This window comes from Legionella dresdenensis, from assembly GCF_042649825.1.
GTDB classification, from domain to species: Bacteria; Pseudomonadota; Gammaproteobacteria; order Legionellales; family Legionellaceae; genus Legionella_C; species Legionella_C dresdenensis.
In genome coordinates this window covers 1-47,566 of the sequence record NZ_JBHSAB010000004.1, presented here as the reverse complement: position 1 = coordinate 47,566, position 47,566 = coordinate 1, and the positions used below count along the sequence as shown (strand labels likewise).

The window sequence follows — 47,566 nt, the reverse complement described above, 5'->3', positions numbered from 1 at the left end:
TGTGCTGTAAAACCCATAGCAGGCAGTTAAGGAATTTTGTACATTTACTATTCTAATTTCCTGTGTACCTGGCTTAGCTTGACGGCCATGGGCTGTAAAGCCCAACATTCCAATTCAAGGGCGGCCTACACTGGCATTTGAGCCAGCCACCAGATCAGCCTCGAGAGCTATTAAAGAATGGGCCTTATTATAGGCGGCTTTTCCACCAAAGAGCGTGAATGGCAACAATCTTGCCATATTAATAGCCTGATATAATTCGGAATTTTTATTGCCCAGTTCTTTTCCTAAATCCAATTCCCCTTGTATGTTATTAATCGCTTTAACAATGTGGGTCAGCTTGTCTTTACTGTTTTTCCAATAAGGAGAAAATGATTTTTGCCCTTCTTCAAGCCGAAGCAACATTTTGAGCAGCGCATTGCGTTGAGTTTCAGGGAGCTTGGCTACTTTATTCACTGCCATATAAAATGGCGGCGGATTACTTCTGCGTATGGTGAATGCCGCAACTTGGGTCACATCGATATTGTATTTATGGCGATATTCATTCGCCTTTTTATAATTACCAGCCACTACATAACCATGAATTGTTTGTTCAATTATTTTTTTATCATTATCTCGGAGTTGAGTGCCTTCAGTTTTTTTGCCAATAGTGTATCGCTGTATAAGTTCTGCTACTTTGGCATGATTATTTTCTGATGCATAGGCAAAAACAATTGATTCCGGCGCTATATGATATTGTTTGACATAATCCTCTACCTCTGTGTGACGCCCTGCTTTCGCTGCACCGATAGCAGCCATTCGCCACATGGTTACAAGCGTCTCGTGCTTAACTGCATCATTGTTATAATTTAATTTAGGTATAATATCATGGGTGAGTTTCTTTACGGACTTATGATCACCAATACAGGAAAACTTTAAAACCAGTAAACAATACGAATAATGAGGCAGCAAGATGTTTTTGTTAGTGATAATTTGATTTAGTTTTTCTGTATTACCAGTAAGTGCATAACCGCTAAGTACTTTATCCCAATCAAAGTTAGTTATATTTTGTTCCTGTTTAATTTTTTTAAAACGTTGATTCATTTGAAGGAGATGGTTCTGGCATCGTTTTATCCCTTCATCATTATTAGCATAAGCATAACCTTCAGCAACAGCAGCTATATTAGCGTTGCGATTATTGACATATTCGTTTATCTTCGATCGATTTCCACACTTTGCATACGCTTGGGCAATCAGGCTGACATCCGCTTTATGGACATCTCGATACCTCTCAACGTAGCTATCGATATTATTAAGCGCATAAGCATAGGCAATGCCATTGACATCTGCATTATGTTTGACCCGGTACTCTTCGACTTTGTTATGATTTCCAGCAGCGGCATATCCTTGCGCAATGGCGGTAGGATTAGCATTATATTTACGGCGGTAGAGTTCAACCATCCGATGGTTATTAGCCAGTGCAAATCCACGGGCAATTTCACTTGGGTTTGCGCCTGCTTCCCGTAAGCGCTCAACCTCTATAAGTAATCCTTCACGGGCAAGCTGGCCAGCAGCCGTTAGAAAGTTAGGCGCCGCTCCTGGAGCATCAATTGCTTTCATTTTGTTTCGTAAACCAGCTTTTAATAGCAGTAGTGATTTATATTTAATGTGATTTTTTGCTGCATTATAAACAAAATCATAGTCAGGATGTGCCATATTAATATCCGATGTATCGCAATTAATAGGCTTATTGTACAATAAATGTGTAAAACAGTAAATCAGTTAAAAATATTAAATGAACCAGCCAAATAATTATGTTCACTTTGTCTTGTTTTTGTTTAAAAATATGACAAAAAAGCTTGTGTATTTATCAAGACAATGTTAAGTTTATAATTTACTTTGTTTGTTCAATTTTTTGATGGAATGGAATTATGAGCGATTTGTCGGCTTGCCGTAAGTATATAGATAATAAAAATGCTTTTTTTCACGGTAATAGCATGATGAATCTTGCCATGCCTCCAGAAATTAACAAACAAAGCCTGATTACGGCTGCAAAAAATCAAGCGCTTGAGGCTGATTACAGTGATATTGCCGATCAGCGTCTGCTTATTGAACAAGAGCTGGATGATTTGTTCCATGTGCTGGAGAGAAACAGGACCCGAAATCCGGATGTATTTTGGTCTTACTGCCTGTACTGCAGTGATAAGCTGGTAAAGCTTTATACGATTTATGATCATACTGCTAATATTAAAAAATATAGTAAGTTAAGTGCTGAACTCGAAGATATTATTTTAAACAAAAGCCATCACAAAATCAGGAAAAGTTATGCTGATAGCGTAACGAAAAGTATTAAAAAGGGCGTGTCTCATATCGTTAAAATACCTACATCTACGACTGCGATAAAAACCGACGTGCTTGCCAAGCCAAATCTTCTTCGTCTGTACATTCTATTTTGTAAAAATACTATTGCCAGCGCTTTGTTATTATCAAAACAGGCAGCATGGTTCGATAAAATTTTCGGAAATGCATTCGATATCGATAAGGTCGTGGAGGTTTTGAACGCGCCTAATCCGGTATTCCGCGCGCTAAGCGTTGGTTTTTTTGCCGGCCGGCTTATTGTAAATGCCGGATTGCTTATCAAGCATGTTTTCTTCGCTGATGACAAATTGAATAATCAGACCCGCATGCAGCGCTTTAAAAATGAAATGTACAGACGACATGGCGATTTTGCTAACGATCTGGTCTGGGCAACGGTGAATGGTTTCACCAACTATGCAGCCTTTTTTCATATTGCTGCACCAACCGCTGCCTGGGTAACCGCAGGATTTTTAGTGTTTGACGTTTGCCTGCTGTTATGGCGCCGCTATCTTGCTGAGAAAGAGTATGCTGCCAAGGAAACGCAATACCGTGCTGAATTAACAAATTATATGGAATTGCGGGAAAAGGAACTGGCGAAGGCTAACCCTGACAGACAGACCCTGTTAAATCTTGCAGAACATGAAGATATCCTGCATGCGCAGATAGCTGAACTGGATATTAAGCGGCAGCGGGATAATGCCTACTGGCTGTTTAACGCGGCGGCGGCCGTGTTGCTGGTAAGCGGGTTCTCCGCATCCTTGCTGCTTACGCCGGGGGTAATGACTGTGGTCTGCTATGCGGTTTGTACTTTTGCAATTTCAATGTACCTGTCGGGCGAAGCATTCAAAAAGTATTATGAGCAAAATTTGCGCCTTGAACAGGTTGATATTATGGGGCAGAAGGATATGTATGCGTCTACGCTGAAAGAGTATCAGAGTGCGCGTAATGAATTTCTGATCACCTTGTTTAAAAATGCCGTGATTCCTGGTGTGGTTATCACTACTTTTGCGGTTTGCTGGCCTGCGGCAGTTGTTTTAACAGCTGCTTATATTGCTTATCAGCTATGGGATTCATATTCTTCCCATAAAGCACAAAATCCGCAGCCGCAAGATAGAGAGCCTGCGCTTCTTACATCTCCGGCACTTTAAGCACATAGACTCCTGATCATTCCCGCCTGAGCGCTTGTGCGGGAATGACAAATAAAACTAGACTTCTGGATACATTGCTTTTACAACCGCAATATCTTTTTCGCTTAATCCCCTTCTCTGGCCGATTTCAACCCCCTCAACTAATGGAATAATAGTTTTGCCGCCGTTTTTGGAAAATGCATAAGGTCCATAATGCATAATCGATTGGTAATCGTATTCGCCAAAATCACGGCCATCGTTGAAATGCTGCTCAAAGTTAAATCGGTGATCGTCATCAATATTTTCCCAGACGATCTGAATATAATTACTGCGATCGGTGCGTGATTGTTCATGCCATAAACCCAGGGCATGGCCTATTTCATGGACGGTATTCATGGCGGTGCAGCGGGTTGAGAGATTAATTTCCTGTCGTCCGCCTAAACGCCCTACATAAGAGGAACAGGTGGTTCCCGGTGCCGGAATAAAGGCGATATAATCCTTAAATTTTCCGCGATTGGCGGAGGTGATTTCGATAAATTCAAGCCAGGTATGTTTTTGCCAGTGATTAACTGCTTCCAGGATAGCGAGTTTGTTAGGCAAAGGCAGATCTTCCGATATTTCAAATGGAATAATGCCATGCCGCCACCGGCTGCCGCCCAATCGCGAACGGATAACAGCGCCGGGTTTATCCAGCTCACTGATTTTTCCAATAATAATATCGCCTTCTACCAGGGCATAATTGTTAACCCTTTCATAGGTTACATCCTGGCTGCCAATATCAGGATTACTGATAGTAATATGCCCAATGCTTATACCAGCATAGCTGATGCCAGAAAAAAAACAGATCGCAACGGCTTTTATAATCGTCTTAATTATCATCTTAAAATCCCTGTTAATATGAACGCGAACTTGGCACTGATCAATCTGTAGGTTGGGTCGTCCTGACCCAACAAAATTATTTAGCCACTCACAAAGAAAGATTAAAAAAATAATGTTGGGTCTAACGACCCAACCTACAATAAAGAATCACTTCGTGCAAAGGACATGAATATTGTTACCAGATTTTAATGAATGACACCAATAATTTTATCTATGGCATAAAAGCCGGTCTTAGCGCTCGCCAAGACGAAGCGCCTGTTTGTATAAATCGTTTTTCGATATATTGGTTAACTGCGCTGCAATTTTTACAGCCTGTTTTAAGGGTAACTCTTCAAGTAATATCTTTAAAATGCGATCCGTTTCACTATTATCCTGCTGTGCATAAACCGCGGGCAGAATTAAAACAAACTCACCCTTAACCCGGCCTGATTCAGCTTCTAGCCAGTTAATTATTTCATTACAATTAGCCTGGATAAAACACTCATACAGTTTAGTAATCTCTTTTGCCAGAACCAGTTCATATTCTTGCCCGAATACGGTTGCGATATCATGCAGACAAGCAATTATCCGATGAGTAGACTCATAAATGACACAAGTTGTTTCCCTGCTTAAGATAGCCTGCAATTTATTGATTCTGGCCTGCTGCTTTGCCGGCAAAAAGCCTTCAAATATGAAATTATCGCAGGGCGTACCAGCAACAGATAACGCTGCGATTAGTGCACATGCTCCCGGAACAGGCGTTACTTTGATCCCGTTTAACCGTGCCTCGCGAACCAGCACGAAACCGGGATCGCTGATTAACGGTGTACCGGCATCGCTGATTAAAGCAAACGAACTACCGTGTAATAATTGTTCAATAATACTCTGGCTTTTCTCATTTTCATTATGGGCATGCAGGGAAACCAGCGGTTTGCCAATACCCAGGGCATGTAACAAAGGTAAGGAATGACGCGTATCTTCGGCAAGGATTGCATCCACATTTTTCAGGGTATTTATTGCCCGTTGCGAGATATCTTCCAGATTCCCTATAGGTGTTGCGACTATATATAAGGTTCCGCTGGAATTTTCGGTTGAATCAATATTATCAATTATCATTGTGGATAGCCTCAGGAAAAGTGTACAAAATTTACATGGGTATTATTTGTTGGTCAATACAGCAATTATCACCTTGCCCAATCTTGCAAATCATCGGATGCCATTATTATGTCACTACATCATTGTTGCTGAATATTTCGCCATGGTTTATGCTATCGCGTCCTTGCATATAGAGCTTTATATATGGTGTCACGATCCTTTTTTGCCAAATTATCTATCCTGTCATTGTCAGTTTTTTTCCTGTGCCAATGCACTAAAGTCAACGACAATACAATGGCAGCACGCGTCAGCAGCAAGTCTGCATCGCCTTTTACCTTGCCGGCAGCCGCTTATCTCGCTATGGCTGAAAATCAGATTGGCAGTGAACGTGAAAGCATGCTGATTATGGCAGCAGGCCGCTACCTGACGGATGGCGCCTGGAAAAATGCTCAGGAAACCCTGGTCCGTACAGACAACCTGTCTCCAATTCAGGCTAATGAAAAAACAATATTGCAGGCCAAAATTGATTTAATGCGCAGCCAGCCCAAATCAGCTATTGCCAAACTGTCATCAGTGCACCGGTTAAAACAACTATCGCCTTATTACCAGCAACAGTATCATGATACACTGGCCCGCTCCTATGAGACAGCCGGCAATCCTTCTTATGCGGTTACTGAACGAATAAAACTTGATCGTTTACTGCCTGAAGGGGCTGAGCGTGCGAATAATCAACGCATTTTATGGTTGACGCTGGCAAAAATGCCGGCAGCGGATCTTAATACCCTGTCTATGGAAGCAAAAGACGGTTCAGAACTGCAAGGCTGGATGAAATTAGCGTTGATCCCGCGTCAGGCAGGCGGCGACAAGCAAATCCTGCTCAGTGAAGTTGAGCAATGGCAGCGGGTTTATTCCGCTCACCCAGCGAACGGCTTACTGCCGTCGCCGTTATCAGCAGTTAAGCCTTTTCTTAATCAGGCTCCGGACAACATCGCCCTGCTTGTTCCGTTAACAGGTCCATTAGCTGGCCCCGGCAATGCTGTGCGAGATGGTTTTCTGGCCGCTTATAATAACAGCCGCGCGTCAGGAAATGTCCATGTCAGGCTATATGATACGGCTTCTGGCGATATCAGGAGCCTGTATAATCAGGCCTTATCCGAAGGAGCAAATTACATTGTAGGTCCGTTAACCAAGAGTGATGTGTCCGTTGTGGCTGGCCTTAGCCATCCGGTACCTACTTTGTTGCTTAATGATCTTGATGGTGAAAAAAATGTTAGTGACAATGCTTATCGCTTTGGGTTGTCGCCAAACAATGAAGCCCGTCAGGTTGCGGCAAAAGCCGGTAAAAATGGCTTGCGAAAAGCACTGATTATCGCACCGGCAGGCGCTTGGGGCGATGAAATTGTCAATGCATTTACTGACCAATGGCAACAGGCAGGCGGACAGGTTACTGATAAGATGGTTTATGATAACCAGAGCGATTTAAACCTGGCTGTAAGGCAGTTTCTGCGTGTTTCCGAGCGGGATGCCGCCGAAAAACAATATAAAGCCGGTTCGGCAGAAGCATTGAATGCAGGACCAAAGCGCCGTCAGGATTTTGATATGATTTTCCTGCTTGCCTATCCATCAAAAGCAAGGCAGATTATGCCCCTGTTAAAATATTATTTTGCTGGTGATGTACCGGTTTATGCCACTTCAGCGGTTTATGCCGGCAGCACGGATACCTTACGCGATCGTGATCTGGATGGCATTATTTTCTGTGATATGCCCTGGGTATTCGGCAACCAGCTGGCTAATAGAAACTGGCCTGAACAATTAAATAGCTATAACCGGCTATATGCTTTAGGAATGGATAGTTACTCATTGGCGACCCAATTGAATCAGCTGATGCTGTTCCCGGCAATGGGCATCAATGATAAAAGCGGAGTACTTTATTTAAATCGCGCTCGTCAGGTGGCGCGCATTCTGGCCTGGGGGCGATTTAAAAATGGCGTAGCCACCCAAACTGGCGAAACCTTATCGTAGGTTGGGTCGTTTCGACCCAACAAGCTTTTTAATAAATCGAAACTTAAAATTGATTGAAGTTTGGTAATGTTGGGTCAAACGACCCAACCTACATTTGGGATATAAAAGGAAAAAGCATGTCCAAAGAAATAGGTTATGCCGTTGAACGGCAGGCTCGTGACTATCTGACTGCCCGGGGCTTAAACTGGATTACCAGTAACTACAGTTGCCGCTGTGGAGAAATTGATTTAGTTATGAAAGACAGTCAATATCTGGTATTTGTTGAGGTACGCGCAAGAGTTTCACCCGTTTATGGCGGCGCCCTTGCCAGTATTACTCAGGGAAAAATTAAAAAAATTATAAAAACAGCAAAACATTACTTAACGGTAAACAAATTACATGATAAATACCCTGTACGTTTTGATGTAATTAGTGTACAAGGCCATTCGGCAGATATTGAATGGATTAAAAATGCTTTTGGAATTGATTATTAACCAATACAAGGTGCAACCATGTCTCAGATGGAAGATCGTGTCAGGCAGCTTTTCGGGCTTGGTATAGAATCCAAGATTGCCATTGCCGATGCGTTATCAGCCATGATAGCAAAAGCTGGAACGCGTCTGGTCAATTGCCTGCTTAACGACGGCAAAATTTTATTATGCGGTAACGGCGGCTCTGCTGCCAATTGCATGCATTTTTCTGCAGCATTGCTCAATCATTTTGAGCTTGAAAGGCCGCCGCTGCCGGTAATCGTGTTAAGCGGCGATATTTCCTCAATCACTGCCATTGCCAATGACAGTCATTATGATCAGGTTTTTGCCCGCCAGATTCAGGCATTGGGCCAGGAAGGCGATGTTTTGCTTGCAATAACGACTTCCGGTAATGCCGACAGCATTTTGCAGGCAGTTAATGCCGCCAATGAAAAAGGAATGGATACCATTATTTTAAGCGGACGCGACGGCGGTGTGATTGCAAACCACCTCGGACCGGAAGATATTGAATTGCGGGTAGTCGCAGATAACGACGCACGCATTCATGAGGCACATTTGTTTATTTTGCATTGTTTTTGTGACTTGATTGAACAGTCACTGTTTGGTCAAATATTGGGGTAGTTTTATGAAGTATCGTGTTATAGCGTTATTATTAATCAGTAGTTTGTTAACCGGATGCGTTGCTGCTGTGGTAGCGGGCGCTGCAGCCGGAATGATCGTATACGATCGCCGCAGCCTGGTAGTGCTGGAAAGCGACGCCCGCATTTTCCACGTGGTTCATACCAAAATTGTAACCGATCCGCGTTTTCGCGATTCCCGGATTATCGTTATCAGCTTTAATGAAGTGGTATTATTGCTCGGCCAGACGCCTGCTGCATCATTAAGAGTGCTGGCAGAAAAAATTGCCCAAAGCACGCCTAATGTCAGACGCGTATATGATGAAATTACCATAGGCCATCCTGTTCCTATTAGCAGACGGACAACAGATAGCTGGATAACAGGCCAGGTCAGAAGTTATATGTTAGGGCAGAAAGGGCTTGAGTCGGGTTCAATACGGGTAGTGACGGAAAACGGCGTTGTTTATTTAATGGGGATTGCAACCCATGAACAGGCTAATCTCGCAGTCAGTGTGGCTCGCCAGATTAATGGCGTCAGAAAAGTGGTTAAGGTATTTCAATATATAACTTGATATGATTAAACATGGACGTTGTACCCTTTTGATTATTGCTTCAGTTTTGCTGTTATCAGGTTGCTTGGGCAACATCTGGACTGGAGCGGCATTAATTTATGATCGCCATAATGTTTATAAAAAGCTTGATGATTATCAATTGGCTGCGAATGCAAACAAATTGCTGTTTGATGACGATAAGCGAATTTTAAAACAGCGCGGCTGCTCGCTTGATATGGCAGTTTTCAATGGCGATGTGCTGATTGCCGGCCATGTGCCGTCTGAGGATTTGCGCGAATTAATTAACAGCCGTCTGAATCATTTAACAGGATACCGCGAATTATTCAAACAGGTCGCAGTAAGTGAAGCGCCGTCTACAGGACTGGAAGATAGCTGGATTACCACTAAAATTAAGGCCCAGATTATTGCCGATTCAGCCATTGATCCCAATATATTCAAAATCCTTACTATCGACAGAATCGTTTATGTGATGGGTGATGTGCCGCCCAGCCAGGCTGATCAAGTCTTGAAAATAGCCAGTAACACCAGTGGTGTTATTCGAGTAGTAAAATTATTGCGCTATTATAATTTGAGTGAAACACCTGTTGCAGCAACAGGAGCTGATTTAAATCACAGTGACGAGAAGATCTGTGGCCTGCTAAAAAAGAGGCCACAGTGTACTAACCCCATACCAGGAAGTGGTTAACCTGGAGGTAATTACCACTTTATCAATGGATGCGACCTTTATCCAGTCGTTTGCGAATTTTTCTCAATTTAAATGCACGCAATAGTCCTGTAGAGCCTGTTTTTGCTTCATTTTCAATTAATTCTGCCGATTGCACGGGATGGGAGCGGCAGTGTTTACGGTAGGAAAAGTGATTTTTATCATGTTTGTGGCGAAGACCGTCTCCATAACGGTTAGTCATTTTTTCACGCATGCTGTTTGCGGTACCTTGTTGCTTTTCAGACATAGTAAGTTCCTTAAACAAGTTTAATACAGGCTTATTTGCTAAGATAAGCCAACCGCAGTACTGCTTCTGTATATAAAATGTACAGTACTATATAAACTATAGGCAAAATTACGCAAGATTACCAACTTTTATAACCGGCTAGGGCAGGACAATTTTTGTAGGTTGGGTCGTTTGACCCAAAAATTTTTTTATCAAGCACTCCAAACCGGAAAGGTGATTGAAAATGGGAATGTTGGTTCAAATTTGAATTATTAATATAGATACTATGTAGAAAAGAAAAGCCAATAAGGTTATCTTTTGTCAATTTTTAATCCACTACGATAAAAGGAGACAAAGATGACCTTATCGGCTAAAGAGCATGTTACACCAAAAGGCGCTATTTTGTACATGGCGTTAGAGTTATCAAACACTAAATGGGTGATAGCGTTTGGCACAGGAACAAAGACCAGGAAAGTAACGATTGAAGCGAATGATATCGCGGGGTTGCAGGCGGAATTGAAGGTGGCCCAAGAGAAACTGAAATTAGAATCTGTGAGTGAGGTAGTGAGTTGTTACGAAGCCGGTCGAGACGGATTTTGGTTACATCGGTGTTTGGAAAAGCATGGAATCAAGAATGTGGTAATTGATTCATCCAGTATCGAAGTGAGTCGGAAATCGCGTCGAGCGAAGACCGATGGCCTGGATGCGTCGCAATTGTTAAAGCAGCTAATAAGCCACGTGCGGGGCGATGTTAAATTTCATGTGGCCCGGGTGCCGAGCGAGGAGGAGGATCGGCGTCGGATGCACCGGGAACGAGGCCGGTTAAAGAAAGAGCGCACGAGCCATACGAACCGTATCAGAAGTCTGCTGAATTTATATGGGATAAAGTTCAGCGGAACAAAGGATTGGGCTCTTACCTGACGGCGGTAAAAGATTGGCAGGGAAATCCGCTATTGACGCACCAGAAGGAGGAACTACTTCGCGAAGTAAAGCGCCTGGAGTTGGTGGAATCGCATTTGAAGGCGTTGGAATCGCGAATGCAGCAGTTATTAAAGGAGTCGCCAGAACCAGTCTATCGCCAGATAGAGCAGCTCAAACGGTTAAAAGGGGTTGGCGATGTGAGCTCCTGGATGCTTATCATGGAATGGTTTGGCTGGCGGCGGTTTAAGAACCGGCGCGAAGTGGGTGCGGCAGCCGGCTTGGTCGGAACGCCTTATTCGAGCGGTGATAGCGAGAAAGAGCTTGGCATTACAAAAGCGGGGAATCATCGTATTCGCGCATTAATGATAGAGTTGTCGTGGTGTTGGTTAAGGTACCAACCGGGCAGTGATTTATCGAACTGGTTTCATGAGCGCTTCGATCATGGCGCGCGCTTGAGAAAGATAGGGATTGTCGCATTGGCTAGAAAATTATTGATTGCCTTATGGCGTTATGTCGAAACGGGCGAATTGCCGAAAGGCGCTGAGTTAAAAGTTTAGGAATAAACGTTGTTTTAGGATTTAAAGGGAAGTCTTATTATTTTGTGAGTTGTCGAAGTGCCCGTGCCCAACCTGGGGCAATAAATGAATGATTGTACCGTTTCCGTAGATGGGGCACTTTTTATCAGTTGACACGAACGTCAGATGACGAATGCAGTATTAGGTATCAGCCCAAGGGCTGTACGGATAGAAGGTAGATGATAGACTTCGGTTTATATCGCTAAACAACTGAGCAAGACACAATTTAATCGGGAGTTCGTTAAATAGAAACACGACTTAGAGAATAAAGATGTAAAAACAAACAAGGGTAAAAAGAGTCAGTGAAAGCCCTCGCCGGGCAGGCAGGTCTGCATCATGCATGATGCAGACACGGGAACAGCGTAATTTTTTTTATAGTCAGTCAAGCCCAAGCCCTGCGGGTGCGCTAATCGCGCAGGCTTGACTGACTATAAAAAAAGGGTTGACAAAAGATTTCTCATAGAAGGTTGGGCTGTGAAGCCCAACAACAGTGCTTAATCAAGATCAAATATTGGGCTTTACAGCCCAACCAAAAAATTGATGTGCAAAGTGCGTAATAACTGAGGCAAGTCAGAATAGTAGGCGAAGAAGATTTTTGATTTATAATCACCAACAAAGTATCCTGCTTTTGAATAGTTTTCCAATATCAAATAACATACGATGCTGGTGCAGGGAATAATTATCGATTTGATATCAAAGTGACATAAGGACTAACGTCATGCAAAGAAACAAACACTTTTTCAGAAAGAGGCTACTGGCTTGCCTGTGGTTGGGGCTCATGATGACAACGGCTTATGCCGGATCGCCAGTGTGGACCTTTGAGCCGCTGACAGCGACCACGGTTGCAGTACCTGTTAATGGCACAGCTACGGTACAGTATCGGGTGACCAATCAATCCAGTAAGCCGCACAGCTTAACCATGGAGCCAATTCAGGCTATTACCCAAATCACCGCGGGGCTTAATGTGTGCGGCAATCCTTTTATACTCAGAGGCAAAAATTCCTGCGTATTGTCTTTGCAGATAAATGGCAGCCAGTTAAACAGCCCAATTATGGATGGTCCTGTAGTTTGTGATCAAGGAAACCCGGGTCAGTGTTATCGACCCAGTAGCGCCGATATATTGCGCATCACCCAGGCGTTACCGATACTGGATGCGGAGATTACGGTTACAGGGTCTCCTTTATTGCTAACGGCCAATGGCTCAACTGGACAGTTAACGATAACTAACACATCCACTGACGTAGCAGCTACAAACATTGTATCAGATCTCACCGGAACGGCGTTGGATGGCAATGTGACAGAAACAGGCAACACCTGTACGAATGTACCACCAGGAGGCAATTGCACACTGACTTATACACCAGGCAATACAGTGGTGGCGCAAACGGATTTTACCATCCAGGGCAGCAATACCAATGTTTTGACGGCAGCCATTGCCATTCAATCAGGCAGTACATTGACCGCCATCAACCCAACTTCAGGCGTTGCATCAGGGGGAACAGGTTTTACCTTAACGGGAACCGGGTTAACCGGCGCTACCAGTGTCACCTTTGATGGGATAGCCGCAACCAGCATCAATGTAGTCAACTCGACGACAGTGACTGGCGTCACGCCTGCTCATGCGGCAGGGATTGTGGATGTCGTGATTAACACGCCGGCAGGCGGCGCAACACTGACTAATGGCTATACTTACGGGGCCACCGCAATTGGACAACCGGCTTTTGGGGGAACAGTTGCCTGCATGAACGGCGGATTAAATAATCTGATTGCAGCAACTGCCGATAACAGCGCGGGAATTGAGTGGGGCGGCTCTGGTGTATTTACTAATCCTTCACCCCAAAGTTTCACCGATGGAGCCACTAATACAGCAACAATTGTTGCCTGCTATACAGGACCTGGCGGAGGAGGAGGCTGTCCAATGAATATCGCCTCCAATACTTATGCTGCGGGAATTTGCAGTAACTATGAAGTAGACTCTCAAGGCAATACTCCTTGTCAGGCAGGGAATACATGCTACAACGATTGGTTTCTGCCGGCCACAGGTAACGGGACACTCGCAGATCAAGTCTACTGTTTATATACCAATCGTGTGGCTATAGGCGGTTTTAGCAGTACCATGTACTGGAGTTCTACCGAACATACTGGCAATCCTCAATTTGCCTCCTATCGATTTAACTTCAACACTGGTACCTATGGCACCGTTCTTAAGACCAACGTTTATCGTGTTAGATGTGTTCGGGCTTTTACCCCTTAACCCCATTATCCAATAGGGTTCAAATTTGAATTATTAATGTAGATTGGGCTGTGAAGCCCAACAGAAGTGTTTAATCAAGATCGAATGTTGGGCTTTACAGCCCAACCTGTAAAAAAGTTGCCCTGCAAGAAAATCACCAAACTTGATTGCGTATCAGAGATGTTTAATTTATAATCCGCGCCTGGAAAGGTAGGTTAATTGTGAATAAAAATCGAGTTCTTGGCGGTGTAAGGCGGTTAATTATCATACAAATCGGTATTTGCCTTATGATTACGCTGCTGTTATTCCTGTTTTCAGGTGCCAAAGCAGCTGGTTCCGCACTAACAGGCGGTTTAGTAGCAATTCTTCCTTCCGCTGTATTTGCGAAAAGATTATTTAAATACCAGGGTGCACGGGCGGCGAAAGAGATTGTTAAAAATTTCTATCAAGGGGAGTTTTTAAAAATAATCCTTTCAATGATTCTCTTTGCGCTGGTATTTATTTTTTATGAGGTACAGCCTCTAGTGTTTTTTTTAACGTATATTGCATTGGTGATGACCAATTGGTTTGCGCCATTGATTATTGATAATAGACAGGAAAGGCCTAAAAGTGACTGAAATGGTATCAAGTACAGAATATATTAAACATCATTTAACCTACCTCTCCTTTGATCTCAAAACCATGAGTTTTGGCTCAACAGGCGGATTTTGGACTATCAACCTGGATACGGTGTTTTTCTCGGTGGTCCTGGGTATAATTGCTCTCGGATTGCTTTATTTTGGCGCTCGCCGGGTAACGACAGGGATCCCGGGTAAATTACAGAACTTTGCAGAGGTGCTGCTCGAGTTCGCTGACAGCCAGGTAAAAGACTGTTTTCATGGCAGAAGCAAGGTGATAGGCCCGTTAGCGTTGACCATTTTCATGTGGATTCTGTTGATGAATACCATGGATATTATCCCGGTTGATGTTTTACCTGCCCTGGCAACGAATTTTGGCCTGCACAATTTGAAAGTCGTCCCAACAAATGATCTTAACCTGACCTTGGGTATGTCGTTGTCAGTTTTCCTGTTAATTCTGTATTACAGCATTAAAATCAAAGGCGTGTCCGGCTTTATCAAAGAGCTTACCTTGCACCCGTTTGATACGGTTTCCCTGATACCAAAAAGCAAATGGTACATCCTGCCATCGCTTATTCTGGTACCGTTTAATTTTCTGCTTGAAACAGTAGCGTTAATCGCAAAACCAATTTCATTAGCATTGCGGTTGTTCGGTAATCTGTATGCCGGGGAGCTGATTTTTATTCTGATGGCGTTAATGACCTTAAATATGGTAACGCTGATGTCGGTTTCCGGAGTAAGTCTGAGTATTGCTCAATTTGTTTTATCATTGGGCTGGTCAATATTCCATATTCTGGTTGTTGTACTGCAAGCGTTTATCTTCATGGTATTAACGATTGTGTATTTGAGTCTGGCACACGAAGACCACTAGTTCTTTTTGTTTATTATTAATCATTGTCCATTAAGGGGATTTATATGCAAGCTGCAAATTTAATAGCACAAGTACAAGGCATGACTGTTATTGCGGTCGCGCTGCTTATCGGTCTGGGTGCTCTGGGTACTGCGATTGGCTTCGGTCTGTTAGGCGGTAAATTTTTAGAGGGTTCTGCCCGTCAACCAGAAATGGTTCCTATGCTGCAGGTTAAAATGTTCATCGTTGCCGGTCTGTTAGACGCCGTAACAATGATTGGTGTTGGTATTGCATTGTTCTTCACTTTTGCAAACCCCTTTATCAGCAACCTGGGTTCTTAATATAACGGTTAATTAAAGGGCGCATTCGCGCCCTGAAATGTTAAAGGAGAGACTTCCTTGGATATTAATTTTACTCTGATTGTACAAATGCTGGTTTTTGCCGGGTTTGTCCTGTTTACCATGAAATTAGTCTGGCCTCCTTTAGCTCGAGCTATGGAAGAGCGTCAGAATAAGATTGCTGATGGTCTTTCAGCTGCAGAGAGAGGCAGAAAAGAGCTTGAACTTGCTCAGCACCGTGTTAAAGACGAGCTGAAGCATGCTAAAGCACAGGCTTCTGAAATTATTGAGAAAGCGACAAAGCGTGCGTCTCAACTCGTTGAAGAAGCAAAAGAAGAAGCAAAATTAGAAGCACAAAGACAAGCAAAGATTGCGCAAGAACAGCTTCAGCAGGAAATTAACCATGCGAAAGAAGCTCTTCGAAAACAAGTGGCCGGCCTGGCCGTTGCCGGTGCCGAAGTTATTCTTGGGCGCGAAGTGAATGAGCAGGCTAATGCTGCATTGTTGGATAAACTGATAGAAGAGATTTAACATGGCAGACAGCACAATAATAGCCCGTCCCTATGCTAAAGCAGTATTTGAAACTGCGCTGGCAAATGCTGCGCTTGATAAATGGTCAGAGTATTTGCATGCCCTGGCTGTTGCCGTTTCATGCGAAGAGGTAACAAGGTTCATTACCAATCCCGTCACAACGGCGGAACAGCACAGCGAATTGCTTTTTTCAACAATGCAAGGTGCAGGGGCCGGTGATGATGAATTGAAAAATTTTATTCAGGTTCTTGCTCAAAACAAGCGCCTTACTGTGCTTCCGGAAATTGTCGAGCTGTATGAGGCAATGAAGGCTGAGCAGGAAAAATCATTAACAGTCAATGTAAGCAGCTATTCAGAGCTTTCCGATGCGCAACAACAACGTCTGATCACATCGTTAAGCAACCGCCTGCAAAGACAGGTAACCCTTGAAATTACCATTGATAAGACGCTGCTTGGCGGTGCCGTTATCAGTGCTGGTGATTTTGTAATTGATGGTTCAGTGCGTGGGAAGTTAAACAAACTTAAAACACGTTTGGCCGCGTAATTAAGAGGATAGATTTCATGTCAATAAGCCCATCAGAAATCAGTGAAATTGTAAAACAGCAAATCAAGAAGTTTAATGTAGCGTCTGAAGCAAGAAATGAAGGAACCATCGTAAGTATTAAAGATGGTATTGCTCTTCTTCACGGTCTTGCAGATGCCATGCTTGGTGAAATGATTGAGTTCCCTGGCGGTATTTACGGTCTGGCGCTTAACCTTGAGCGTAATTCAGTCGGGGTGGTAATTCTTGGTGATTACGCCTCATTGTCAGAAGGTCAGAAAGGTAAATGTACCGGCCGTATTCTGGAAGTTCCTGTTGGCAGAGAACTGCTCGGCCGCGTAGTTGATGCGCTGGGTAATCCAATTGACGGAAAGGGGCCAATTCAGGCAACTAAAAAGTCTCCAATCGAAAAAGTGGCGCCTGGCGTAATTGCACGGCAGTCAGTTGATCAACCTGTTCAAACCGGTTTGAAAGCGATTGACGCGATGATTCCCGTGGGCCGCGGTCAGCGTGAGCTGATCATTGGCGACCGTCAGACAGGTAAGAGCGCCATTGCAATTGATGCAATCATCAATCAAAAAGGTACTGGCGTTAAATGTATTTATGTTGCTATTGGTCAGAAAGCCTCTTCTGTCGCTGCGATTGTGCGCAAACTGGAAGAGCATGGCGCCCTTGAGCACACGATTGTTGTTGTTGCCGGCGCTGCCGACTCGGCTGCGATGCAGTTCATTGCCCCCTATTCCGGTTGCGCAATGGGCGAATACTTTATGGAACACGGTGAAGATGCGCTGATTGTTTATGATGATTTGACCAAACAAGCCTGGGCATATCGTCAAATTTCCCTGCTGCTGAAACGCCCGCCAGGACGTGAAGCTTATCCTGGGGATATTTTCTACCTGCACTCACGTTTGTTAGAGCGTGCTGCACGTATCAATGCACAGGAAGTTGAGCGTCTGACTAATGGCGAAGTAGTTGGCAAAACGGGTTCATTAACCGCCCTGCCTATTATTGAAACGCAAGCCGGCGACGTATCTGCCTTCGTACCAACAAACGTAATTTCGATTACTGACGGACAGATTTTCCTTGATGTTGATTTATTTAACTCAGGCGTGCGTCCTGCAATCAACTCCGGTTTGTCCGTATCACGGGTAGGTGGTGCTGCGCAGACTAAAATTATGAAAAAACTGGGTGGCGGTACCCGTCTGGCGCTGGCGCAATTTCGTGAACTGGAAGCGTTTGCCCAGTTTGCTTCTGATCTTGACGATGCAACCAGAAAGCAATTAGAGCGTGGACAGCGGATTACTGAAATCATGAAGCAAAAACAATATGCTCCATTCTCGGTAGCTGATATGGCTGTATCACTGTTTGTGATCGAAAAAGGTTTCCTGGATGATATTCCTGTCGCGGAAATCAGTTCGTTTGAATCAGCGCTGCGCAGCCATATGCACGGTTCGCACACTGCATTGTTGAATAAAATCAACGAAACAGGCGCTTACGATAACGAAATTGAAGCCCAACTGAAAGCTGCTGTTGAAGACTTCAAACGTACAGGAAGCTGGTAAATAACTGCCGCCGGTTTTCCGGTGGTTTATTGATTACGCAGGGTGGGTAAACCGCCCTGATAATTAAAGGCGAAGCGAATTATGGCTGGAGCAAAAGAAATCCGTTCGAAAATTGCGAGTACTAAAAACACGCAAAAAATTACTCGAGCGATGGAGATGGTTGCAGCAAGTAAAATGCGTAAAACGCAGGATAGAATGCGTGCATCCAAACCTTATGCTACAAAAATTTATGATGTGGTAAAGCATATTGCGCGAGCTAATTCCGAATACCGTCATCCGTTTATGACGGTACGTGAAATTAAGCGGATTGGTATCATTGTTGTATCAACCGATCGCGGTTTATGCGGCGGCTTAAACGCCAATTTGTTGCGCGAAACCGTGCGGATAATGCGCCAATGGCAGCAAGAAGGCAAAGAAATTGACATCTGTGCAATTGGCCGTAAAGCTCAGGCGTTCTTCAAGCGTGTGGGCGGTCATGTTATTGCTACAGTGGATCATCTGGGCGACAAACCGGGTGTGAAAGATCTGATTGGCGTTGTTAAGGTCATGCTGGATGCTTTCTACAATGGTGAAATCGATGCGCTGCACATTGTTTATAACGAGTTTATCAACACAATGTCGCAAAAGCCGGTTGTCAAACAACTGTTGCCACTTCCAACAGCGGAAGAAGACGGTAACAAACTTGGTCATCACTGGGATTATATTTATGAGCCGGATGCCAAAGAGTTGTTAGATGGATTATTGGAAAGATATATTGAATTGCAGGCTTATCAGGCAGTAGTAGAAAATATCGCCTGTGAGCAGGCCGCTAAAATGATAGCAATGAAAAGCGCTACCGATAATGCTGGCGAGTTAATTAAAGAATTTCAATTGGCTTATAACAAGGCCCGACAGGCTGCTATTACTCAGGAATTGGCAGAAATCGTCGGTGGTGCAGCCGCTTTATAAGAGGGTTTAAAGATGAGTATGAAATTAGGTACAGTTGTAGAAATTATTGGTCCAGTAGTAGACGTTGAGTTTCCACGTACGGAAGTTCCCAAAGTAAACGATGCGTTAAAACTGGTGGATTGCGATTTGACTCTTGAAGTACAACAGCAATTAGGCGACGGTATTGTCCGTACCATTGCGATGGGTTCTTCTGAAGGTTTGAAGCGTGGTATTAAAGCACAAAATACCGGTGAGCCGATTCTTGTACCAGTTGGTAAAAAGACCCTTGGCCGCATTATGGACGTACTGGGCCGCCCTGTTGATGACGCAGGCCCGATTGATGCCGAAGAACACTGGGCTATTCACCGTAAAGCGCCTTCTTATGAAGAACAGGCTGGCAGCCAGGAACTGCTGGAAACCGGTATTAAAGTAATTGACTTGCTCTGCCCGTTTGCCAAGGGCGGTAAAGTAGGTCTGTTCGGCGGCGCCGGTGTAGGTAAAACCGTAAACATGATGGAATTAATCCGTAATATCGCGATTGAACACAGCGGTTACTCAGTATTCGCCGGAGTAGGCGAGCGTACCCGTGAAGGTAACGACTTCTATCACGAGATGAAAGACTCTAACGTACTGGATAAAGTATCGCTGGTATACGGTCAGATGAATGAGCCGCCAGGCAACCGTTTGCGCGTAGCTTTAACTGGTTTGACCATGGCTGAAAAATTCCGTGATGAAGGCCGTGACGTATTATTGTTTGTTGACAATATTTACCGCTACACCTTAGCCGGGGTAGAGGTATCAGCTCTGTTAGGCCGTATGCCTTCTGCAGTAGGTTATCAACCTACGCTGGCTGAAGAAATGGGTATGCTGCAAGAGCGCATTACTTCAACCAAAACCGGTTCTATTACCTCTATTCAAGCGGTATACGTACCTGCGGACGATTTGACTGACCCGTCACCTGCTACCACGTTTGCTCACCTGGATGCGACTGTTGTATTATCGCGTCAAATCGCTGAGCTTGGTATTTACCCGGCGGTGGATCCATTGGACTCAACTTCTCGCCAGCTCGATCCATTAATCGTTGGCCAGGAGCATTATGATACAGCTCGTCGTGTTCAGCAGACTCTGCAACGTTATAAAGAGCTGAAAGATATTATTGCTATTCTGGGTATGGATGAGTTGTCAGAAGAAGACAAGCGCGTGGTTACTCGTGCACGTAAAATTCAGCGCTTCCTGTCGCAGCCATTCTTCGTAGCCGAAGTATTCACTGGTTCGCCAGGTAAATACGTATCATTAAAGGATACGATCAAAGGCTTCCAGGGTATTCTGGCTGGCGAATATGATGATCTGCCTGAACAGGCGTTCTATATGGTCGGCAGCATTGATGAAGCGATTGCCAAAGCCAAAGAGCTGTGAGGTAAATAACAATGGCGATTACAACCCATTTGGATATAGTCAGTGCCGAGCAGGAAATTTTTTCCGGCGTGGTCGAAATGGTTGTAGCAACAGGCGAGCTTGGTGAAATTGGTGTTACACCAGGCCACGCCCCGCTGCTCACCGTGCTCAAGCCTGGCGAAATCCGTGTTACCCTGCAAGGCGGCGCTCAGGATGTTTACTATGTTTCGGGCGGTATGCTTGAGGTACAACCATTCCGGGTCAGCGTGCTGGCAGATGTTGTTGAGCGGGCAGATAGCCTTGATGAGGCGGCAGCCCTCGCAGCGAAAGCCAAAGCTGAAGAAGCAATGGCCAACAAAAATGCTGAGGTTGACTACGCAATGGCCGCAGCAGAGTTGGCGCGCGCTGTTGCTCAGATCAGAGCGATTCAGAAAGCCAGAAAAAGCATCAAATGATAATTGTTGGGTCAAACGACCCAACCTACGCTTGTTTAAACCTATGTAGGTTGGGCTGTAAAGCCCAACACTTCCTTACTGTAAACCTTAATTAAGCTACATGCATCAAGGCTACTGCCATAAAACTCACACAAAGCATCGGTAAAAACAGCAGCCCTTTTTGGTAAGCCTTGTTGGCAATATTGAACGGCCTGCTGATAGACCGCTTGCTTAAACCCTTCGGTATCCGCTTCAACGCCATTTAAATTATCAATGCTGACGCGAAAAGGATGATTGCAGGCGGTAGCCAATATTAATTCCAGTGCCTGTGGTTTAACCTCAACCTGTTGAAACAGCAATTGCTGCTCTGCTGTTCGGCCGTCCGGGGCATACCAGTAGCCATAGTCAATCAACTGGCGCCGGTTTTTTCCTGCCAGCAGCCAATGAGCGCATTCATGCAGGGCGCTGCTGAAAAAGCCATGGGCAAAGTAAATGGCATGATAAGGGCGCGTGTCGTCTGCAGGGAGGTAAAGGGGCTCATCGCCGCCTTTTATCAGCCGGGTATTATACTTTTCTGCAAAACAGCGATCAAAAAGGGTAATTAAATCTTGATAATGATGCACGGAAAATCGGATTTGATGAAAAAGAAGCATTTTAATCATTGCTGCTTTGCCTGTCCATGGCGCCAGGTAAACTTACATGTTAAACTCATTTGTTTAGCAGCAACCTGACCTGTACGCGTGAATACTATGGTAATAACAGACACTATCGAGCAGAAACCGCTAACAGAATTTACTGAAAAAGCTTATCTTGATTATTCAATGTATGTCATTCTTGACCGGGCTTTACCCCACGTTGCCGATGGGTTGAAACCGGTACAGCGGCGAATTATTTATGCCATGTCAGAGCTCGGACTTAAAGCCACGGCAAAGCATAAGAAATCTGCCCGGACCGTCGGGGATGTGCTGGGTAAATTTCATCCCCATGGCGATTCGGCCTGTTATGAAGCCATGGTTTTAATGGCGCAACCGTTTTCTTACCGCTATCCTTTTGTTGATGGGCAAGGTAACTGGGGTTCGCCTGATGATCCGAAATCATTTGCCGCTATGCGGTATACCGAAGCGCGTCTGTCCGCTTATGCTGATTTATTGCTGTCTGAGCTGCAACAAGGTACGGTAGACTGGGTTGATAACTTTGACGGCACCTTACAGGAACCCTCCCTGCTGCCTGCCCGCTTGCCTAATGTTTTACTTAATGGGGCGACCGGGATTGCGGTTGGCATGTCAGCGGATATTCTGCCGCATAATTTAATGGAAGTCGCTAATGCCTGCGTGCATTTGCTTGAGCATCCCGATGCAACCGTTGATGATCTTTGCCAGCATATCAAAGCGCCAGATTTTCCGACTAACGCTGAAATTATTACTCCTGCTGCCCAAATCCGTAATGTTTATCACACCGGTACCGGTTCCATCAAAATGCGGGCTGTTTATAAAATCGAACAGCATCAGATTGTGATCACTGCGCTACCTTATCAGGTTTCCGGAGCAAAAATCATTGAGCAGATTGCTGCCCAGATGCAGCAAAAAAAGCTGCCTATGGTGGAGGATTTGCGTGATGAATCGGATCATGAACACCCTACCCGGCTGGTCATCGTTCCGCGCTCGAATCGGGTAGATGCTGAAGGCTTAATGTCGCATTTGTTTGCTACAACCGAGTTAGAACGCAGTTACCGGGTTAATTTTAATATGATCGGGCTTGATGGCAAGCCGCGAGTGAAAAACCTGCTGACGTTGCTGAAAGAATGGCTGACTTACCGTCTGGCTACGGTAACGCGCCGCTTAAACCATCGGCTTGAGAAAGTGCTTGAGCGTATCCATATCCTGGAAGGCCTGATTATCGCTTATCTCAATATTGACGAAGTCATTGCAATTATCCGCGAACATGAACACCCCAAACAAGGCCTGATTGCGCGCTTTAATCTGACTGAGATTCAGGCCGATGCCATTCTGGAAATGAAATTGCGTCATTTAGCCAAACTGGAAGAAATCAAGCTGCGCGGCGAGTTGGATGGCTTAAGCGCTGAACGCGATCACTTACAGTTGATCTTATCCAGTGAGGCACGATTAAAGAAACTGGTTAAAGAAGAAATTATTGCTGATCGTGACAAATTCGGTGATGCGCGCTGTTCTCCATTGATTGAACGCAGCGAATCACAAGCGCTGAAGGAAGAGGATATTTTACCTAACGAGCCGATAACAGTCGTATTATCGCAAAAAGGCTGGGTACGGGCTGCAAAAGGCCACGACATGAATGGCCGCGAATTAAGTTATAAAGCGGGTGATGAATTTAAAACGCAGGCTAACGCGCGCAGCAATCAGCAAGTGGTGTTTTTTGACAGTGAAGGCAAAGTGTATAATTTGCCTGGACACGCTTTACCGTCAGCGCGCGGTCAGGGCGAGCCTTTAACCGGCAGATTGAATCCGGCTGACGGCGCGACTTTTGAAGCCGTGATTGGCGGCGAAACTGACGATTGGGTATTGTTGGCCAGTGATGCCGGTTATGGCTTCCTGACCCGTTTAGGCGAGTTGTATGTGAAAAATAAAAACGGCAAGGCCTGTGTCAAGCTGCCGCCTAATAGCCGGATTTTATCGCCCCGGATTGCCAAAGATAAAGAAAGCCGATTAATTGCCTGTGTCACCAACATTGGCCGCTTGCTGGTATTTCCGGCTCAGGAGTTGCCGGTATTGACAAAAGGTAAAGGGAATAAATTGATTAATGTTCCCTCGGCAAAAGCGCAGCAACGGGAAGAGTTTGTGATTGATGTGCAATTGCTTGGCGCTAATGACATGCTAACGGTGTATGCCGGTAAACGTCATTATACTCTAAAGCCCGCTGATCTTGGCCATTATCGTGGCGAGCGCGGGCGGAGAGGTAATCGCTTGCCGCGCGGCTTGCAGAATGTGACTGCACTTGAGGTAACTGTTCAGGAAGAATAACACTTATGAAATTATCAGCCCGCTTATTAAAATGGATATTTAATCTCTGGCCTCCATTCTGGGGGGCGGGCATTAAAGTTATTACTATCAGCCCTGATTTCAGTTATGCCAAAGTGTCTTTGGCTTTTCGCTGGTATAACAAAAATTATATGCGTGTTCAGTACGGCGGCAGCCTTTACTCCATGACCGATCCCTTTTTATTTATTATGGTGTTGCAACGCCTTGGGCCAGGTTATGTGGTCTGGGATAAGCAGGGGGAAATCGACTATGTCCGCCCCGGAAAAAGCCGGGTTTATGCTGAGTTCAGATTATCAGAAGATCAGATTGAGGCAATAAGGCTGGAGGTTGCCGAAAAGCAGAAAATTTATCCGGTCTTTGATATTACCATTTATGATGAAAAGCAGGAAGTTGTCGCAGTGGTCAAGAAAACGCTTTATGTCCGGTTAAATAGTTCCAAAGATAACCCCTGATTTCAACTGCTTTTAATATTGCTCTTCTGTTCGATATTGGTTATAATTGATCCCATTTAAAGCAGAACGGGAATGTTATGGCTCTAAAACTCAATTTTATAATCCCAAATAGTGAAGACCCAAAGCATCTTGACATAGACAAGAATGATTTTGATAAGCTTGTTAACATTTTATATGTGAGGGGTGTTATACCTCATACTGACAATGAGTCCGCCGGCGGCTTGGGGATCGCTCTAAAAACTCGAGGCACGCTTTTGGAATGTGTGCGTTCTGCTGACTGTGTTTACGAATTGCGCTATAAAGATTTAACGCTTGTAACACGAACGGTAGATCCGAACAGCAGTTTTTCCAAATTCAGCTATAACTGGGGTAACCTGAACAAACTGCCGAAAAAGTTAACTGATCCTGGTTACAATATAGAGGAGTATAATAAGGGCCTTAAAAAAGCTGAAGATAGTGCTTTCCAGCAATTTAAAGCAAATTATGACTCTGTAACGCTCACGCTTTTCACTCAAGTTAGAACAACGCATACCAGTTTGTTTGAGCTGGCTACACAAACTTTCCGTTTTTTTACTCCCAGGACGTTTATCAAAAATATGAAATCGCTGGGAGAAATTATTAAACATGCATTTGATGCTAATAATCGAAGCCGTGAAGCTTTCACTGCATTGGGCTGGATTGAATCCCACCTTTTTTTCTGGGCAAAATTTACAGATAAAGCGCCACAGGTTTTAAAGGCGGCTCATGCTGAGCAAAAAGGTAAGCCATGGATTAAAAATTATGCTAATTTGAAGGAAAAACTTTCTATGGCCTTAGCTGGCCAATCGCCAGAAAGAAAGTTTTTTGAAGAAATCGGCTGGATGCAGGGTAGCCTTTTTACTGAGCGTGTTCCAGACGTCGTGAAAGCGCATTTTGATTACCGGTATGAGTTTGAGCCAGATCCGGTGGAGCCCGTGAACGCCTGTAGTTTAGCTCCTGGCATGTAGCAATCGGCTCACTGCCTAAGAAAATTGTCATCCCCGCGAAGGCAGGGATGACAATAAGGGCAGTGAATCGTTATATTATGAGAGCCTTATAACCCCTCTGATGCGAATTAACATGTTTTATTCAGTACACGGTGACCCAGAGTATTTTTCACGTTTTTTTAACGCGCCCTGGTTAGCGGCTGATAATAGCAGTAACCCGACAACCCGCGACGATGTGGTGCGCGACATTAGCCGAACCCCTTTTTTTGGTACGGCCCGAGAATGGCAATATTTCTATGATACCTGGCTGGATCCCGAACATACTACCTATGAAAATTATTTACAGGGCAATATGGATGCCGCTAATTTGTTGTTATTGGTTGGCAAAGACTATATGCCCTTATGCCGGCAGGATGAAGAACAGGAAAATGCCTCGACTCAGGTTACCAGGATCCGCGCGGCTTATGTGGATCGCAATAATGTTTTGAGTGGATTGAGTATCAGTTACCGTCAGGATAATCCCCACGAATGGGTCATTGCCGTGATTAAAAATGGCAATGGCCCTTATAGCTCCCGCCAATTTTATTTAATCAGCTCAGTCAATCTGTCGCCTTTTATTGCTCAGGATTATGCCAGTGAAGTCAAAATTATAAACGATTTGCAGCAGAGCGAGCTGGCCAATGCAATTGAAAATGAGGGCCTGAGCGGGTTTTTACAGACAATTTTTGTGAACAGTAAAATTAACCTGCAGGCCAATAACATAGGATTATTAGAACAAACTATAGCAAGAGGTCGTTCCTATAAGCCTAATGATCAGTTGCTGGAAAAATTTCGCCTGCAGCCCGAGCTTTTTTTCAATAATAGCGCTTTACAATATCTCCAGCAGTTCAAAGCCTCCTGTATGCCTGAGCAAATCCTGGAGTGCCTTGATGAAGACAGTAAGCTTTATCATCGGCTTATGCATCAATTGGCGAATGTTTCTGATGAGCTGCCAGGGTATGAGTTAGCCAGTTTAACCGTAAAACTTGATCAATGTGGGTTATACCATTTATTCAATAAGGTTTGGGAAAATCTGCAAATGGTGCCTTTTATTAAGAGCCGTTGGCTTGGCGGAAGTCTGACGCTTGATACTAAGCGTTTAACGGATTCTTCTTATATAACCGTGCTTGAATATTTGCTTAGTAATGACTTGCCGGCGGATTATCTGAATTTGCCACCCTATTTTTGTCAATTAATTGAGCATATTCTAAAGCTTCCTGTTGCTGCCAAACCTGCATTCCAGCGTTATTTTAACCATATGTTGCCTTTGTTGCTTGACTGCGTGGTTAACAAAAAAAATTTTGAAGCATGTGAAACAGCCATCACTCATCAGGCTGATCTGGTTATTCACTTGAATGAGCAGGAGATTAAAAGCAGCCTCCAAATAAAAAACTGGTTGTATAATTATCTGATTGCAGTTGAAAAAGCCGCCTCGACTTGCAGAAATATGCAATTTAATCCCGATCAAATCAAAGTGCATACAGCCATTACCGCAATTATCCGAGAGCCGCAACAGCTCCAGGCTTATTATCAACAAATACCGGGTCTGAGCGCTGAAATAAGCGCTGATTTATCAAACACGCTGCAATATATCAGCCGGCTGAGCCTGGCAGTGGACAAACAGACTCTGGCTGCTTTTGCCTGGCAAAGTCTGGTAACACGTGATATTGACAAAAAGAGAGCCAGTGAGCTGGCCGGCTATAAACAGTTTCGGCAACTGAAAAAACGGATTGAATTAATTAATATGATTCGCGGGCTGGGGATAGCGGATAATGATATTACTGCCCTGCTATTAGCGCCTGATGCTAAAGGCAGTTTTTTTTATAAAGCGGTTGAGCGCCTTGAAAAAGGCTGTACGGCGATTAAAACCCGATTAATAAGAAAAAATGCGGCTGGTAAGCTTGAGTCTATCCATGAGGCGGAGCCAGAATATCGTAGGGCAATGATTAAGTTGCTATATAATGCCGCTTTAAACCCGCACAGCGAAGATGCTTTAGTCAAAGCGATAAAAGCGGCAGAACGCCCATTGCTTGCCCGGCTTGAGATTGATCGTTGTCCGGAAATCCGTAAAATATTGCGGGCAATCGTTAATGCAATTACGCTAACCTTTGGTCTGCTGGTTGCTGAGGCGCCTAATCTCATGCATAAATGGCATACCGGCGATTTATTATTTTTTTCAAGGCCTGTTTCAGCGTGCCAGTTAAAAGTGATGGATCGGGAGTTAACTTCTCTTATGGTTGCGGCTCAAGCATGAAACGATATGCACTTTGTCTGGTATTGGCCTTAATTTTTCTGGAATGGCTTGATTTCAGCTTGTATCTGTATTTGGCAAAAACAGTTTTTTCAGCCCGTTTTTTCCCCGCCTCGTCATTAAGTCTGGTTTTGAGTTTTGCACTATTTGCCGCTGGCTATTTTGCAAGACCGGTTGGCGGCTGGTTATTTGGCCGGCGTGCGGATCGCCTGGGACGCCGTAAGCCCATGGTTTCATCAGCTGCGTTGATGGGCCTGGCGACACTTGGGATATGTCTGTTGCCTGAATATAATAAAATCGGCTTATGGGCAACCTGGTCATTATTGTTGCTTCGGATTATGCAGGGGTTGGCCTTAGGGGGCGAAATAAATACCTCTGCTATGTTTCTGGTCGAACATCATCCTGAGAAGCCGCTGTTTGCCGGGAGTTTTTCAGCGGCAGCCGGTGCGTTGGGTATGTTTATTGGCGGCGCGGCTGCGGCAATCTTGCATAGTATTAATCAACCTGAGCTCTGGCGGATTATTTTTGCGGTAGTCGGTGCTGCGTCACTACTAGTGTGCCGGTTACGCAAAAAGCTGAGCGAGTCGCCTGAGTTTCAGCAGCAGACGCACAGCCCGCAAAAAATTGAATGGTTACGTTATAAATGGAATTTTTTAAATATTGCGGCTGTCGGCATTTATGTGAGCGTGACCGTGTATATGTGCAATGTATTCTGGGTATCATTTGCGATTGATCAGCGCCTGATGGCAAAGGAGTTGTGCTCCTGGTCCGGTTCGCTGGCCCAGCTTGGCGCCTCATTACTGGCGCTGGCGATCGCCCGGCTGGCAAAACCGGAACAAGCCTGCCGGTTGTTGCATAGTAGTATGATAACCGCTGCGCTAACGGCTCCGTTGCTGTTTTATTTTACTTATCAACATAATCTCGCTGGTGTTTTTTGTGCACTGGCAGGTTATGTGCTGGCTAATGGATTGTTGTGTTCGGCGTTGTTTTATTTTCTCTATTTACAATTGCCGGTGCAGATCCGTTGTCAGGGGGTATCTACTACCTGGTCTTTGGCTGCAAGCATAGGCGCCCTGGCATTGCCATTGGCGGCGCAGGGAACTGCGAGTGGTTATCTGTGGGTTCCTGGTTGTATTGTGAGCCTGGTTGCAGTTTGCGCGTTGATTTTATGTCGGGAGTCTCGCGGGAAAGAGACTTATTATCTATTGCGCCGGAAGAGCTTTGTTGAATAAATAGAGAGTAGCCTTGATGCAGCGCAGCGTAATCAAGGTTTTTCTCGCGCGTTCAGGCACCTATGCCTTGCAAGTTCAGAGCGGGTAATTGCTTTCCTCTAAAGGAAAGCAATTACTGGATAGACTGGTAATAAATGAAAACCTTGATTACGCTGCGCTGCATCAAGGCTACGATGTTGCCTCTACGGAGTTACCGCAGCGGATAACGCTTCTTCATAGAGCTTTTGTGACTTAGGTGACCGGGGCGGTGAACTGGCTGCATAGTGGCAGCTTTTTGGCGCCAGGGAGCAAGGGGCTTTGAGGTACTCTATTGGCAGCGCTTTGCCGAATTCAGTCGTTGTAAAAACAGGATTTTCTGCATCTACCAAATGATAATTAAATTGGCGAAGCCGTGCACGGACCTGCATCAGATTTTCTCGGCAATCGTCATAATAGTGGTAGGCAGCACATTCTGGATAGTGTTTTAGGATTTTCTTAAGCATTTTGCCTTTACCGCCCTCCAAGTCCAGCGATTTGATGTGCTCTTGATAATCTTTGACCAATTTGGCGGGAGTAATAGTAGCAATAATGACTGGATACATTTGCCCTGAAAAATGTACAGAGGTAAGTATAAAGTTCGGATATGTCTTTATAGTTTTAAGCTCATAATCCACATCCTCTTTTTTTAAAAGAGGCAGTAAATAGCTCAAAACATACTTCGGGTTATAATGAAAAGTGGTAATTGCAAGAAAGTGATTATCATCATGGATGATATATTTTTCTACGCCTTCTTTAGTATTTTCAGAGGGCGTAGGTCTAGTGCCTTTGCTTACCCCTTTTATCGTATGCCTTTTGGTGAGCGTTAAATCGAAATCAAAACCATTGAATATGAAGTTATTCTCTTGTGCGTTCGCTTTTTCTTTCATTGTATTCCATTCACAGCTAGAAAAATAATCAGCGATTGTATCTGCCCTTAATTGCCGGAGCAATCATTTTTCTACAGGGTCTTGTTGCCTGTTGGAGAGTAGAACTATTGAACTGTTTAGCTATTTCTGCTTAATATGAATAGTCTGGCTGATAAAAAAAGGAAAAAGAGCAATGCTCAAGGATGCTCTGAGAAAGGAGATTCCCAGGAAGGCCTTCAGGGAAAGTCAACTTTTTGAAAAAAATGAAGCCGTAGACAAGTCTGGTCACCCAGTAAAAAAAATTTCTTTTGTTGATTCAAGTGGACAGACTGTCACTGGGTTTTATAAAAAGATTGATGCCACCTATCCCGCGCTATTAGCAAAAAACTGTGTTGCTATGAGCGTTTATATGCGTACCTTTCTGGGCGATCGCTGTGCAGAAGAGCGCCTGGTTTTTGATGACGACGGCAATATTAAGGGTACGGTTTCTATTGCTTTGCCTGATTTCAAACCTTTTTTGTATAATTTTGATAATGCTCCCGAAAATGCGAATGAGCGCGAGAAAGTCAATCCTTCGGTTAAAACGCTGTTAAAACATAATGTTGCCGAATGGCTCGCTGCATTATGGTATATGAAGGAAGATGATGCACATCCAGGCAATAGTGATTTAGAGGGAATCATTGATTGCGATATGCGGAAATACCCGGAACAGGAAATCATCAAAGGGCCGCGTACTACCGATGATCCTGCCCATGCTGTACGCGAGCTTCCGTTATTTGGCCGGCTGTTTAGCGCTATGGTCAGCTTCCTGTTTTCCGCTAAAAATACTGGCGCTACCATGGCGCTGAAGGAGCAGGATTTTAATAATTTTCCTATCGTCTATTACCGAACCCATTGGCCGACCAACAAGTTTCCCGGAAATGCAAATTACGGTAAACGCTTTCAAGCCTATAAGGCTTTTCGCATGCTAGCCTCCAACCCCTCTTACATAACAGAGGATGGCAAAAAAATTACTTTCCAGCAGCAATTTTTCAAGGCGCTGTTAAAAATCCTGGTTACCTATGATCCTGCAATGCTCAAAGCCCAGCTTAAAGATTATTTTGATACCGATAAACAAGAGATGGAAGTGGATTATCTGTCACTGGAGCCTGAAAAGTGTCAGAAGCTTGGTGAATATTACTGGAAGTTAAACAATAAAGGAAAACATTTTGATAGCCAGGAGCTGTCAGAGTTCAATAAAAATTATTCTAAAACCTCGTATGTTAATCACCTGCTAAGGACATTCCAAAATGATTATGACGAGCTGTATAGCAAACTGATTTATTATCGTGGTTGTGTAAAAAATATGAAGGGCGCTCGGGTACCGCCTTTTTATGAGTTTTTGCATACCAACCCGGAATGCTTTCAGGAAATAGAACAATGGACAGCAAGCCGAAACCAGAAAATGGAGGCCGCTCGGGATCAGGCGACGCCTTCTGACAAAATACCGGTTGCGTCAGCCTTTGCTTCGCCGGAAGGTCAGTATAATAGTGAAAAACTTAAACAGCGTTACCATCAAATCTGGCGCGATGCGCATTCACAGCTTGTTGAAGACGCTCTGCTTGAAGCAAAAATTCTTGATGAGGAACTTTCAGAAGGACTGAATGCGGTTCGGCCAAAGTCGGAAATGATAGCCGGATTATTGCAGGAAAGTTTTTTTACTCAAAGCTATCAGGTTTTTGAAAATTACCGATCTGAAGAAGGGACAGCAAAAGCACCACAAAAAACAAGCCAGATTGCTGCTGAAAATAATGCCCGGGATGCAGGCGTTGCAGCCATACACCAATTCAGGGAAGACTTTTATCAGGCGACTTCTGAATATTATAAAAAACAGGCAGGTGATAATACGCTTACAGTCGAAGACAATGGCAATTTTTGTGCGAAAGTCATTCGCTTGGCCGAAGAGCTAATGCAAAAGGTTAGCAGGCTCTTCGGAAAAGCGGCAGCATGGCTTGATAAAATTAAAGAGCTTGTGGGAATTACCAGAAAGCTTGCAGTAATGATGAAACCGCCTGCCCCTGAGTTTGGCACACAAGCCTCGCCGGCAGAGCCAATCAAATTTCCATTTGTGGGGTTTAAACGACGAGAACACACTGATCCCAAGATAATAAGTTATTTTCTACCACAATTCTTTGATTGGGTAAAAAGTTTTGATAAAGAGATATTTAATAATTATGTCCTGGAGGAGGCTCGTAAGAGCCGTGGTAATTTTGCTATGAGACTCTTTTCTTCTGGCAACCTGGAAGAAGATGTTGGAAAATTGCTGAAAATTCATAAAGAACTCAGTAACGATTTGCGTTTGGCTCAAATATTCCAGAATGATAAAGAGGAATATAAATCATTATATACGGGTCTATTCATATCGTTGCTTCCGGCTTATCTTTATTCACAACAACATGTTACGGCCGCCATGCAGTCAGTCAAAGAAGCAATAGAAGAGAATAAGTTTCAGACAGAGCTGTATGTGGAGCAGGTGGTTAATTATGCCAGAACGGAGAAGCGTTTTGCCGACGTGCAAAAACAGGATCGAAAGGCAGAGGTGCATCAGGCTATTTATAATTATGTGGACTCCCTGAAACTGGACGAATTCAGGAAGATAATCGTGGAAATTATGGCTGAATATAAAAAAAAGACTTATGGCTCCCGATCAAAAGAAATCAATGAGGCACTAAAAACTAATCAAAATAACCAGCGGACATTAGCCGATTTATTTGCAAAGGGCAAACCAACATCGACATTTAGCCAACTGTTATTTGCAAAGTTGATGGATAGAATGAAGCGAAAATATTGCGCTAACCTGAGTCAGGAACAATCAACCGAAGATTATAAATTGATTACCGGTATTCCCATATCTGAATATTCGGCTTATCTGGCAACGGCACAATCCTTTGCTGAAGAATTCAAAGCAAAGAATCCGATTGTTTCCATTGCTCCGATTAAAAAAACGCCAGCCCGAATTGCCGCGCCAAGCGCACAATCTTTTTTTTAAACGTTGGGTCAAAACGACCCAACCTACAAAAATTGTCCGGCACAAAGTACAAATCTGGCAAAACCATTGCATTAAAGGTATGATAAGCGCCAATATTTCATTGTCTTTTTCCAAGTATGTTCACTGACTATTTAAAAACACTCCCCCAATATTGTATTCCCAAACAAACGTTAACCACCTTTGCCGGGTTATTAGCCAATGTGACCAGTCCTGCAATAAAAAACAATTTAATTCAACGGTTTATTGGCCAGTACGGCGTGAATATGAATGAAGCGCTAATTGAAGATCCAACGGCTTATGCCTGTTTTAATGATTTTTTTATCCGACAATTAAAACCGGATGCAAGAATACTGGCTGACGCCGATATTGTGTCGCCGGTAGATGGCGTTGTCAGCGAATTAGGGCAGATCAGGGAAGGGCAAATATTACAGGCTAAAGGCCGCTATTACAGCGTAGATGATTTTCTGGCCTGTGATAAAGCGGTTAGCCAGACATTTACCAATGGCCATTTTGCCACCTTATATTTATCGCCGAAAGATTACCACCGCATCCATATGCCGCTTGATGCAACCCTGCATAGCATGATTTATGTCCCTGGCAGGTTATTTTCAGTGCAGCCGACAACGGCGCGGGTTGTGCCGCATTTGTTTGCCCGTAATGAACGTCTGGTTGTTTTTTTCAATACCAGAGTTGGCCTGATGGCCATGGTTTTGGTTGGTGCAACCATTGTGGGCGCCATCAATGTAAGCTGGCATGGTGATTTGGCCCGCAGCAGAACGGCCAGCCGTTTTGATTACAGTGAGCAAGCCCTAACTCTACGCAAGGGCGAGGAAATGGGCTATTTTAAACTCGGCTCCACTGTCGTTTTAATGTTTGCCGATAATAGCCGCATTGATTGGTTGGCAGACATACAAGCCGGTTGCCCGATTCAGTTTGGTCAGGCTTTGGCAAAAATTAACTAATTACTCCGGTTAAAACCCCGGCTTCTGGTATATCAGTTATAGTTTGTTGTGACCAGCTGAGGCCGCCATCGTTTGTTTGAATAAGCAGCGGTTCATTCGTTACAGAATTAAAACCGGCCGCAATACATACCGCATTGCTGCCATTGTCTGTGCAATAGGTGCTGCCAAGCGAGCCGGCAGGATTCCCGCTGATCGGCGCAAGCCCCCATGTTTGACCATTGTCGCTTGGCCATTATCCGTACTTTGCACCAGTAATGGAGCATCTATATTTGCATTATAACCTGCGGCAATGCACAGATTATTGCTTCCTGGCCTGGTGCAGTTGCTGCTGTTGAACAGCATGTCGGCTTCGGCGTTATTGATTGTCGCCGTTGACATTTCACCTACCGCCTACGTGCCGCGGCTTGTCCGCGGCCATCCAGTAGATCTAAATCATTGTCGAATTTTGCAACATCTGCAATAAGTTGTTAGCATGTAAAATTTTACTGAAGGGCAAATCAAATAAAATAGCTTATGAAAAATTCCAAACTCCATATTTGTAATGCAACTATTCATCCTGGAGAACAGGCCAACCTGGCTCTACCTTTACCTGATTTCTATTCCTGTACTTCATTTTATATGCCGATAAAAGTCATCCATGGTAAAGAGGCGGGACCTTGCCTGTTAATTTTTTCGGCAGTTAAAGGCGATGAGCTAAATGGCCTCGAAATTGTAAATCGCCTGCTTGAATCCAATAAATTATCCGCGATGCGAGGAACGTTAATTGCGGTTCCTGTCTTGAATATTCTCGGGTTAATCGGTTCATCAAGAGCACATAATGATGTGAATCTCGAACGCTGCTTCCCCGGTGTAGAAAATGGGTCGTACGGTGAACGAATTGCTCACATTTTTACGCAAGAAATACTCAGTAAATGTGACTTTGGTATTGAATTACAAACTGGCTCAATAAATCATGAAATTTTACCGCAAATTTACTGTGACCTGGATAATGCCGAAAGTAAACGCTTGGCTCTAAGCTTTAAAGCGCCAGTGATAACAAATGTCAGTATGCAAAATAACTTAAGAAAAACTACGGAACAATTAGGAATTCCATTGCTAGTCTATCAGGCAGGAGAAGCAATGCGATTCGATGAGTCGGGAATAAATTTAGGGCTATCAGGTATTTTTAATGTGATGGAAGCCTTGAACATGCTGGAGCCAACCGCTCCTTATGATAACAATATAGTCAGGCCGGTTTTTTCACAAGATCAGGATTGGATCCGTGCTCATCGCAGCGGGGTCTTATTAAGTACTGTAGAACTGGGGCAGAAAATTCAAAAAGGGCAACGTATAGGAATAATTAGCGATCCTTTCAGCGCTGATACGGCCGAAGTAGTGAACGCAGGATATGAAGGGATAGTCGTTGGTATAAACCATAATCCATTGATATATGAAGGGCAAACTATTTTTAAAGTAGCGACCTTTATTGATAATAATCGAGCTGAAATTGCTTTGGAAGCCTGGAGCAAAGAGGTGCAGTAATGGGCTTGGAAAATAAAGTCAATTTAAAAGGTTTATTGGTCTGGTTTATCTGTGCGCTCTTTTTTATGTATGAATTTTTATTGCGCACAGTTGTAGGCACTTTTCAGGCACAGTTGATGAGTGATTTACGTTTGACTACAATGACTTTTTCTTTGTTAAGCACAACAGGTTATTCGGTCATTTATGGAGTAATGCAAATTCCTGTTGGAATTATTGCTACTCGTTTTGGATTAAAAAAAGCATTATTAACGGCATTAATTTTTTGTGCATGCTCTACTATGGGCATGGCTTCATCCCATGATTTTAGCGCAGCAATGTGCTTTCGAATCCTTATGGGATTAGGCTCTTCTTTTGGATTTATTTGCTTGTTAATTGCTGTTTATGACTGGATGCCCAGGAAAAATATAGCTTTATTCATTGGCATTTCTCAATTTATTGGTACCTTGGGGCCGATGCTGGCTGCAGGCCCATTAACCTCATTGTCCCAAAACGCTATGATTGGATGGCGGAGTATATTCCTCAGCATGGCTATTATTGGCTTTATCATTGCTGCATTGACATTGGTATTTGTTGAAAACAATCGTAATACTCAAGAGAAATTTATTATACTTGCCAGACATAGTAAGTTATCAGAAAATCTACTTACACTATTAAGCCAAAAACAAGTATGGTACATTGCACTTTATTCGAGTTGTATTTACTTTGCTATTGAATATTTTTCAGAAAATATAGGGGTTGAATTTCTAATAAAAAAAGGGTTTTCTCCCGCATTTTCTTCTTATATGATAACATTAGCCTGGTTGGGTTATGCCTTAGGTTGCCCTTTGCTTGGCTTTGTCTCTGACAAAATACAGCGCAGAAAACCAGTAATGCTTACAACAGCTTTAATCTCTTTACTGGCCTTATCAGGAATTATATATTTTCCAGTTGGCAAATTCCTGATAGGTCTATGCTTTTTATGCCTGGGCTTAAGTGCCAGTGGGCAGAGTATTGGGTTTGCAGCGATAGCAGAACAGTGTAAAAAGAATTTGCTTGCTATAGGATTAGCGTTTAACAATGCAATGATCGCGATAATTATTTCAATTAACGCACCTCTAATGGGAAGTATGCTGTCTTATCCCGTACAAATAGAAAATACTCAAAAAGTTTTCATTATCCTGATCATATTTTCTATCATTGCAACCCTTATTTCAGCTTTTACAATAAAAGAGACTTTTGGTAAGTCGGTGAGAGAAAATACAGTACTTTCATTAAGTAACTCCCCCGTCATCCCGAGTGCAGCGAGGGATCTCCAACAAACGGCACGTACTAAATTAATGTAAAAAGCGCTTGAAAAATTATGTGATTATGATCAAATAGCCCCCATGAAAGACTACGAAGCATGTTTTGTTATCCTGCCCAGATTGTCGCTGTTCACTATTCACAACCCCCGTTATTGGGATATATCGATCGTTATGCTAAAGATTCTGCCTCTGAAGGGAGATCCCTCGCTGCGCTCGGGATGACGTGGGAGTGACTAATATTGCATATTGTTTAAAATATGCTAAACTACAAATGTAGCATATTAAAACAATGGTTGCATAATATTACAATGGTGGTTTAAATGGGTATTCCAATTAGAATTAATGAATCAATTTATAATGACGCGAAGAAAGTTGCATCAGCTGAATTTCGCTCTATTCCCAACCAAATAGAGTATTGGGCTAAATTAGGGAAATGCGCTTTAGATAATCCTGATTTGCCTATTGAATTTATAAGAGATGTGCTTCTTTCTAAACTACAAGATAAATCATTAGCTGAACCATTTTATTTTGAAGGCAAAAGTGAGTGAGATTCAAATAAGGCAAATGCCAGCTTTTAAAAAAGCATACAAAAAATTGGCAAGCACCCATAAACTTGTTGTGAATGAAGCTATTCATGCAATAGTCAAAGATCCCGGCATAGGAGAAGAAAAGAAGGGTGACTTGTCTGGTGTTTATGTTTATAAATTTAAGATTAACCACCAGCAAATGCTTTTGGCTTATGAATGGGATTCTGAAAACAGGATTTTAATGGCTCTCGGAGTCCATGAAAATTTTTATCGGGATCTTAAAAGAAAATAACAAAGTATGGAGTGCTAAATAAAGGCTATAAAACCTTATATATTCCAAACTATGGTACCGAGAAGAGGACTCGAACCTCCACGGGGTTACCCCCACTAGCACCTGAAGCTAGCGTGTCTACCAATTCCACCACCTCGGCATAGGGGGGTAAGTTACTCAATAAATTGCCCTGTGTCAATCATTATTTGCATTTTATGCCTAAAAGAATGCCTTTTCCCACGGAGTCAGTTCATGGCCATCCTTAATGTCCTCGTAATCAGCCTCAGTATGCCTGGTTTGAGGACTTAACTCTTGAATAGCTGTATCACGGATACGATAAACATTTTGTTCGGATTTAGTGGCAAAAAAGCTTAGTTCACGTTGACTGTCGTTGAAAAATCGGAGGAATTTATTAATCAGGTTGATGAACCAGCCTGACTCAAGAGTTAATTTTTCTATGTTTTCCCGTTTGAGCTCATCTCTTAATAGAGTTATAAGTTGTTTACGGTTATTTGCGTTATCATTCCGTACTCCGTCAATGATTACAGCGGTAATCCTTGACGGATTCGCCTGCAAGAAATTCAGCCTGTCGATTACCATTTGAAAAGCTTGTTGTTTTGCATGGAATACACTATAAAGATCCTTAACAATCTGTATACGGCTGTCACGGCGGTTGTTATGAAACAAGCGCTCTTTTTCAGCTATTAAGTCGTTGCAAATTTTGTTTAATATCGCCAGATTCTGCTTGGCTTTTGTTGTGTGTTGCTTAATCCTGTCCATATATTGCTGATCCACCTTATGAGGAGGGGCTGCCTCCCTTAGTTGTTGTTGACGAACTGCTAATTTTTGGCGCTCCTGCTCTTCATTCTCAAGTCTCTTACGTTCCTGTTCCTCACTGGCCAGACGTGCTTTTTCGATGCATTCGCGATGGTGTTTAAAGTTGGCGATATAGTCTTCAATCAGTTCACGGTTCTGTTGCAGCGTGTTAAAAGCCCGGAAATAATTGGTTTGCTGATTAGCCCCAGCCTTGAAGCCCGAAGTAAGCGCCAGATGGCTTTCAACGTATTCCTTGACTGCTGTCAATATTGGCTGAACCAGCTGTGGTTTGCCAATAGTGTGAACCATATCAGTAATGTTATAGCTTTCACCATTATATTGAAAGGAATATTTATTCTCTCTATCGAGTAGTAATTCAGGCGTATCCTGCCGGAGTTTTTGTTCAGACGCCTCTATAAGCGCTTTTAATTCCCGGATTTGTCCGGCCGGCATATTGCCGGATGTATTAATCTTTAATAAATCAAACAGTGAATTACGAAAAGCCCGTTTGTCCTCTATGTCCTCAAATTTGAACAGCGCGGCATCAGTCAGTTTGTTAAAGTTTCCTTCGCTAATTGCATGGGTATCTAATGCCGAAAGCAACGGTAAACGGCTACGGCAATACGCAATATCTGCCTTTAACATCTCTGGCGTATAGTCTGCTTCCCCCGTTGAAGCAGAAAGCAGATTTTGTTGATGCTGCTCAATTATTTGTATAGTTTGTGCAGTTAACAACTGACATTGCTTCTTTATTTCGGTTAATTGCTCGACAAACTGTTTACGTTGAGTGAGCATGTCTGGCGCCAGTTGTGTATGGTTTTCACTGGTTAATTGCGCGCGTTGGCGCTCTACAATAAATGAATCGGAAGTGTAAGCGACCTTGAAGCTGCCTTTATTATCATCCAGTACTTTCCTGATCTGGGCTGCCACATCCGGGTTAGCCGTTTCAATCGCATTGAGATTGCATAAATTATGAGTTGTACTTAAACGCCGGTAAAGCGGTTTGATGGTATTATGTAAATCACTCAGTTGAAGATCAAGTTTCCTGATTTCCAAAACATCATTAATACGGATTTGTAATGCGGACAATTTAGTATCCAGGGTGCGCATTTGGGCAATTAAATCGCTGGATTCTTCTGCCGTATGAGATAATGTGACATCAAGCTCCAATTGAGCCGCACGCTCATTCAGAGTTTCAAATCTTTTCTGGTAATCAGCCAGGAGATGTTGATTTATGCTATTAGCTGCCAGCTGTTCGGAGAGTTTTTCTGTCATTCCTTTGATTTTATCAGCGATATCCCTTGCCTCTTTGTCATTAGCGAGCAGGATCTTCTCGTTTGTCTGCAATATTTTTTTATCGTTATTAATGACTTCTTTTATCGCGGTGATTTTTTGCAAATGCACCTGAGCCATGGCACAAATTTGAGCAGCCGAATTCTGGCCAGGGTTATTTATTAATGCAGTTAATGCTTGCAACTCGGCTTTTATTAACGAGGGCTGGAGTTCGATACGGACGGCTGCTTCAGTATTGGCGGCGCGTTTATATTCCACTTTACAATTGTTTACTATTTGTGCGGCTTCGGCATACAGCTCGCGAGCGTTGCGTAACAAGTCAGATAATACTGGCGATTTGATTTCTTTAGGATAAAACAGTTCTTCAATGCGGGTAAGCTGTTTCGAAATGTCTTCGATTTGTTTTACCGCGTTGCTTATAATCGAACATTGGGCAACAATAACCTGCTGAAATTGATGCAGTTCTGAACGGTTCAATAGTGGCGGCTCGGGAGGAGAAAAAGTCAATTCATTTGCTTTACTTATTGAATGCAACGCATCATCACGTTGTTGCGCCAGCTTTTTAGCTTCCTGATCCAGCTCAACTGCACTAAAAGTCTGTCGCTTGAGTTCCTTAAGCGTCTTTATTAGCTTACCACGTTCGTTAATTGCATCAATCGTTTGTTGAAGCGGCGTGAACTGGTCTATAAACTCTTGTAGCAATATATTTTGCCGTAGGTAAATATTTTCTCCGGGATAACCTTTATTTTGCAGATTTTGGCGTAACTTTTCTTTTTCTTTTGCAAATTTTTGCAACCAGACCGCAATATAAGGGATTTTTTCAAATTGTTCCGGTTTGAAGGGCACTAAATTCTGAGCCGTTGTATGCAATTGTTTGTTCCTTGCTTCTGATTGAGCAGGCAATTGTCCGGGATTGGCTTCTGCCGATGAATTAGCTGGCACAATTACAGCAATATTGGGCCTTTTCTTTTTGAGAGTTGCTGATTTTTTTGGTTGAGCCTGCTGTTTTACAGGCTTGGCGCCCAGAGCGGCTTGTTCTGCCAGTTGCAATTTTGTAAGTGCAGATTCTTTTTGTTTTATGGCGGCAGCTAAAATCGCTTGTTGTTGCTCTAAAAAAGAAATATAACGTTTTAAGTTATCCAGCGATGGATTATTTAATCTGCTCTTTTTGGTTTCAAATTCTTCGCTTTCAGTTTGGGCGAGCTGGGCCTGGGTTTGGATGACTTCAAGCAATGCCTCTATATCCGGTGTGCTCTTCAAGGAATCATAGATAGATTCAGGGCGCTTCTGTAAAGCGGCATTAGCTGCGGCATTGGCCATAGCAATAGTTTTTCCCTTTTCTAATAGAGGAAGAACAACTTCGACCAAGGTTAGAAATTGAGTAAGTATGCCATTCTGCGTACGAAGCAGTTCATTTTCTTGTTTTAGCCTTTTTTCTTCGGAAATCGTTAAAGATTGGGGTTGTACCAGCTTTTTTTCAAGGATTTTCATATCAGTATCAAGCTGTTTCCTGGCAGTGATTATCCAATCGCGGCAAGCATTGATATACTTATCGTGAAAATCCCGAGCTGTGGTCAGTTCAGGTAATATGGCGAGTTGTGAGAGCTGGTTATTTTTAGCCTCTATGGACAGCACATTAAAAGCTTTATATTCTTCAAGAAGCTTGGATTTGGTTGGCATAATCAGTCTCACGATTTGATTCACTTGACCTATTATATAAAAAAAACATTAACTGTACATTAAGTAGACAAGAAAAATTTTGATGAACATTATTAATTTTATTGAAAAAAGCGTAAATGCTTACTTTGCCTGTATGCCGCGCCCTCGTCCTGCAGCTTCGGCCACCGAGAATGTTTGCCTGATTGCGCATCGTGGCGCCCATGATGTCGATTTGGTTGAAAATACTGACGCGGCATTTGCAAAAGCGCTTGATTTGGGATGTTGGGGCATTGAATTTGATGTTCATGCCACTGTGGATCAGGTTCTGGTGGTTAATCATGATCCCACTCTGGAAAGATTATGGCATCAGCCGCAAGCCATTAATGATCTGACCTTTGCTCAAGTGCGCAAGCTGGCGCCAAAAATTCCCAGTTTAAGCGAAGTAGTGGAGCGCTATGGCAAGCGGATGCATTTGTTTATCGAGCTGAAGGCGCCCTTTCATAGTGAACCGGCATTAATGGCTGTGCTGCAGACCTTGACTCCTTGCCAGGATTATCACTTGTTAACCCTCGATGAAGCGGTATTTGCCGGGCTTAGCCAATTTCCTCGGCAAGCGCTGCTATTGGTTGCCGAGCATATGAATGTTAAGCAGTTTTGCAGTCTCAGCGTTGATAAGGGGTATGGCGGTGTGCTGGGGCATTATTTGTTGTTTACCAATAAAACCTTGAATCGTTTACGCGGCGCTGATCAGAAAACAGGGCTAGGCTTTATCGACTCCAGATATAGTTTGTATCGTGAATTAAACCGCGGTTTGCCCTGGTTATTTACTAATAATGCGGCAGGGGTGTGCACCCTTCTGAAAGAGCTGCAGGAAACGGAGGCAACCCGGATCGCGCGTTAGCGCTACCTACTGCCATTAATTTAAGTATTCTGTCATTCCCGCGAAGGCGGGAATCCATCTCTCAAGTTGACTCTTTACCTTGTTTGATGGATGGATCCCCGCCTTCGCGGGGATGACAATCTTCTTAACTTAACGGCAGTGAGCGCTAGCCGGGCTGTATGCTTCTTTATTCAGGATGAACCATTTTTTCCGGTTTAACGTATTGATCAAATTGCTCGCCAGTCAGAAAGCCGAGTTTAATTGCGGCTTCACGCAATGACGTATTTTCATGATGAGCTGTTTTTGCGATTTTGGCTGCCTTGTCATAGCCTATGTGCTGATTTAAGGCTGTAACCAGCATTAAAGAATGGTGCAGGTAATAATCAATTACAGGCTGGTTGGCCTGTAAGCCTTCAACACAGAATTCCTGGAAGGAATGGCAGGTATCCGCCAATAAATTAAGCGAATGCATAACATTAAAAATAATAACCGGTTTAAATACATTCAGCTCAAAATTACCTTGACTGTCTGCGATGCCAACAGTTGTATCATTTCCCAATACCTGAGCGCAAACCATAGTCATCGCTTCACACTGGGTCGGATTGACTTTACCAGGCATAATTGATGAGCCAGGCTCATTTTCAGGCAGGATCAATTCACCGATACCGCAACGTGGGCCTGAACCAAGCCAGCGAACGTCATTAGCAATTTTCATCAGTGCGCAGGCTAATGTTTTCATCGTGCCGTGAGCCATCACCAGGGCTTCGTGTGAAGCGAGAGCGGCGAATTTGTTAGGCGCAGATACAAAAGGTAATTTGGTGATTTTGGCAACATGCGCCGCTGCTTTTTCCGCAAATTGCGGGTGAGTATTCAAGCCGGTACCAACAGCTGTTCCGCCGGCCGCCAATTCGTAAAGCTCGGGCATTACTTCTTCCATGCGCTTAATACAGGCATCAAGCTGGGCAACATAGCCCGAAAACTCCTGGCCAAGGGTCAAAGGCACAGCATCTTGCAGGTGGGTGCGGCCAATTTTCACGATGTCTTTAAACGCTGTCATTTTTGCCGCCAGTGCATCACGCAGGCTGCGTACTGTCGGAATGAGCTTGTTATGGAAAGCCAGTGCTGCTGCAATGTGCATGGCGGTTGGGAAGGTATCGTTTGATGATTGCGACATATTGACGTGATCATTCGGGTGAATCGGTGTTTTACTGCCTAATTGCCCGCCGGCCATTGCAATCGCACGGTTGGAAATCACTTCATTGGCATTCATATTGGATTGTGTGCCGCTGCCGGTTTGCCAGACATGAAGCGGGAAATGATCATCCAGTTTGCCGGCAATGACTTCATCAGCGGCGGCAACGATTAAATCGGCTTTGTCTTTTGGCAGTTTACCCAGTTCGAGATTAGTCAGCGCGGCTGCTTTTTTCAGGATACCGAAGGCATGGGTGACTTCACGCGGCATAATATCTTTGCCTATATTAAAATGATGCAGCGAGCGTTCAGTTTGCGCGCCCCAGTAGCGGCTATTATCGACAGCGATTTCGCCCATGCTGTCGGTTTCAATTCGGGTATCGCTCATAATGTGTTTGTCTCCAGAAGGTTATTGAGGATTTATCCTCGCCAGGCGCAAATTAAAGCAGAGTTTACGCATTGGGTAAATAGAGTTCAATGGGAGTAAGTCCATCTGCTTAAAGCTTTTTGCAAACACGCATGAAGTCATCCTGACGCTCCCAGATGCCATCCCTGGCATCTGAGGGTTTGCAAAAAGCTTTAAGCAGATAGACTTACTGCAAAGATAAAAACCAGAAAATGATTGCATAATAATACAGAGAAAATTAATCTCTCGTCATTTTCCTAGCAAGAGTTTAAATCACGTGCGTACGATTCGTATTTTTCAACCTGGCGATTATCAGGCAGAGCAGACAATTCAGTTAACGCCAGAGGCTGGACAGCATGTCGGCGTTGTTTTGCGTATGTGGGAAGGCGAGCCGCTGACGTTGTTCAACGGTGATAATTACGAATATCAGGCAACGATTATCGAAATTCACAAGAAAAAAGTATTAATAAAAATAGATAGCCGACGGCTTGTGAATCGTGAGTCCGGGCGGATTATTCATCTGACGCAGGCAGTCTCAAAAGGCGACCGCATGGAAATGGTTGTTCAAAAAGCGGTTGAATTAGGCGTTTCCAGCATTACGCCCGTGATTACTGAGCATTGTGCGGTGAAACTGGATCAGGAGCGCAGTCAGAAAAAATGTCAGCAATGGCAGGCTATCGCTGTCGCTGCCTGCGAACAATCCGGACGCAATGTTGTGCCAGTGGTTAACCCCATGATTTCATTCAGCCAGTTTCTGGCACAACCACACGCCGATTTAAATTTTGTTCTTTACCCCGAAGCTCAGAAAAACTGGCGCACCTACCAGTTCGCAGAATGCTCCATTGGCCTGATTATCGGCCCTGAGGGCGGATTAAGCAGTAATGAAATCGCACAGCTTTTTACAGCAGGTTTTCAACCGTTAAGCCTGGGGCCACGGGTCTTACGCACGGAAACTGCAGCAATAACCGCATTAAGTGTATTGCAAGCCGTGTGCGGTGATCTATAATGAGATAACCAATTTAACAGAGGTTTTGCTATGAGTGAGCATATTTTAAACGTAACAGATGCCAGTTTTCCCCAGGATGTGTTGAAATCGTCCAAGCCTGTGCTTGTTGATTTTTGGGCTGAATGGTGCGGTCCTTGCCGTGCGTTGACGCCAATTTTTGAAGAAATTGCAGCGAGCCACGGCGAAAACATGGTATTTGCCAAAATTAACATTGATGATAATCCTAAAACACCTTCAGAATATGGCGTGATGAGTATTCCTACACTGATTTTATTCAAAAACGGCCAGGTTGAAGCGATTAAAATGGGGCTGTTGTCCAAATCGCAACTGAGCGCGTTTGTTGAAAGCCATAGCTAAGTTAAAAAAATTGTTCTGTGCAAAGAGTAGGTTGGGTCGTTGACCCAACATTAACAATTTTCAATCAGTTTTCAGGTTTGGAGTGCTTGATAAAAAAACTTGTTGGGTCAAAACGATCCAACCTACAAAAATTGGCCAGCACAAAGCGAATTGTTATTAAAAAAGCTGGCTTTATAAAAAAAGCTGTGTTAGGCTGCTAAGGGTTCACACAAATGAACGTCCTTAATTATTTACCCCGGAAATTCCATTCGTTAACCAATACATCAAGTGAGAAGTATGGATCTTAGAGAACTCAAGCAATTACCTATTGCCGATCTTGTTAATATCGCTCAGGAAACTGGCGTTGAAAACACTGCCAGTAAACGTAAGCAAGATTTACTGTTTGGCATTTTGAAAGTCCATGCCAGCAAAGGCGAAGATATCTTTGGCGGCGGTGTCCTGGAAGTACTGCCAGATGGTTTTGGTTTCTTACGTTCAGAAGGCGATTCTTATGAGCCAGGACCCGACGATACTTACGTATCTCCCAGTCAAATACGCCGTTTCGGCTTGCGTACTGGCGACACCATATACGGTAAGATTCGCCCGCCTAAAGATAATGAACGCTACTTTGCATTATTAAAAGTGGATCAAATCAATTTTGACAGCCCTGATAGCGCCAAACGTAAGATATTATTTGAAAACCTTACGCCATTATTTGCTTCCGAGCGCTTTATCATGGAGCAGGGCAACGGCAGTACAGAAGATATTACTGCCCGGGTTGTCGATCTTTGCGCACCATTCGGCCGTGGTCAGCGTGGTCTTATTGTTTCTCCGCCAAAAGCCGGTAAAACATTAATGCTGCAGAATATTGCTCACTCAATTGCCAAGAGCTATCCTGAGTGTCATTTGATCGTATTACTGATTGACGAACGCCCTGAAGAAGTAACCGAAATGCAACGCTCGGTGAAAGGCGAAGTCGTTGCAAGTACGTTTGATGAGCCTGCTCATCGCCATGTGCAAGTGGCTGAAATGGTCATTGAAAAAGCTAAACGATTAGTGGAGCACAAGCGCGATGTCGTTGTTCTGCTTGATTCGATTACTCGATTGGCCCGTGCTTATAACACAGTTGTTCCTTCTTCCGGTAAAGTGTTAACCGGAGGTGTTGACGCCAATGCCTTACAGCGGCCCAAGCGTTTGTACGGAGCTGCCCGGAATATTGAAGAAGGCGGTAGCTTGACTATTATCGCTACAGCGCTGGTTGATACAGGTTCCAAGATGGACGAAGTAATTTACGAAGAATTCAAGGGAACCGGTAATATGGAAATCCACTTGAGCCGTAATATTGCTGAACGCCGCGTATTCCCGGCGATCAACATTAACCGTTCTGGTACCCGCCGTGAAGATCTGCTGTTGTCGCCAGAAGAGTTACAGCGCACCTGGATTCTGCGTAAGATTCTGCAATCTATGGATGAGTGCGATGCTATTGAGTTCCTGATAGAGCGCATGAAAAACCATAAGACCAATGCTGAGTTCTTCGATGCAATGAAGCGCCAGGAATAGTAGGTTGGGTCGTTTGACCCAACATTACAGCTATTCTTCTACATCTCTTTTGCTAGCTTTATGCGCTTTCCATTCTTCGTCATTACTAAAAATATAACGGCATGCGTGTTCAATAAAAAAATCGCGGTATCTGATGCCTGCCCACTCACAATAAGCGGTAATTTCGTCGTATACGCTTTCATTCATCCGAATACGAAACTGAGTTTTCTTTTCAGGCGCGGGTTCACGCGAAATAAGCATCTAACAGCTCCTTGAAATTTATCTGCAAAAAAATTGTGACGAGTCATGTCAATTATAACTTTTACGGCAATAATTGCAAAGATTAAACTTCGGTATGAACTGTGAGCAATTTATGCTATGGTTACTATCACTAATAATTTGAGGGCATGCCCTGATGTACAGAGGAATATCATACATGAAAAACTATTTATTTCTGTCTGTTCTGGTTTGTTTAACTGCATTATCAACCGGTTGCCAGACAATCGCGCCATCCATGTCGCAATTCAATGTGTTTGGCCGCTCAGATGCCGAACTGACTGCTTCCGTTCAACAGGAACTGGCAGGCAACGCATTGCTGGCAGGTGTTCCAATTCAGGTTGAAGCGCAAGAGGGCACAGTACGATTAACCGGTTATGTAAAAACCATTCGCCAGAGTGATACGGCTGAACTGGTGGCCGGTAAAGTTGATGGCGTTAAAGCAGTGCAGAATAATTTGATTGTCCGAAAGTAGGAGTATGAGTGTTGGGCTTCACAGCCCAACCTACGCTTTAATAAAACTAACGTAGGTTGGGCTGTAAAGCCCAATGGCGCTGCCTTAAGCTGCTTGATTATTAACCATTGATTTGGCTCTTTGAGCCAAAATTTTTTCTTTCTCGATGACTCTATGATTTTTTAGGGTAGGGAAAGATTGAGTTTTCTTGCGGACAGCCCGGGGTTCGACCCGTCCAGGCCGCTTTCCGACTTTATTGGAAACGATAAGAGCAAGCATTTGCGAGTAAAGTGCCTCTTTTTTATCCTTTGGGATGGAAATAAAGTGCGGATT

44 protein-coding genes, 1 tRNA gene and 1 pseudogene are annotated in these 47,566 nt (G+C 43.8%); 34 read left to right on the top strand and 12 right to left on the bottom strand.

The annotated features are described in order from the left end of the window. Positions 1-114 precede the first annotated feature (114 nt). Positions 115-1,692, bottom strand: a complete 1,578-nt coding sequence (locus tag ACFORL_RS03900) for a hypothetical protein (protein ID WP_382341293.1) — start codon at positions 1,690-1,692, stop codon at positions 115-117. Between the two features lie 215 nt (positions 1,693-1,907). On the opposite strand from ACFORL_RS03900, the gene ACFORL_RS03895 reads away from it, so the two are divergent. Beyond that, positions 1,908-3,482, top strand: a complete 1,575-nt coding sequence (locus ACFORL_RS03895) for a hypothetical protein (protein WP_382341291.1) — start codon at positions 1,908-1,910, stop codon at positions 3,480-3,482. Between the two features lie 57 nt (positions 3,483-3,539). Here ACFORL_RS03895 and legP read toward each other — a convergent pair whose 3' ends face one another. Then, positions 3,540-4,340: a Dot/Icm T4SS effector Zinc-dependent metalloprotease LegP gene (gene legP, locus ACFORL_RS03890; protein WP_382341289.1), complete on the bottom strand. Its 801-nt coding sequence runs from the start codon at positions 4,338-4,340 to the stop codon at positions 3,540-3,542. 231 nt (positions 4,341-4,571) lie between these two features. Further along, on the bottom strand, positions 4,572-5,435 hold the full coding sequence (rsmI, locus tag ACFORL_RS03885; RefSeq protein ID WP_382341287.1) for a 16S rRNA (cytidine(1402)-2'-O)-methyltransferase: 864 nt from the start codon (positions 5,433-5,435) through the stop codon (positions 4,572-4,574). A gap of 183 nt (positions 5,436-5,618) precedes the next feature. On the opposite strand from rsmI, the gene ACFORL_RS03880 reads away from it, so the two are divergent. From ACFORL_RS03880 to ACFORL_RS03860, 5 genes are all read left to right on the top strand, one after another. Further along, a complete protein-coding gene (locus ACFORL_RS03880; RefSeq protein ID WP_382341285.1) occupies positions 5,619-7,436 on the top strand; it encodes a penicillin-binding protein activator in 1,818 nt (605 codons plus the stop codon). Between the two features lie 116 nt (positions 7,437-7,552). Continuing rightward, positions 7,553-7,909 carry a YraN family protein gene (locus ACFORL_RS03875; RefSeq protein ID WP_382341283.1) on the top strand — a complete coding sequence of 119 codons (357 nt, stop codon included), beginning with the start codon at positions 7,553-7,555 and terminating at the stop codon, positions 7,907-7,909. Between the two features lie 18 nt (positions 7,910-7,927). Next, complete coding sequence (locus ACFORL_RS03870) at positions 7,928-8,527, top strand: D-sedoheptulose-7-phosphate isomerase (RefSeq protein ID WP_382341282.1); 600 nt, start codon at positions 7,928-7,930, stop codon at positions 8,525-8,527. A 4-nt stretch (positions 8,528-8,531) separates the two neighbouring features. After that, positions 8,532-9,095, top strand: coding sequence for a BON domain-containing protein (locus ACFORL_RS03865; protein ID WP_382341280.1), 564 nt, complete (start codon positions 8,532-8,534; stop codon positions 9,093-9,095). Position 9,096: 1 nt separating this feature from the next. Further along, the gene (locus ACFORL_RS03860; RefSeq protein ID WP_382341279.1) at positions 9,097-9,780 is read left to right on the top strand and encodes a BON domain-containing protein; all 684 of its coding nucleotides are present in this window, start codon (positions 9,097-9,099) and stop codon (positions 9,778-9,780) included. 22 nt (positions 9,781-9,802) lie between these two features. Here the strand turns inward: ACFORL_RS03860 and ACFORL_RS03855 are convergent, their stop codons facing one another. Continuing rightward, complete coding sequence (locus ACFORL_RS03855) at positions 9,803-10,045, bottom strand: hypothetical protein (RefSeq protein WP_382341277.1); 243 nt, start codon at positions 10,043-10,045, stop codon at positions 9,803-9,805. Between the two features lie 336 nt (positions 10,046-10,381). Between ACFORL_RS03855 and ACFORL_RS03850 the strand changes: the two genes are divergently transcribed. The 12 genes from ACFORL_RS03850 to ACFORL_RS03795 all read left to right on the top strand — a co-directional run bounded on the left by ACFORL_RS03850 (position 10,382) and on the right by ACFORL_RS03795 (position 20,969). Continuing rightward, positions 10,382-10,945: an IS110 family transposase gene (locus tag ACFORL_RS03850; protein WP_382341275.1), complete on the top strand. Its 564-nt coding sequence runs from the start codon at positions 10,382-10,384 to the stop codon at positions 10,943-10,945. Positions 10,946-10,977: 32 nt separating this feature from the next. Beyond that, positions 10,978-11,502 (top strand): transposase, encoded by a 525-nt coding sequence (locus tag ACFORL_RS03845; RefSeq protein ID WP_382341273.1) that lies wholly within the window; start codon positions 10,978-10,980, stop codon positions 11,500-11,502. A gap of 736 nt (positions 11,503-12,238) precedes the next feature. Beyond that, positions 12,239-13,774 carry an IPT/TIG domain-containing protein gene (locus ACFORL_RS03840; protein ID WP_382341272.1) on the top strand — a complete coding sequence of 512 codons (1,536 nt, stop codon included), beginning with the start codon at positions 12,239-12,241 and terminating at the stop codon, positions 13,772-13,774. Positions 13,775-13,974: 200 nt separating this feature from the next. Then, positions 13,975-14,370 carry an ATP synthase subunit I gene (locus ACFORL_RS03835; protein WP_382341270.1) on the top strand — a complete coding sequence of 132 codons (396 nt, stop codon included), beginning with the start codon at positions 13,975-13,977 and terminating at the stop codon, positions 14,368-14,370. 1 nt (position 14,371) lies between these two features. After that, positions 14,372-15,241, top strand: a complete 870-nt coding sequence (gene atpB / locus ACFORL_RS03830) for a F0F1 ATP synthase subunit A (RefSeq protein ID WP_382341638.1) — start codon at positions 14,372-14,374, stop codon at positions 15,239-15,241. A gap of 44 nt (positions 15,242-15,285) precedes the next feature. Continuing rightward, entirely contained in the window at positions 15,286-15,561 is a 276-nt protein-coding gene (atpE, locus tag ACFORL_RS03825; RefSeq protein ID WP_382341268.1) for a F0F1 ATP synthase subunit C, read from the top strand. A gap of 57 nt (positions 15,562-15,618) precedes the next feature. Further along, on the top strand, positions 15,619-16,089 hold the full coding sequence (locus tag ACFORL_RS03820) for a F0F1 ATP synthase subunit B (RefSeq protein WP_382341266.1): 471 nt from the start codon (positions 15,619-15,621) through the stop codon (positions 16,087-16,089). 1 nt (position 16,090) lies between these two features. Continuing rightward, the gene (locus ACFORL_RS03815) at positions 16,091-16,633 is read left to right on the top strand and encodes a F0F1 ATP synthase subunit delta (protein ID WP_382341264.1); all 543 of its coding nucleotides are present in this window, start codon (positions 16,091-16,093) and stop codon (positions 16,631-16,633) included. 17 nt (positions 16,634-16,650) lie between these two features. Next, a complete protein-coding gene (gene atpA / locus ACFORL_RS03810; protein ID WP_382341262.1) occupies positions 16,651-18,192 on the top strand; it encodes a F0F1 ATP synthase subunit alpha in 1,542 nt (513 codons plus the stop codon). Between the two features lie 81 nt (positions 18,193-18,273). After that, positions 18,274-19,140 carry a F0F1 ATP synthase subunit gamma gene (atpG, locus tag ACFORL_RS03805; RefSeq protein WP_382341260.1) on the top strand — a complete coding sequence of 289 codons (867 nt, stop codon included), beginning with the start codon at positions 18,274-18,276 and terminating at the stop codon, positions 19,138-19,140. Positions 19,141-19,158: 18 nt separating this feature from the next. Beyond that, a complete protein-coding gene (gene atpD, locus ACFORL_RS03800; RefSeq protein ID WP_382341636.1) occupies positions 19,159-20,535 on the top strand; it encodes a F0F1 ATP synthase subunit beta in 1,377 nt (458 codons plus the stop codon). Between the two features lie 11 nt (positions 20,536-20,546). Then, entirely contained in the window at positions 20,547-20,969 is a 423-nt protein-coding gene (locus ACFORL_RS03795; protein ID WP_382341257.1) for a F0F1 ATP synthase subunit epsilon, read from the top strand. A gap of 41 nt (positions 20,970-21,010) precedes the next feature. Here ACFORL_RS03795 and ACFORL_RS03790 read toward each other — a convergent pair whose 3' ends face one another. After that, positions 21,011-21,571, bottom strand: coding sequence for an elongation factor P hydroxylase (locus ACFORL_RS03790; RefSeq protein ID WP_382341635.1), 561 nt, complete (start codon positions 21,569-21,571; stop codon positions 21,011-21,013). A 126-nt stretch (positions 21,572-21,697) separates the two neighbouring features. Here ACFORL_RS03790 and parC point away from each other — a divergent pair, with 126 nt between their 5' ends. The 5 genes from parC to ACFORL_RS03765 all read left to right on the top strand — a co-directional run bounded on the left by parC (position 21,698) and on the right by ACFORL_RS03765 (position 28,901). After that, on the top strand, positions 21,698-23,944 hold the full coding sequence (gene parC, locus ACFORL_RS03785) for a DNA topoisomerase IV subunit A (RefSeq protein ID WP_382341256.1): 2,247 nt from the start codon (positions 21,698-21,700) through the stop codon (positions 23,942-23,944). 5 nt (positions 23,945-23,949) lie between these two features. Then, positions 23,950-24,414 (top strand): DUF4442 domain-containing protein, encoded by a 465-nt coding sequence (locus ACFORL_RS03780; protein WP_382341254.1) that lies wholly within the window; start codon positions 23,950-23,952, stop codon positions 24,412-24,414. A 77-nt stretch (positions 24,415-24,491) separates the two neighbouring features. Continuing rightward, positions 24,492-25,400, top strand: coding sequence for a hypothetical protein (locus ACFORL_RS03775; protein WP_382341252.1), 909 nt, complete (start codon positions 24,492-24,494; stop codon positions 25,398-25,400). Positions 25,401-25,512: 112 nt separating this feature from the next. Beyond that, positions 25,513-27,672, top strand: coding sequence for a hypothetical protein (locus ACFORL_RS03770; protein ID WP_382341250.1), 2,160 nt, complete (start codon positions 25,513-25,515; stop codon positions 27,670-27,672). After that, a complete protein-coding gene (locus ACFORL_RS03765) occupies positions 27,669-28,901 on the top strand; it encodes an MFS transporter (RefSeq protein ID WP_382341248.1) in 1,233 nt (410 codons plus the stop codon). The genes ACFORL_RS03770 and ACFORL_RS03765 overlap by 4 nt, the downstream gene beginning before the upstream one ends. 182 nt (positions 28,902-29,083) lie before the next feature. Here the strand turns inward: ACFORL_RS03765 and ACFORL_RS03760 are convergent, their stop codons facing one another. Then, positions 29,084-29,806 carry a hypothetical protein gene (locus ACFORL_RS03760; protein ID WP_382341247.1) on the bottom strand — a complete coding sequence of 241 codons (723 nt, stop codon included), beginning with the start codon at positions 29,804-29,806 and terminating at the stop codon, positions 29,084-29,086. 172 nt (positions 29,807-29,978) lie between these two features. On the opposite strand from ACFORL_RS03760, the gene ACFORL_RS03755 reads away from it, so the two are divergent. Continuing rightward, complete coding sequence (locus tag ACFORL_RS03755) at positions 29,979-32,813, top strand: hypothetical protein (RefSeq protein WP_382341245.1); 2,835 nt, start codon at positions 29,979-29,981, stop codon at positions 32,811-32,813. Positions 32,814-32,929: 116 nt separating this feature from the next. After that, positions 32,930-33,775: an archaetidylserine decarboxylase gene (asd, locus tag ACFORL_RS03750; RefSeq protein WP_382341243.1), complete on the top strand. Its 846-nt coding sequence runs from the start codon at positions 32,930-32,932 to the stop codon at positions 33,773-33,775. Between the two features lie 99 nt (positions 33,776-33,874). Here asd and ACFORL_RS03745 read toward each other — a convergent pair whose 3' ends face one another. Then, the gene (locus ACFORL_RS03745) at positions 33,875-34,153 is read right to left on the bottom strand and encodes a hypothetical protein (protein ID WP_382341241.1); all 279 of its coding nucleotides are present in this window, start codon (positions 34,151-34,153) and stop codon (positions 33,875-33,877) included. Positions 34,154-34,288: 135 nt separating this feature from the next. On the opposite strand from ACFORL_RS03745, the gene ACFORL_RS03740 reads away from it, so the two are divergent. From ACFORL_RS03740 to ACFORL_RS03725, 4 genes are all read left to right on the top strand, one after another. Then, positions 34,289-35,296: a succinylglutamate desuccinylase/aspartoacylase family protein gene (locus ACFORL_RS03740; protein ID WP_382341240.1), complete on the top strand. Its 1,008-nt coding sequence runs from the start codon at positions 34,289-34,291 to the stop codon at positions 35,294-35,296. Beyond that, complete coding sequence (locus ACFORL_RS03735) at positions 35,296-36,618, top strand: MFS transporter (protein WP_382341238.1); 1,323 nt, start codon at positions 35,296-35,298, stop codon at positions 36,616-36,618. Before ACFORL_RS03740 ends, ACFORL_RS03735 begins: the two co-directional genes overlap by 1 nt. 281 nt (positions 36,619-36,899) lie before the next feature. Further along, entirely contained in the window at positions 36,900-37,127 is a 228-nt protein-coding gene (locus tag ACFORL_RS03730) for a TA system antitoxin ParD family protein (protein WP_382341236.1), read from the top strand. Then, on the top strand, positions 37,120-37,398 hold the full coding sequence (locus ACFORL_RS03725; protein WP_382341235.1) for a type II toxin-antitoxin system RelE/ParE family toxin: 279 nt from the start codon (positions 37,120-37,122) through the stop codon (positions 37,396-37,398). Before ACFORL_RS03730 ends, ACFORL_RS03725 begins: the two co-directional genes overlap by 8 nt. A 52-nt stretch (positions 37,399-37,450) precedes the next feature. Here the strand turns inward: ACFORL_RS03725 and ACFORL_RS03720 are convergent. Both ACFORL_RS03720 and ACFORL_RS03715 read right to left on the bottom strand, forming a co-directional pair. Next, positions 37,451-37,537: transfer RNA gene (locus ACFORL_RS03720), tRNA-Leu, on the bottom strand. 59 nt (positions 37,538-37,596) lie between these two features. Next, complete coding sequence (locus ACFORL_RS03715; RefSeq protein ID WP_382341233.1) at positions 37,597-41,166, bottom strand: hypothetical protein; 3,570 nt, start codon at positions 41,164-41,166, stop codon at positions 37,597-37,599. Positions 41,167-41,248: 82 nt separating this feature from the next. Between ACFORL_RS03715 and ACFORL_RS03710 the strand changes: the two genes are divergently transcribed. Further along, positions 41,249-42,046 (top strand): glycerophosphodiester phosphodiesterase, encoded by a 798-nt coding sequence (locus ACFORL_RS03710; RefSeq protein WP_382341231.1) that lies wholly within the window; start codon positions 41,249-41,251, stop codon positions 42,044-42,046. A gap of 166 nt (positions 42,047-42,212) precedes the next feature. Here ACFORL_RS03710 and fumC read toward each other — a convergent pair whose 3' ends face one another. Then, positions 42,213-43,604, bottom strand: a complete 1,392-nt coding sequence (fumC, locus tag ACFORL_RS03705) for a class II fumarate hydratase (RefSeq protein ID WP_382341230.1) — start codon at positions 43,602-43,604, stop codon at positions 42,213-42,215. Between the two features lie 295 nt (positions 43,605-43,899). On the opposite strand from fumC, the gene ACFORL_RS03700 reads away from it, so the two are divergent. The 3 genes from ACFORL_RS03700 (at position 43,900) to rho (ending at position 46,524) form a co-directional block, all read left to right on the top strand. Further along, positions 43,900-44,628, top strand: a complete 729-nt coding sequence (locus tag ACFORL_RS03700; RefSeq protein ID WP_382341229.1) for a 16S rRNA (uracil(1498)-N(3))-methyltransferase — start codon at positions 43,900-43,902, stop codon at positions 44,626-44,628. Between the two features lie 30 nt (positions 44,629-44,658). Next, positions 44,659-44,985, top strand: a complete 327-nt coding sequence (gene trxA, locus ACFORL_RS03695) for a thioredoxin (protein ID WP_382341228.1) — start codon at positions 44,659-44,661, stop codon at positions 44,983-44,985. 276 nt (positions 44,986-45,261) lie between these two features. Then, positions 45,262-46,524 carry a transcription termination factor Rho gene (gene rho, locus ACFORL_RS03690; protein WP_382341227.1) on the top strand — a complete coding sequence of 421 codons (1,263 nt, stop codon included), beginning with the start codon at positions 45,262-45,264 and terminating at the stop codon, positions 46,522-46,524. 30 nt (positions 46,525-46,554) lie between these two features. On the opposite strand, the gene ACFORL_RS03685 is transcribed toward rho, so the two are convergent. Continuing rightward, entirely contained in the window at positions 46,555-46,764 is a 210-nt protein-coding gene (locus ACFORL_RS03685; RefSeq protein ID WP_382341226.1) for a hypothetical protein, read from the bottom strand. A gap of 175 nt (positions 46,765-46,939) precedes the next feature. On the opposite strand from ACFORL_RS03685, the gene ACFORL_RS03680 reads away from it, so the two are divergent. Further along, complete coding sequence (locus tag ACFORL_RS03680) at positions 46,940-47,254, top strand: BON domain-containing protein (RefSeq protein WP_382341224.1); 315 nt, start codon at positions 46,940-46,942, stop codon at positions 47,252-47,254. A gap of 84 nt (positions 47,255-47,338) precedes the next feature. Here ACFORL_RS03680 and ACFORL_RS03675 read toward each other — a convergent pair. Continuing rightward, positions 47,339-47,566 (bottom strand): annotated as a pseudogene (locus ACFORL_RS03675) (hypothetical protein); the annotation flags it as partial.

Excerpts from the sequence above, each read along its gene's own strand:
- ACFORL_RS03900 (WP_382341293.1), bottom strand. The coding sequence starts at position 1,692 with ATGGCACATCCTGACTATGATTTTGTTTATAATGCAGCAAAAAATCAC.
- ACFORL_RS03895 (WP_382341291.1), top strand. The coding sequence starts at position 1,908 with ATGAGCGATTTGTCGGCTTGCCGTAAGTATATAGATAATAAAAATGCT.
- legP (WP_382341289.1), bottom strand. The coding sequence starts at position 4,340 with ATGATAATTAAGACGATTATAAAAGCCGTTGCGATCTGTTTTTTTTCT.
- rsmI (WP_382341287.1), bottom strand. The coding sequence starts at position 5,435 with ATGATAATTGATAATATTGATTCAACCGAAAATTCCAGCGGAACCTTA.
- ACFORL_RS03880 (WP_382341285.1), top strand. The coding sequence starts at position 5,619 with ATGGTGTCACGATCCTTTTTTGCCAAATTATCTATCCTGTCATTGTCA.
- ACFORL_RS03875 (WP_382341283.1), top strand. The coding sequence starts at position 7,553 with ATGTCCAAAGAAATAGGTTATGCCGTTGAACGGCAGGCTCGTGACTAT.
- ACFORL_RS03870 (WP_382341282.1), top strand. The coding sequence starts at position 7,928 with ATGTCTCAGATGGAAGATCGTGTCAGGCAGCTTTTCGGGCTTGGTATA.
- ACFORL_RS03865 (WP_382341280.1), top strand. The coding sequence starts at position 8,532 with ATGAAGTATCGTGTTATAGCGTTATTATTAATCAGTAGTTTGTTAACC.
- ACFORL_RS03860 (WP_382341279.1), top strand. The coding sequence starts at position 9,097 with ATGATTAAACATGGACGTTGTACCCTTTTGATTATTGCTTCAGTTTTG.
- ACFORL_RS03855 (WP_382341277.1), bottom strand. The coding sequence starts at position 10,045 with ATGTCTGAAAAGCAACAAGGTACCGCAAACAGCATGCGTGAAAAAATG.
- ACFORL_RS03850 (WP_382341275.1), top strand. The coding sequence starts at position 10,382 with ATGACCTTATCGGCTAAAGAGCATGTTACACCAAAAGGCGCTATTTTG.
- ACFORL_RS03840 (WP_382341272.1), top strand. The coding sequence starts at position 12,239 with ATGCAAAGAAACAAACACTTTTTCAGAAAGAGGCTACTGGCTTGCCTG.
- atpB (WP_382341638.1), top strand. The coding sequence starts at position 14,372 with ATGGTATCAAGTACAGAATATATTAAACATCATTTAACCTACCTCTCC.
- atpE (WP_382341268.1), top strand. The coding sequence starts at position 15,286 with ATGCAAGCTGCAAATTTAATAGCACAAGTACAAGGCATGACTGTTATT.
- ACFORL_RS03815 (WP_382341264.1), top strand. The coding sequence starts at position 16,091 with ATGGCAGACAGCACAATAATAGCCCGTCCCTATGCTAAAGCAGTATTT.
- atpA (WP_382341262.1), top strand. The coding sequence starts at position 16,651 with ATGTCAATAAGCCCATCAGAAATCAGTGAAATTGTAAAACAGCAAATC.
- atpG (WP_382341260.1), top strand. The coding sequence starts at position 18,274 with ATGGCTGGAGCAAAAGAAATCCGTTCGAAAATTGCGAGTACTAAAAAC.
- atpD (WP_382341636.1), top strand. The coding sequence starts at position 19,159 with ATGAAATTAGGTACAGTTGTAGAAATTATTGGTCCAGTAGTAGACGTT.
- ACFORL_RS03795 (WP_382341257.1), top strand. The coding sequence starts at position 20,547 with ATGGCGATTACAACCCATTTGGATATAGTCAGTGCCGAGCAGGAAATT.
- parC (WP_382341256.1), top strand. The coding sequence starts at position 21,698 with ATGGTAATAACAGACACTATCGAGCAGAAACCGCTAACAGAATTTACT.
- ACFORL_RS03780 (WP_382341254.1), top strand. The coding sequence starts at position 23,950 with ATGAAATTATCAGCCCGCTTATTAAAATGGATATTTAATCTCTGGCCT.
- ACFORL_RS03775 (WP_382341252.1), top strand. The coding sequence starts at position 24,492 with ATGGCTCTAAAACTCAATTTTATAATCCCAAATAGTGAAGACCCAAAG.
- ACFORL_RS03770 (WP_382341250.1), top strand. The coding sequence starts at position 25,513 with ATGTTTTATTCAGTACACGGTGACCCAGAGTATTTTTCACGTTTTTTT.
- ACFORL_RS03765 (WP_382341248.1), top strand. The coding sequence starts at position 27,669 with ATGAAACGATATGCACTTTGTCTGGTATTGGCCTTAATTTTTCTGGAA.
- ACFORL_RS03760 (WP_382341247.1), bottom strand. The coding sequence starts at position 29,806 with ATGAAAGAAAAAGCGAACGCACAAGAGAATAACTTCATATTCAATGGT.
- ACFORL_RS03755 (WP_382341245.1), top strand. The coding sequence starts at position 29,979 with ATGCTCAAGGATGCTCTGAGAAAGGAGATTCCCAGGAAGGCCTTCAGG.
- asd (WP_382341243.1), top strand. The coding sequence starts at position 32,930 with ATGTTCACTGACTATTTAAAAACACTCCCCCAATATTGTATTCCCAAA.
- ACFORL_RS03745 (WP_382341241.1), bottom strand. The coding sequence starts at position 34,153 with ATGTCAACGGCGACAATCAATAACGCCGAAGCCGACATGCTGTTCAAC.
- ACFORL_RS03740 (WP_382341240.1), top strand. The coding sequence starts at position 34,289 with ATGAAAAATTCCAAACTCCATATTTGTAATGCAACTATTCATCCTGGA.
- ACFORL_RS03735 (WP_382341238.1), top strand. The coding sequence starts at position 35,296 with ATGGGCTTGGAAAATAAAGTCAATTTAAAAGGTTTATTGGTCTGGTTT.
- ACFORL_RS03730 (WP_382341236.1), top strand. The coding sequence starts at position 36,900 with ATGGGTATTCCAATTAGAATTAATGAATCAATTTATAATGACGCGAAG.
- ACFORL_RS03715 (WP_382341233.1), bottom strand. The coding sequence starts at position 41,166 with ATGCCAACCAAATCCAAGCTTCTTGAAGAATATAAAGCTTTTAATGTG.
- ACFORL_RS03710 (WP_382341231.1), top strand. The coding sequence starts at position 41,249 with ATGAACATTATTAATTTTATTGAAAAAAGCGTAAATGCTTACTTTGCC.
- fumC (WP_382341230.1), bottom strand. The coding sequence starts at position 43,604 with ATGAGCGATACCCGAATTGAAACCGACAGCATGGGCGAAATCGCTGTC.
- trxA (WP_382341228.1), top strand. The coding sequence starts at position 44,659 with ATGAGTGAGCATATTTTAAACGTAACAGATGCCAGTTTTCCCCAGGAT.
- rho (WP_382341227.1), top strand. The coding sequence starts at position 45,262 with ATGGATCTTAGAGAACTCAAGCAATTACCTATTGCCGATCTTGTTAAT.
- ACFORL_RS03685 (WP_382341226.1), bottom strand. The coding sequence starts at position 46,764 with ATGCTTATTTCGCGTGAACCCGCGCCTGAAAAGAAAACTCAGTTTCGT.
- ACFORL_RS03680 (WP_382341224.1), top strand. The coding sequence starts at position 46,940 with ATGAAAAACTATTTATTTCTGTCTGTTCTGGTTTGTTTAACTGCATTA.